This window comes from Streptomyces sp. NPDC031670 (assembly GCF_055580545.1).
This window is the reverse complement of sequence record NZ_JBVILC010000001.1, coordinates 820,666-874,798: the sequence shown is the minus strand read 5'-3', so window position 1 is coordinate 874,798 and position 54,133 is coordinate 820,666. Positions and strand designations below refer to the sequence as shown.

At 73.0% G+C, this 54,133-nt stretch carries 55 protein-coding genes, 2 pseudogenes and 2 riboswitches (2 of these 59 running past the window's edge); of the genes and pseudogenes, 35 read left to right on the top strand and 22 right to left on the bottom strand.

Features of this window, described 5'->3' with window-relative positions:
- The 4 genes and pseudogenes from ftsR to ACZ5ID_RS03985 form a co-directional block, all read left to right on the top strand.
- Nucleotides 1-110, top strand: the 3' portion of a protein-coding gene (gene ftsR / locus ACZ5ID_RS04000) for a transcriptional regulator FtsR (RefSeq protein WP_468893108.1). It extends 634 nt beyond the left edge of the window; the window shows 110 of its 744 coding nt (coding positions 635-744); its start codon lies off the left edge, out of view; the stop codon is at nucleotides 108-110.
- Between the two features lie 53 nt (nucleotides 111-163).
- The gene (locus ACZ5ID_RS03995) at nucleotides 164-637 is read left to right on the top strand and encodes a bifunctional nuclease family protein (RefSeq protein WP_006123076.1); all 474 of its coding nucleotides are present in this window, start codon (nucleotides 164-166) and stop codon (nucleotides 635-637) included.
- 327 nt (nucleotides 638-964) lie between these two features.
- Nucleotides 965-1,453: pseudogene (locus ACZ5ID_RS03990) on the top strand (MerR family transcriptional regulator); the annotation flags it as partial.
- 69 nt (nucleotides 1,454-1,522) lie between these two features.
- Entirely contained in the window at nucleotides 1,523-3,079 is a 1,557-nt protein-coding gene (locus ACZ5ID_RS03985; protein ID WP_468893106.1) for a DNA polymerase IV, read from the top strand.
- Here ACZ5ID_RS03985 and ACZ5ID_RS03980 read toward each other — a convergent pair.
- Nucleotides 2,992-3,372 carry a PRC-barrel domain-containing protein gene (locus tag ACZ5ID_RS03980; RefSeq protein ID WP_406556196.1) on the bottom strand — a complete coding sequence of 127 codons (381 nt, stop codon included), beginning with the start codon at nucleotides 3,370-3,372 and terminating at the stop codon, nucleotides 2,992-2,994. The two genes, ACZ5ID_RS03985 and ACZ5ID_RS03980, sit on opposite strands and share 88 nt — an antisense overlap.
- Before the next feature lie 111 nt (nucleotides 3,373-3,483).
- A riboswitch (glycine riboswitch) is annotated at nucleotides 3,484-3,581 on the top strand.
- Nucleotides 3,582-3,716, top strand: a riboswitch (glycine riboswitch).
- A gap of 60 nt (nucleotides 3,717-3,776) precedes the next feature.
- On the opposite strand from ACZ5ID_RS03980, the gene gcvP reads away from it, so the two are divergent.
- Complete coding sequence (gcvP, locus tag ACZ5ID_RS03975; protein WP_468893104.1) at nucleotides 3,777-6,662, top strand: aminomethyl-transferring glycine dehydrogenase; 2,886 nt, start codon at nucleotides 3,777-3,779, stop codon at nucleotides 6,660-6,662.
- A 145-nt stretch (nucleotides 6,663-6,807) separates the two neighbouring features.
- On the opposite strand, the gene ACZ5ID_RS03970 is transcribed toward gcvP, so the two are convergent.
- Entirely contained in the window at nucleotides 6,808-7,014 is a 207-nt protein-coding gene (locus ACZ5ID_RS03970; RefSeq protein WP_067155431.1) for a DUF5999 family protein, read from the bottom strand.
- Between the two features lie 339 nt (nucleotides 7,015-7,353).
- Nucleotides 7,354-7,941 carry a hypothetical protein gene (locus ACZ5ID_RS03965; protein WP_468893102.1) on the bottom strand — a complete coding sequence of 196 codons (588 nt, stop codon included), beginning with the start codon at nucleotides 7,939-7,941 and terminating at the stop codon, nucleotides 7,354-7,356.
- A gap of 490 nt (nucleotides 7,942-8,431) precedes the next feature.
- Here ACZ5ID_RS03965 and ACZ5ID_RS03960 point away from each other — a divergent pair, with 490 nt between their 5' ends.
- Nucleotides 8,432-9,940, top strand: a complete 1,509-nt coding sequence (locus ACZ5ID_RS03960) for a glutamate-cysteine ligase family protein (protein WP_468893100.1) — start codon at nucleotides 8,432-8,434, stop codon at nucleotides 9,938-9,940.
- A gap of 34 nt (nucleotides 9,941-9,974) precedes the next feature.
- Here ACZ5ID_RS03960 and ACZ5ID_RS03955 read toward each other — a convergent pair whose 3' ends face one another.
- Nucleotides 9,975-11,750, bottom strand: coding sequence for a substrate-binding domain-containing protein (locus tag ACZ5ID_RS03955; RefSeq protein ID WP_468893099.1), 1,776 nt, complete (start codon nucleotides 11,748-11,750; stop codon nucleotides 9,975-9,977).
- 163 nt (nucleotides 11,751-11,913) lie between these two features.
- On the opposite strand from ACZ5ID_RS03955, the gene ACZ5ID_RS03950 reads away from it, so the two are divergent.
- Nucleotides 11,914-12,717: a CPBP family intramembrane glutamic endopeptidase gene (locus tag ACZ5ID_RS03950; protein ID WP_468893182.1), complete on the top strand. Its 804-nt coding sequence runs from the start codon at nucleotides 11,914-11,916 to the stop codon at nucleotides 12,715-12,717.
- 172 nt (nucleotides 12,718-12,889) lie between these two features.
- On the opposite strand, the gene ACZ5ID_RS03945 is transcribed toward ACZ5ID_RS03950, so the two are convergent.
- Nucleotides 12,890-13,705, bottom strand: coding sequence for a PhzF family phenazine biosynthesis protein (locus tag ACZ5ID_RS03945; RefSeq protein ID WP_468893097.1), 816 nt, complete (start codon nucleotides 13,703-13,705; stop codon nucleotides 12,890-12,892).
- A gap of 163 nt (nucleotides 13,706-13,868) precedes the next feature.
- On the opposite strand from ACZ5ID_RS03945, the gene ACZ5ID_RS03940 reads away from it, so the two are divergent.
- The 3 genes from ACZ5ID_RS03940 to ACZ5ID_RS03930 all read left to right on the top strand — a co-directional run bounded on the left by ACZ5ID_RS03940 (nucleotide 13,869) and on the right by ACZ5ID_RS03930 (nucleotide 15,647).
- Nucleotides 13,869-14,465, top strand: coding sequence for a TetR/AcrR family transcriptional regulator (locus ACZ5ID_RS03940; protein ID WP_468893096.1), 597 nt, complete (start codon nucleotides 13,869-13,871; stop codon nucleotides 14,463-14,465).
- Nucleotides 14,462-14,809 (top strand): nuclear transport factor 2 family protein, encoded by a 348-nt coding sequence (locus ACZ5ID_RS03935; protein ID WP_030301082.1) that lies wholly within the window; start codon nucleotides 14,462-14,464, stop codon nucleotides 14,807-14,809. The genes ACZ5ID_RS03940 and ACZ5ID_RS03935 overlap by 4 nt, the downstream gene beginning before the upstream one ends.
- A 247-nt stretch (nucleotides 14,810-15,056) precedes the next feature.
- The gene (locus ACZ5ID_RS03930) at nucleotides 15,057-15,647 is read left to right on the top strand and encodes a PadR family transcriptional regulator (RefSeq protein WP_468893093.1); all 591 of its coding nucleotides are present in this window, start codon (nucleotides 15,057-15,059) and stop codon (nucleotides 15,645-15,647) included.
- 90 nt (nucleotides 15,648-15,737) lie between these two features.
- Here ACZ5ID_RS03930 and ACZ5ID_RS03925 read toward each other — a convergent pair whose 3' ends face one another.
- Together ACZ5ID_RS03925 and ACZ5ID_RS03920 are read right to left on the bottom strand one after the other, a co-directional pair.
- Nucleotides 15,738-16,166: a type II toxin-antitoxin system Rv0910 family toxin gene (locus ACZ5ID_RS03925; RefSeq protein ID WP_468893091.1), complete on the bottom strand. Its 429-nt coding sequence runs from the start codon at nucleotides 16,164-16,166 to the stop codon at nucleotides 15,738-15,740.
- Between the two features lie 94 nt (nucleotides 16,167-16,260).
- The gene (locus ACZ5ID_RS03920; RefSeq protein WP_468893090.1) at nucleotides 16,261-16,458 is read right to left on the bottom strand and encodes a hypothetical protein; all 198 of its coding nucleotides are present in this window, start codon (nucleotides 16,456-16,458) and stop codon (nucleotides 16,261-16,263) included.
- Nucleotides 16,459-16,688: 230 nt separating this feature from the next.
- On the opposite strand from ACZ5ID_RS03920, the gene ACZ5ID_RS03915 reads away from it, so the two are divergent.
- The 3 genes from ACZ5ID_RS03915 to ACZ5ID_RS03905 all read left to right on the top strand — a co-directional run bounded on the left by ACZ5ID_RS03915 (nucleotide 16,689) and on the right by ACZ5ID_RS03905 (nucleotide 19,391).
- Nucleotides 16,689-17,231, top strand: a complete 543-nt coding sequence (locus ACZ5ID_RS03915) for a peptidase (protein WP_468893088.1) — start codon at nucleotides 16,689-16,691, stop codon at nucleotides 17,229-17,231.
- A 31-nt stretch (nucleotides 17,232-17,262) separates the two neighbouring features.
- On the top strand, nucleotides 17,263-18,270 hold the full coding sequence (locus ACZ5ID_RS03910; protein WP_468893087.1) for an EamA family transporter: 1,008 nt from the start codon (nucleotides 17,263-17,265) through the stop codon (nucleotides 18,268-18,270).
- Nucleotides 18,271-18,431: 161 nt separating this feature from the next.
- Entirely contained in the window at nucleotides 18,432-19,391 is a 960-nt protein-coding gene (locus ACZ5ID_RS03905; RefSeq protein WP_468893085.1) for a DMT family transporter, read from the top strand.
- Between the two features lie 45 nt (nucleotides 19,392-19,436).
- Here the strand turns inward: ACZ5ID_RS03905 and ACZ5ID_RS03900 are convergent, their stop codons facing one another.
- A complete protein-coding gene (locus tag ACZ5ID_RS03900) occupies nucleotides 19,437-20,099 on the bottom strand; it encodes a pyridoxamine 5'-phosphate oxidase family protein (protein ID WP_468893083.1) in 663 nt (220 codons plus the stop codon).
- A 36-nt stretch (nucleotides 20,100-20,135) separates the two neighbouring features.
- Between ACZ5ID_RS03900 and ACZ5ID_RS03895 the strand changes: the two genes are divergently transcribed.
- Nucleotides 20,136-21,467, top strand: a complete 1,332-nt coding sequence (locus ACZ5ID_RS03895; RefSeq protein WP_468893081.1) for an aminotransferase class I/II-fold pyridoxal phosphate-dependent enzyme — start codon at nucleotides 20,136-20,138, stop codon at nucleotides 21,465-21,467.
- 24 nt (nucleotides 21,468-21,491) lie between these two features.
- On the opposite strand, the gene ACZ5ID_RS03890 is transcribed toward ACZ5ID_RS03895, so the two are convergent.
- Nucleotides 21,492-22,469 (bottom strand): DMT family transporter, encoded by a 978-nt coding sequence (locus ACZ5ID_RS03890; RefSeq protein ID WP_468893079.1) that lies wholly within the window; start codon nucleotides 22,467-22,469, stop codon nucleotides 21,492-21,494.
- Nucleotides 22,470-22,507: 38 nt separating this feature from the next.
- Between ACZ5ID_RS03890 and ACZ5ID_RS03885 the strand changes: the two genes are divergently transcribed.
- Nucleotides 22,508-23,410, top strand: coding sequence for a LysR family transcriptional regulator (locus ACZ5ID_RS03885; RefSeq protein ID WP_406552983.1), 903 nt, complete (start codon nucleotides 22,508-22,510; stop codon nucleotides 23,408-23,410).
- Between the two features lie 62 nt (nucleotides 23,411-23,472).
- Here the strand turns inward: ACZ5ID_RS03885 and ACZ5ID_RS03880 are convergent, their stop codons facing one another.
- The gene (locus tag ACZ5ID_RS03880; RefSeq protein WP_468893077.1) at nucleotides 23,473-23,955 is read right to left on the bottom strand and encodes a pyridoxamine 5'-phosphate oxidase family protein; all 483 of its coding nucleotides are present in this window, start codon (nucleotides 23,953-23,955) and stop codon (nucleotides 23,473-23,475) included.
- A gap of 106 nt (nucleotides 23,956-24,061) precedes the next feature.
- Here ACZ5ID_RS03880 and ACZ5ID_RS03875 point away from each other — a divergent pair, with 106 nt between their 5' ends.
- A complete protein-coding gene (locus tag ACZ5ID_RS03875; protein ID WP_468893075.1) occupies nucleotides 24,062-24,757 on the top strand; it encodes a cysteine hydrolase family protein in 696 nt (231 codons plus the stop codon).
- Nucleotides 24,758-24,783: 26 nt separating this feature from the next.
- Here the strand turns inward: ACZ5ID_RS03875 and ACZ5ID_RS03870 are convergent, their stop codons facing one another.
- Nucleotides 24,784-25,260 carry a Rieske (2Fe-2S) protein gene (locus ACZ5ID_RS03870; protein WP_468893074.1) on the bottom strand — a complete coding sequence of 159 codons (477 nt, stop codon included), beginning with the start codon at nucleotides 25,258-25,260 and terminating at the stop codon, nucleotides 24,784-24,786.
- 67 nt (nucleotides 25,261-25,327) lie between these two features.
- Nucleotides 25,328-27,433, bottom strand: a complete 2,106-nt coding sequence (locus ACZ5ID_RS03865; protein WP_468893072.1) for a S9 family peptidase — start codon at nucleotides 27,431-27,433, stop codon at nucleotides 25,328-25,330.
- A gap of 64 nt (nucleotides 27,434-27,497) precedes the next feature.
- On the opposite strand from ACZ5ID_RS03865, the gene ACZ5ID_RS03860 reads away from it, so the two are divergent.
- From ACZ5ID_RS03860 to ACZ5ID_RS03835, 6 genes are all read left to right on the top strand, one after another.
- Nucleotides 27,498-28,367, top strand: a complete 870-nt coding sequence (locus ACZ5ID_RS03860) for a HipA family kinase (protein WP_468893070.1) — start codon at nucleotides 27,498-27,500, stop codon at nucleotides 28,365-28,367.
- A complete protein-coding gene (locus ACZ5ID_RS03855) occupies nucleotides 28,364-28,747 on the top strand; it encodes a DUF3037 domain-containing protein (RefSeq protein ID WP_468893069.1) in 384 nt (127 codons plus the stop codon). The genes ACZ5ID_RS03860 and ACZ5ID_RS03855 overlap by 4 nt, the downstream gene beginning before the upstream one ends.
- Nucleotides 28,748-28,944: 197 nt before the next feature.
- On the top strand, nucleotides 28,945-29,706 hold the full coding sequence (gene fabG / locus ACZ5ID_RS03850; RefSeq protein WP_468893067.1) for a 3-oxoacyl-ACP reductase FabG: 762 nt from the start codon (nucleotides 28,945-28,947) through the stop codon (nucleotides 29,704-29,706).
- 17 nt (nucleotides 29,707-29,723) lie between these two features.
- Complete coding sequence (locus ACZ5ID_RS03845; protein WP_468893065.1) at nucleotides 29,724-30,491, top strand: SDR family oxidoreductase; 768 nt, start codon at nucleotides 29,724-29,726, stop codon at nucleotides 30,489-30,491.
- 246 nt (nucleotides 30,492-30,737) lie between these two features.
- Nucleotides 30,738-32,282, top strand: coding sequence for an ABC transporter substrate-binding protein (locus ACZ5ID_RS03840; protein ID WP_468893180.1), 1,545 nt, complete (start codon nucleotides 30,738-30,740; stop codon nucleotides 32,280-32,282).
- A 109-nt stretch (nucleotides 32,283-32,391) separates the two neighbouring features.
- Nucleotides 32,392-33,075 (top strand): uracil-DNA glycosylase, encoded by a 684-nt coding sequence (locus ACZ5ID_RS03835; protein ID WP_468893063.1) that lies wholly within the window; start codon nucleotides 32,392-32,394, stop codon nucleotides 33,073-33,075.
- 54 nt (nucleotides 33,076-33,129) lie between these two features.
- Here ACZ5ID_RS03835 and ACZ5ID_RS03830 read toward each other — a convergent pair whose 3' ends face one another.
- The 3 genes from ACZ5ID_RS03830 to ACZ5ID_RS03820 all read right to left on the bottom strand — a co-directional run bounded on the left by ACZ5ID_RS03830 (nucleotide 33,130) and on the right by ACZ5ID_RS03820 (nucleotide 34,778).
- Complete coding sequence (locus tag ACZ5ID_RS03830; protein ID WP_468893062.1) at nucleotides 33,130-33,603, bottom strand: hypothetical protein; 474 nt, start codon at nucleotides 33,601-33,603, stop codon at nucleotides 33,130-33,132.
- A 101-nt stretch (nucleotides 33,604-33,704) separates the two neighbouring features.
- The gene (locus ACZ5ID_RS03825; protein WP_468893060.1) at nucleotides 33,705-34,127 is read right to left on the bottom strand and encodes a hypothetical protein; all 423 of its coding nucleotides are present in this window, start codon (nucleotides 34,125-34,127) and stop codon (nucleotides 33,705-33,707) included.
- A 129-nt stretch (nucleotides 34,128-34,256) separates the two neighbouring features.
- Nucleotides 34,257-34,778 (bottom strand): DinB family protein, encoded by a 522-nt coding sequence (locus ACZ5ID_RS03820; RefSeq protein WP_468893058.1) that lies wholly within the window; start codon nucleotides 34,776-34,778, stop codon nucleotides 34,257-34,259.
- 140 nt (nucleotides 34,779-34,918) lie between these two features.
- On the opposite strand from ACZ5ID_RS03820, the gene ACZ5ID_RS03815 reads away from it, so the two are divergent.
- Nucleotides 34,919-35,824, top strand: a complete 906-nt coding sequence (locus tag ACZ5ID_RS03815; RefSeq protein ID WP_468893056.1) for a Gfo/Idh/MocA family protein — start codon at nucleotides 34,919-34,921, stop codon at nucleotides 35,822-35,824.
- Here ACZ5ID_RS03815 and lnt read toward each other — a convergent pair.
- Together lnt and ACZ5ID_RS03805 are read right to left on the bottom strand one after the other, a co-directional pair.
- Nucleotides 35,748-37,352 carry an apolipoprotein N-acyltransferase gene (gene lnt, locus ACZ5ID_RS03810; protein ID WP_468893054.1) on the bottom strand — a complete coding sequence of 535 codons (1,605 nt, stop codon included), beginning with the start codon at nucleotides 37,350-37,352 and terminating at the stop codon, nucleotides 35,748-35,750. The two genes, ACZ5ID_RS03815 and lnt, sit on opposite strands and share 77 nt — an antisense overlap.
- 150 nt (nucleotides 37,353-37,502) lie before the next feature.
- Nucleotides 37,503-37,988 (bottom strand): nuclear transport factor 2 family protein, encoded by a 486-nt coding sequence (locus ACZ5ID_RS03805; protein WP_468893053.1) that lies wholly within the window; start codon nucleotides 37,986-37,988, stop codon nucleotides 37,503-37,505.
- A gap of 108 nt (nucleotides 37,989-38,096) precedes the next feature.
- Here ACZ5ID_RS03805 and ACZ5ID_RS03800 point away from each other — a divergent pair, with 108 nt between their 5' ends.
- Nucleotides 38,097-38,885 (top strand): crotonase/enoyl-CoA hydratase family protein, encoded by a 789-nt coding sequence (locus ACZ5ID_RS03800; RefSeq protein WP_468893051.1) that lies wholly within the window; start codon nucleotides 38,097-38,099, stop codon nucleotides 38,883-38,885.
- Between the two features lie 28 nt (nucleotides 38,886-38,913).
- Here the strand turns inward: ACZ5ID_RS03800 and ACZ5ID_RS03795 are convergent, their stop codons facing one another.
- On the bottom strand, nucleotides 38,914-39,792 hold the full coding sequence (locus tag ACZ5ID_RS03795; protein ID WP_468893049.1) for an undecaprenyl-diphosphate phosphatase: 879 nt from the start codon (nucleotides 39,790-39,792) through the stop codon (nucleotides 38,914-38,916).
- Between the two features lie 120 nt (nucleotides 39,793-39,912).
- Nucleotides 39,913-40,680 (bottom strand): TVP38/TMEM64 family protein, encoded by a 768-nt coding sequence (locus ACZ5ID_RS03790; protein ID WP_468893047.1) that lies wholly within the window; start codon nucleotides 40,678-40,680, stop codon nucleotides 39,913-39,915.
- Nucleotides 40,681-40,951: 271 nt separating this feature from the next.
- Between ACZ5ID_RS03790 and ACZ5ID_RS03785 the strand changes: the two genes are divergently transcribed.
- The gene (locus ACZ5ID_RS03785; RefSeq protein ID WP_468893046.1) at nucleotides 40,952-41,791 is read left to right on the top strand and encodes a patatin-like phospholipase family protein; all 840 of its coding nucleotides are present in this window, start codon (nucleotides 40,952-40,954) and stop codon (nucleotides 41,789-41,791) included.
- A 31-nt stretch (nucleotides 41,792-41,822) separates the two neighbouring features.
- Nucleotides 41,823-42,668 carry a spermidine synthase gene (locus ACZ5ID_RS03780; protein ID WP_468893044.1) on the top strand — a complete coding sequence of 282 codons (846 nt, stop codon included), beginning with the start codon at nucleotides 41,823-41,825 and terminating at the stop codon, nucleotides 42,666-42,668.
- On the opposite strand, the gene ACZ5ID_RS03775 is transcribed toward ACZ5ID_RS03780, so the two are convergent.
- The gene (locus ACZ5ID_RS03775; protein WP_468893042.1) at nucleotides 42,630-43,949 is read right to left on the bottom strand and encodes an MFS transporter; all 1,320 of its coding nucleotides are present in this window, start codon (nucleotides 43,947-43,949) and stop codon (nucleotides 42,630-42,632) included. The two genes, ACZ5ID_RS03780 and ACZ5ID_RS03775, sit on opposite strands and share 39 nt — an antisense overlap.
- A 93-nt stretch (nucleotides 43,950-44,042) precedes the next feature.
- Nucleotides 44,043-45,101: a DUF8017 domain-containing protein gene (locus ACZ5ID_RS03770; RefSeq protein WP_468893041.1), complete on the bottom strand. Its 1,059-nt coding sequence runs from the start codon at nucleotides 45,099-45,101 to the stop codon at nucleotides 44,043-44,045.
- Between the two features lie 110 nt (nucleotides 45,102-45,211).
- On the opposite strand from ACZ5ID_RS03770, the gene ACZ5ID_RS03765 reads away from it, so the two are divergent.
- Together ACZ5ID_RS03765 and ACZ5ID_RS03760 are read left to right on the top strand one after the other, a co-directional pair.
- On the top strand, nucleotides 45,212-45,649 hold the full coding sequence (locus ACZ5ID_RS03765; protein WP_468893178.1) for a DUF4442 domain-containing protein: 438 nt from the start codon (nucleotides 45,212-45,214) through the stop codon (nucleotides 45,647-45,649).
- 157 nt (nucleotides 45,650-45,806) lie between these two features.
- On the top strand, nucleotides 45,807-46,463 hold the full coding sequence (locus tag ACZ5ID_RS03760) for a DedA family protein (RefSeq protein ID WP_406553380.1): 657 nt from the start codon (nucleotides 45,807-45,809) through the stop codon (nucleotides 46,461-46,463).
- A 26-nt stretch (nucleotides 46,464-46,489) separates the two neighbouring features.
- Here ACZ5ID_RS03760 and ACZ5ID_RS03755 read toward each other — a convergent pair whose 3' ends face one another.
- Nucleotides 46,490-46,936: an SRPBCC family protein gene (locus ACZ5ID_RS03755; RefSeq protein ID WP_468893039.1), complete on the bottom strand. Its 447-nt coding sequence runs from the start codon at nucleotides 46,934-46,936 to the stop codon at nucleotides 46,490-46,492.
- Between the two features lie 94 nt (nucleotides 46,937-47,030).
- On the opposite strand from ACZ5ID_RS03755, the gene ACZ5ID_RS03750 reads away from it, so the two are divergent.
- The 7 genes and pseudogenes from ACZ5ID_RS03750 to fxsT form a co-directional block, all read left to right on the top strand.
- Entirely contained in the window at nucleotides 47,031-47,561 is a 531-nt protein-coding gene (locus ACZ5ID_RS03750) for a gamma carbonic anhydrase family protein (RefSeq protein WP_468893038.1), read from the top strand.
- Between the two features lie 78 nt (nucleotides 47,562-47,639).
- Nucleotides 47,640-48,383, top strand: coding sequence for an acyltransferase (locus tag ACZ5ID_RS03745; RefSeq protein WP_468893037.1), 744 nt, complete (start codon nucleotides 47,640-47,642; stop codon nucleotides 48,381-48,383).
- 198 nt (nucleotides 48,384-48,581) lie between these two features.
- Nucleotides 48,582-49,154 (top strand): helix-turn-helix domain-containing protein, encoded by a 573-nt coding sequence (locus tag ACZ5ID_RS03740; RefSeq protein ID WP_468893035.1) that lies wholly within the window; start codon nucleotides 48,582-48,584, stop codon nucleotides 49,152-49,154.
- Nucleotides 49,155-49,355: 201 nt separating this feature from the next.
- Nucleotides 49,356-49,544, top strand: coding sequence for a hypothetical protein (locus ACZ5ID_RS03735; RefSeq protein ID WP_406553385.1), 189 nt, complete (start codon nucleotides 49,356-49,358; stop codon nucleotides 49,542-49,544).
- A gap of 15 nt (nucleotides 49,545-49,559) precedes the next feature.
- On the top strand, nucleotides 49,560-52,025 hold the full coding sequence (locus ACZ5ID_RS03730; protein WP_468893033.1) for an FxsB family cyclophane-forming radical SAM/SPASM peptide maturase: 2,466 nt from the start codon (nucleotides 49,560-49,562) through the stop codon (nucleotides 52,023-52,025).
- A 94-nt stretch (nucleotides 52,026-52,119) separates the two neighbouring features.
- A complete protein-coding gene (locus tag ACZ5ID_RS03725) occupies nucleotides 52,120-53,484 on the top strand; it encodes a TIR-like protein FxsC (protein WP_468893032.1) in 1,365 nt (454 codons plus the stop codon).
- A pseudogene (fxsT, locus tag ACZ5ID_RS03720) lies at nucleotides 53,468-54,133 on the top strand (FxSxx-COOH system tetratricopeptide repeat protein) (it continues 3,297 nt past the right edge of the window). Before ACZ5ID_RS03725 ends, fxsT begins: the two are co-directional and overlap by 17 nt.

The window sequence follows — 54,133 nt, the reverse complement described above, 5'->3', positions numbered from 1 at the left end:
ACCCGCAGACCAGGGCGCATGCGGAGGCCACCGTCAGAGAGCTCGCGGCGCTCACCGTGCGGCTCCACGCGGCCATGGTCCAGGCCGCTCTCGGGGTCCGGCTGCACTGACCTCGGGGGTCCCCGACTACCCAAACCTGCCGGGCACGTCCTAGGGTTGCTGTGTGAACGAGCTCGACGTCGTGGGTGTCCGGGTGGAAATGCCCTCCAACCAACCGATCGTGCTCCTGCGTGAAGTGGGAGGCGATCGGTACCTCCCCATCTGGATCGGCCCGGGGGAGGCGACCGCGATCGCCTTCGCCCAGCAGGGGATGGCTCCGGCGCGGCCCCTGACGCACGACCTTTTCAAGGACGTGCTGGAGGCCGTGGGCCAGGAGCTCACCGAGGTCCGCATCACGGACCTGCGCGAAGGTGTGTTCTACGCGGAGCTGGTCTTCGCCAGCGGGGTCGAGGTGAGCGCGCGACCATCGGACGCCATAGCGCTCGCCCTGCGCACCGGAACGCCGATCTACGGCAGTGACGGGGTGCTCGACGACGCGGGGATCGCCATCCCGGACGAGCAGGAGGACGAGGTGGAGAAGTTCCGCGAGTTCCTCGACCAGATCTCGCCCGAGGACTTCGGCACCAACAGCCAGTGAGCCGCGTGCCGGAGCCCCGTCAACCCGGCCGCTCCGGGGCATTCGAGTAGCCTTTCCCTGAAGAGGGGTACGCGAAACCACTCTCAGGGTGATTATCACTCGGCGTGCCGAGTGTGGCGATCGTTGACGCACCCCGAGTGACTGCCTACCGTCGTGAGGGCAGTTCTAGGACGGAGGGTCGGCGTGAGAAGCAGCGGCGGCGACAGTACGGCAGGGGAGGCCCCCGGAAGTCCGGGGGGGAGCGGGCCGTACCCGCCCCCGAGCTCTCTGCCGGGTACGAGCGGTGGCCACCCCCTTCACGACAGCACGGCCGACACCGGCACCGACACCGTCGGATACCGGGGGCCGACGGCGTGCGCGGCGGCGGGGATCACCTACCGGCAGCTCGACTACTGGGCGCGCACCGGCCTGGTCGAGCCCAGTGTGCGTCCGGCGCACGGATCGGGCACCCAGCGGCTGTACAGCTTCAAGGACGTCGTGGTCCTCAAGATCGTCAAACGGTTCCTCGACACCGGGGTGGCCCTCCAGAACATCCGCACCGCCGTCCAGCACCTGCGGGAGCGCGGCTTCTGCGATCTGGAGCGGATGACGCTGATGAGCGACGGGGCGACCGTGTACGAGTGCTCCTCGCCCGATGAGGTCGTCAGCCTGCTCCAGGGCGGCCAGGGGATCTTCGGGATCGCCGTCGGCGTGGTGTGGCGCGATGTGGAGACCGCGCTCTCGCAGCTCCACGGCGAGCGGATCGACACCGGCGAGACGCTGGTGGGGCACAACCCCGCCGACGAGCTCGCCCGGCGCCGCAACCGGGCGGTCTGAGGGGCAGCGGGACTGTCGCAGCACGCCCTGGAGGGCCGATTGTCAGTGGTGTGAGGCAGCATCGGTGGTGTGAGAGCCGCGCCGACCATCCTGCATCTGGACATGGATGCCTTCTTCGCCGCCGCAGAGCAGGCGTCGAAGCCCAGCCTGCGCGGAAAACCCGTGATCGTGGGCGGTCTCGGACCGCGCGGTGTGGTGGCCACCGCCTCGTACGAGGCGCGGCGCTTCGGCGCGCGCTCGGCGATGCCGATGGCGCAGGCGAGACGGCTGTGTCCCAACGGCGCCTATCTCGTCCCGCGCTTCACGTTCTACCGCTCGATCAGCGAGCAGGTGATGGAGTTGCTGGGGCGGCTGTCGCCCCTGGTGGAGCCGCTGAGCCTCGACGAGGCGTTTGTGGACCTGGAGGCCGGGGGAGTCGCGTGGGACGCTCAGTCGGCCCGTGAGGCCGGTCAGCGGCTGCGTGCGGACATCCGGGCGGTGACGGGGCTGACCGGGTCGGTGGGGCTGGCCGGGTCCAAGATGCTCGCGAAGATCGCCTCGGAGGAGGCCAAGCCGGACGGGCTGGTGCTCATCGAGCCCGGCACCGAGCGGGAGATGCTCGCCCCCATGCCGGTCAGGACGCTGCCGGGCGTGGGGCCCGCCACGGGCGAGCATCTGCGCCGGGCGGGGATGACCACGGTCGCGGACCTGGCCGAGGCGGGCGAGGACGAGCTCGTACGGCTGCTGGGCAAGGCGCACGGGGCGTCGCTGCACCGGATGGCGCTCGGCCTCGACGACCGGCCGGTGGTGGCCGAGCGGGACACCAAGTCGGTGTCGGTCGAGGACACCTTCGACGTGGACCTGCACGACCGGGTGCGGGTGATGACCGAGGTGGGACGGCTCGCCGACCGCTGTGTGCAGCGCCTGCGGGCCTCCGGGCACTCCGGGCGCACGATCGTCCTGAAGGTCCGGAGGTACGACTTCTCCACGCTGACCCGGTCGGAGACGCTCCGCGGGCCCACGGACGATCCCGCGGTGGTGCGCGAGGCGGCCGGCCGGCTGCTCGACTCCGTGGACACCACCGGCGGCGTGCGCCTGCTGGGGGTCGGGGTCAGCGGTCTCGCCGACTTCACCCAGGAGGACCTCTTCGCCCAGGCGGCGGGCGAGCGGGCGGCCGGCGAGCCGGACGCCGTCGAGCGGGCGCCCGTCGAGACCGGTGCGCAGACGCCGGCCCCCGAGCAGCCGGAGGCGGTCGACCCGGCCGAGCGGCGCTGGCAGGCCGGGCACGATGTGCACCACCGTGAGTTCGGCCCCGGCTGGGTGCAGGGCAGCGGGGTGGGCCGGGTGACCGTCCGGTTCGAGACGCCGACCTCCCTCGTGCCGGGCCGGGTGCGCACGTTCCGGGTGGACGACCCCGACCTGGCGCCGTCCGAGCCGTTGCCGCTGGTGGCGGCTGTCGACGAGGAGACGGGCGGGGCCGCGCTGGAGCAGACGGGTGACGGGGCCGCGCTGGAGCGGACGGGTGACGGCGGACCGGAGGAGCCGGGTGGCGCGGAGGGTCAGGTCTCGTCCTCCTCGCCCGCCAGGCGTCCGAAGTCCCGGTCGGTGCCGGGCAGCGGATCGGGGGCGGCGATGTCCAGACCGTAGTGGTGGTAGAGCTGGAGCTCCTGTTCGGGGGAGAGGTGGCGGCCGACGCCGAAGTCGGGAGCGTCCTTGATCAGCGCCCGGTCGTAGGGGATGTGCAGCGCCTCGTCGACGAGGGCGCTGGGCTCCAGGGGGACGAAGGCGTCCCGGCTGAACAGGCCGGTGCGTACGGCGGCCCACTCGGGCACTCCGGTGGCGTCGTCGAGGTAGACCTCGTCCACCGTGCCGATCTTGTTGCCGTTGCGGTCGAACGCCTTGCGGCCGATCAGGCTGCGCGGATCGATATCGGTCTGCACGGTCCCTCCAACAGGTCGCAACTGCTCGTAACACTACGAAAGTGCACAACGCGGCCCTCGGCCACTCGAAGGATCAGGGCCGGGCCGCGCTGGTACGCTGGCGATGGCTGCTGACCCCGTGCGGGAGAGTCCTTCGGAAAGATGTCCGGAGGCGCCGAAGGAGCAAATCCTCCCCGGAATCTCTCAGGCCCACGTACCGCGCGGACGAGGTCACTCTGGAAAGCAGGACGGGGGACGTGCGGGCGAAGGCCCATGCGCGCACCCCTTCCTCACCGACGGTGAAAGCCGGGACGCCCCCACGCGCCCCGGTGAAGCTCTCAGGTTGAGATGACAGAGGGGGAGGCCGTCCGGGCACCCGCGCCGTGGTGCCCCTCGCAGGTCGTGCAGACCAGGAGGCCTCCGTAATGACCGCCAACCGCATGCCGCTCACCGAGCTTGAGCGTGGCATCCCCTTCGAGCAGCGTCACATCGGGCCCGACGCCGAGGCCCAGGCGAAGATGCTCGCGCAGGTCGGCTACGGCTCGCTCGACGAGCTGACCGCCGCGGCGGTGCCGGACGTGATCAAGAGCGCCGAGGCGCTGGGTCTGCCCGGCGCCCGCACCGAGGCCGAGGTCCTGGCCGAGCTGCGCTCCCTCGCGGACCGCAACCAGGTCCTGGCCCCGATGATCGGCCTGGGCTACTACGGCACGTTCACCCCGCCGGTGATCCTGCGCAACGTCATGGAGAACCCGGCCTGGTACACGGCGTACACGCCGTACCAGCCGGAGATCTCGCAGGGCCGACTGGAGGCGCTGCTCAACTTCCAGACCGTCGTCGCCGACCTCACCGGGCTGCCCACCTCGGGCGCCTCGCTGCTCGACGAGGGCACCGCCGCCGCCGAGGCGCTCGCGCTCTCCCGCCGGGTCGGCAAGGTCAAGGGCGGGGTCTTCCTCGTCGACGCCGACACCCTGCCGCAGACCGTGGCCGTCATAGAGACGCGCGCCGAGCCGACGGGCGTCGAGGTCGTCGTCGCCGACCTGAGCCGCGGTATCCCGGCCGAGGTGGCCGAGCGCGGTGTCTTCGGCGTGCTGCTCCAGTACCCGGGCGCCTCCGGCGAGGTCCGCGACCTCAAGCCCCTCATCGACGAGGCCCACGAGCTCGGCGCGATCGTCACGGTCGCCGCCGACCTGCTCGCCCTGACCCTGCTGACCTCGCCCGGTGAGCTGGGCGCGGACATCGCCGTCGGCACCACCCAGCGCTTCGGCGTCCCCATGGGCTTCGGCGGCCCGCACGCCGGCTACATGGCGGTCCAGGAGAAGTTCGCCCGCAGCCTGCCCGGCCGCCTGGTCGGCGTCTCCGTCGACGCGGACGGCAACAAGGCGTACCGGCTGGCGCTCCAGACCCGCGAGCAGCACATCCGCCGCGAGAAGGCCACCAGCAACATCTGCACCGCGCAGGTCCTGCTCGCCGTCATGGCGGGTATGTACGCGGTCTACCACGGCCCGGACGGCCTGCGGCAGATCGCCCGGCGCACCCACCGGTACGCGGTGATCCTCGCCGAGGGCCTGCGCGCCGCCGGTGTGGAGGTCGTGCACGGCTCGTACTTCGACACGCTGACCGTCCGGGTCCCCGGCAAGGCCGCCGAGGCCGTGGCCGCCGCCCGGGACGGCGGGGTCAACCTGCACCTGGTCGACGCCGACACCGTCTCGATCGCCTGCGACGAGACCACCGACCGCGACCGGGTCGCCGCCGTCTGGGCCGCCTTCGGCGCCGAGGGCGACATCGAGGCGCTGGACGCCTCGGCCGCCGACACGCTCCCGGCCGCGCTGCTGCGCACCGACGAGTTCCTCACCCACCCGGTCTTCCACCAGCACCGCTCCGAGACCGCGATGCTGCGCTATCTGCGCAAGCTCGCCGACCGGGACTACGCGCTGGACCGCGGCATGATCCCGCTCGGCTCCTGCACCATGAAGCTGAACGCGACCACCGAGATGGAGCCGGTCACCTGGCCCGAGTTCGGGCAGATCCACCCCTTCGCGCCGGTCGAGCAGGCCGCGGGCTATCTCACGCTCATCCACGAGCTGGAGGAGCGGCTCGCCGAGGTCACCGGGTACGACGCGGTGTCCATCCAGCCCAACGCCGGTTCGCAGGGCGAGCTCGCGGGTCTGCTCGCGGTCCGCGCCTACCACCGCGCCAACGGCGACGAGCAGCGCACGGTCTGCCTGATCCCGTCCTCCGCCCACGGCACCAACGCGGCCAGCGCCGTGATGGCCGGGATGAAGGTCGTCGTGGTGAAGACCGCCGACGACGGCGAGGTCGACATCGCGGATCTGCGCGCCAAGATCGAGCAGTACCGCGACGAGCTGTCGGTGCTGATGATCACCTACCCGTCCACGCACGGGGTGTTCGAGGAGCACGTCGCGGACATCTGCGGCGAGGTGCACGACGCGGGCGGCCAGGTCTACGTGGACGGTGCCAACCTCAACGCGCTGGTGGGCCTGGCGAAGCCGGGCAAGTTCGGCGGCGACGTCTCGCACCTGAACCTGCACAAGACGTTCTGCATCCCGCACGGCGGCGGCGGCCCCGGCGTCGGCCCGGTCGGTGTGCGCGCGCACCTCGCGCCGTACCTGCCCAACCACCCGCTCCAGCCGACCGCCGGCCCCGAGACGGGTGTCGGCCCGATCTCGGCCGCCCCGTGGGGATCGGCCGGCATCCTGCCGATCTCGTGGGCGTACGTCCGGCTGATGGGCGGCGAGGGCCTCAAGCGCGCCACCCAGGTCGCGGTGCTCGCGGCCAACTACATCGCCAAGCGCCTGGAGCCGCACTACCCGGTGCTCTACACCGGCCCCAACGGCCTGGTGGCGCACGAGTGCATCGTGGACCTGCGTCCACTGTCGAAGGCGACCGGTGTCAGCGTCGACGACATCGCCAAGCGTCTGATCGACTACGGCTTCCACGCGCCGACGATGTCGTTCCCGGTGGCCGGCACGCTGATGATCGAGCCGACCGAGTCCGAGGACCTGATCGAACTCGACCGGTTCTGCGAGACGATGATCGCGATCCGCGCCGAGATCGAGAAGGTCGCCTCGGGCGAGTGGCCCGCCGACGACAACCCGCTGGCGAACGCCCCGCACACGGCGGCGGCGCTCGGCGGCGAGTGGAACCACGCGTACAGCCGCGAGGAGGCGGTCTTCCCGGCCGGCGTCTCGAAGGCCGACAAGTACTGGCCGCCGGTGCGCCGCATCGACGGTGCCTTCGGCGACCGCAACCTGGTCTGCTCCTGCCCGCCGCTGGACGAGTACGACCACTGAGGTAGAGCCGTCTACGGCTGACCTACGTCGGGGCCGGTGCGGGGAGCTTCCCCGGGCCGGCCCCTTCTTGTGCGGTGCTGTTCTTCTGTGCCGAGCGGTGCGGCCCCGTGCCGTGCCGCGCGGCGTCCGTACCCGTGAGGCCGCGCTAGGCGGCCTTCGCCACCTGCCCGGCGGTCAGCGCCCGGTGCGGGGCGATGATCCGCCCGTCCGGCAGCAGCTCACCGGTGTCCTCGAAGATCAGGACGCCGTTGCACAGCAGGCTCCAGCCCTGCTCCGGGTGGTGCGCCACGAGCTGCGCGGCCTCCCGGTCGGCGGAGTCGGCTGTCGGGCAGGCTGGCTGGTGCTGGCACATGGATGCGTTCTCTCGCTGCGTCGTAGTAGTGAATGTCCTGCGGCTCGATGCGGTGTTCATGGCCGCCCCCCGTTGCTCAGTCGGTCGGTGCGCTCCCAGTGTTGCCCCACGGACGTCAATCCGCAGGGATTTCGCGGCACCACTTCCTACCGCATATTGACGCATCACTCGTGCGGCCGGTTCAACTCAACTGCCCTGCCTCTTCGGGTGGTTCGTAGTGGCCGTTACGGACTAGCCCGTACGGAGGAGGCGTGCGCGGGCGTACACGACAGCGCCCCGGGGCCGCAGGGGCTCCGGGGCGCTGTGGGTGGTTCCGCCGGGCGACAGGCGACCGTGGTGTCAGACCGGCTGGCTCAGCAGGGGCGCCGGGGCGAGGCGCAGGGTCATCACCGGCAGGAGTTCGGAGACGCGGTGCGGCCGGTGGGCGCAGATACCGGGCGGCGCGGGCGCCAGCGGCACCAGCAGATCCGCCGGGTCCAGCTCGCCCGAGGCGGGGTCGGCCGTGAGGTCGCGCCGCAGCCACAGGGTGAGCATGTACAGCTCGGGCACCGAGAGCAGCCGCGCCTCGACGTCCATGGTCAGCGCTTCCGCCTGGCGCAGGGCGCGCTGGGTGGAGGCGAGATAGGGCCCTTCGAAGAAGTGCGAGAAGGCCCAGCCGTCGGGGGTGAGCATGGTGTCCGCGGCGGCGACCGCGGTCCCCGCCTCGCTGATGAGGAAGCGCCAGCCGGCCAGGCGGCTGTGCGGGGCGCGCGCGCTCGGCGTGATGCGGTCCAGCACATGGACGGGCAGCGGGAGTTCGGGGGTCAGCGGGCCCTGCGCGGAGCGCAGGGCGGGGGTGCGTGCCGCGCGGACGGCGGTGGGGGAACCGAGTGCCGCGAGGACGCTGCGCAGGGCGGGCGCGGGAGCCGGGGGAACATGCAGCGGCATGGTGGGTCGCCTCTCACTTCGGAGACACGGTGATGCGTGGGCGTTGCGGACAGCGCTGTCTGCGGTGACGCGGGGTCAGAGGGGGGCCGGGTGACAGGGGCCGGGACGCCAACTCTCTGCCTCGTTCGCAAAGTTTATACGACACGTGTTCAGGGGGTGTTTCGGCTAGCGGTCGGCGGTATTACGGGCAAGTCGGATTCAGGTCCTGATGATGCGGCATTCATCCCGGTTCGGCGAACCGGGTACACCACTGGCCAGGAAAGGTCTGCCCAGGGCGGTCGGCCGAAACCCGTCGGTGTTTTTCACGATTTCCGCAGGACCGCTATCCGGATGTTGGTGTATGCCGAATGCATGTGCCCGAGGCCGGTTCGTACCAGCTTACTACCCCGACCCCGCCCAGGGGGCGTTACAGATCAGCCAGCCGGGGCATTATCGACCGTGACGCACGCGGCCGGACGGACCGGCTGCCCATTCGAGGAGGGACCCTTCGATGGGTGAGAAGGTCGTGGCGGGCGAGTTCGACCTGTCCGATCGGCACGCGTACCGGCAGAAGCTCCAGCAGTGCCTGGAGGGGCTGGGGCGGCTCCTGACCGAACGGAGGTTCGATCGTCCGAGGAATCTGATGGGTGTGGAGATCGAGCTGAATCTCGTGGGGCCGGACGGTATGCCGCGCATGATGAACGCGGAGGTTCTGGAGCGCATTGCGAGCAAGGATTTCCAGACCGAACTCGGGATGTTCAACCTCGAAGTGAATATCGCCCCGCACCGGCTCGGCGGCCGGGTCTTCGATCAGCTCTCCGAGGAGCTGAGGACCGGTCTCGGGTACGCCGAGCGCAAAGCGGGCGAGGTCGGTGCCGGCATCCTGATGATCGGAATTCTCCCGACGATCGGACAGCAGGACCTCGTTTCCGCGAATCTCTCCGACGCCGACCGCTATGTACTGCTCAACGATCAGATCGTGGCCGCCCGCGGGGAGGATTTCACCCTCGACATCGAAGGCGTCGAACGCCTCGTCTGCACCTCCGGATCCATCACCCCGGAAGCCGCCTGCACCTCCGTGCAGCTGCACCTCCAGGTCACGCCTGCCCGCTTCGCGGCGGTGTGGAACGCCGCCCAGGCCGTCGCCGCCGTACAGATCGCGGTGGGGGCCAACGCGCCCTTCCTGTTCGGCCGGGAGCTGTGGCGCGAGTCGCGCCCGCCGCTGTTCGAGCAGGCCACCGACACCCGGCCCGCCGAGCTGCGCGCCCAGGGCGTGCGCCCGCGCACCTGGTTCGGCGAGCGCTGGGTGACCTCCGCGTACGAGCTGTTCGAGGAGAACCTGCGCTACTTCCCGCCGCTGCTGCCCATCTGCGACGAGGAGGACCCGCTGCGGGTGCTGTCGGAGGGCGGGGTGCCCTCCCTCCAGGAGCTCGTGCTGCACAACGGGACGATCTACCGCTGGAACCGCCCGGTGTACGGGATCGCGGACGGTGTGCCGCATCTGCGGGTGGAGAACCGGGTGCTGCCGGCCGGGCCCACCATCACGGACGTCATCGCCAACGCGGCCTTCTACTACGGTCTGGTGCGCTCCCTCGCCGAGGACAGCAGGCCGGTGTGGACCCGGCTGCCGTTCGAGGCCGCCGCCGCCAACTTCGAGACGGCCTGCCGCCAGGGCATCGACGCCGAGCTGCTGTGGCCGGCGCCGCGCCGGGCGGGCGGCGTCGCGCGCGTACCGGCCGTCAAGCTGGTCCGGGACGAACTCCTGCCGCTGGCCCACGCCGGGCTCGACGCGTGGGGGGTGGAGCCGGCCGACCGGGACCGCTACCTCGGCGTCATCGAGGAGCGCTGCCGGCGCCGCGTCAACGGCGCCTCCTGGCAGGTCGACACCTACCACCGGGCTCTCGACGCGGGGCTGACCCGGGAAGCCGCGCTGGCGGCCACCACCCGCCGCTACCGCGACCTGATGCACCAGGGCGAGCCGGTCCACACCTGGCCGGTGGGGATCCGGGCGCAGGGGTGAGGGCAGGGGCCGTGCGCGGCGCGGGCCGGGCGTGTCAGCCCGCGGCGCCGCCCCGGCCCACCGTCATGATGGCCCTCAGGATCACCGCCTGGATCTCGGCCGGGTCGGTGACCTGGTAGCCGGCCCCGCCGGTGGCCCGGGCCATCTGCCCGACCGACTCCCCGTCCGCGTCCGGGCCCACCGCGATGGCGATCACCGGCACCGGTCTCGCCGGGTCGGAGAGCTTCTGGAGGCGGGTCAGGAGCTCGCCGCGCGTAATGCTGCCGGGGTCCTCGTTGGCGCCGTCCGTGAGGATCACCACCGCGTTGAACTTCCCCGGCCGGTAGCCCGCGGTGGCCCGGGTGTACGCGGCGAGCATCGTGTCGTAGAGGCCGGTCGCCCCGTCCGGCACCGGCCGCAGCGCGTCGAAGGCGGCGGCCAGCCGCTCGCGCTGGGTGCGCCCGCCCTTGACCGGGTCGCCGAGACGGGCGGTCGGCACCAGCTCGCGGTAGTCGCGCGAGCCGTCCAGGCGGGTGGCGAAGTCCCACAGACCGATCTCGTCCTCGGGCGTGAACTGCGCCAGCGCCCGCAGCAGCGAGGCCTTGGTGACATCCATCCGGGACCGTCCGCCCGCTCCCGGAACCGGCGCGGCCATCGAGCCCGACGCGTCCACGACGGTGGTCAGACGGGCGCTCTGGACGATGATCGTCCATGTCCCCAGGGCTTCCTGGAGCTCCTTGGCGGACGGGGCGTCGGCGGTGGACGTGGCGTACGGCTGCGGAGCGGCGGCGCCCGCCTTCCGTACAAAAGCCTCGTCCGGCGCCTCGCCGGGGGTCCGGAAGCCGCTCCTGGTCAGGGCCCGCCGGGACTCCGGCTCGCCCAGCAGCGTCAGGAACCGCATCGCGGCGCGGCTGCGGTCGGTACTCAGCCGGTTCTCGCGGACGATGGTGTACGGGTAGTCGAGCAGCGGCGTGCCGTCCTTCGGGTAGAACAGGCCGAGCCCCTGCCCGGCGTCCCGGCCGGTGTTGTACGCGTACGCCGTCTGCTCGGAGAGGACGACGGCCTGGTTGTGGCGCGGACCGCCGCCCCCGCCGCCCCGGGCGAGCGTGGTGACGACCTGGGCGTCGCTGTCGGAGGTGCGCTGCGAGAGCGCCTTGGCCACGGCCGCCGCCCCGGTGTCGCCGTCCGCGCCCCGGCGCGCCGCGGAGCGGCCGACGCTGCTCAGCGCGAGGAGGCAGGCCGCCGAGCGGGCCGGGTCGGCCGCGCCCAGGCGCAGGGTGTCCGAGCCGGTGGTGGCGGCGGCGAGTTCGGCCCAGGTGTACGTCCGGGACGGCCAGCCCAGGGACTTGGCGGCGGGCGCCACGACGCCGAGGACGACCGGTGAGGCGGCCACATGGCCCGCCGTGGCGACCGGGACGCTCTCGCCGCCCTCCTTGGCGCGGTCCACCCAGAGCCCCGAGTCGGGTATCCACACCGCGAAGTCGGGTTCGCGGGCCGCACCGAGCGCGGCGGCCACCTTGTAGGACTCGCGGGCGGTGACGCGGACATCGATGCAGGAGCCGTCGGAGGTGACCTTGTCGGCGCGCGCCCGCTCGGCGACGGACCGGACGGCCGGGGCGATGTCGGGGGAGGCGACGAGATCCAGCCGCACCGCGGAGTCCCGGCAGGGGTCGCCGGAGGAGAGCAGTCCGCTGCTCGCCGCGACGGCCGCGCCGCCCGCCACGACGAGGACGAGCAGGGTGGCGACGGCGACGGTACGGCGGCGGGCGGCGGCCGGACGGCCCCGGGTTCCCTCGGCCGCGTGCGCGTCGGGCAAGCTGTGACGTCCCATGGCGGTGGTGCCCTCCTTGAATCCCGTACAAGGAAAAAGAGGGAACCGCACCATCGAAATGGCGCTCGCCCCCGGCCTGTCGCGCGCGATCTTCGTACTTTCATTCGAGACCCTAGCGGGGCAGTGGTGGGCATGGGACGGGTTCGTTCAACTGGAGGCAGGTGTGCAGGTGGAGGCGGGGCGTGTGGCTGATTCTCTTCCCGAACAGGGGGTGTCACCGCGGATCTTCCGGTCCGAGACGGTGCTCGTGCTGGCGCTCTCGCTCGGCGCGAGCGGTGTGTCGGCGCTGATCAGCTTTGTCGGATCGGTGACCAAGCCGGGTGGCCTCAAGGACCAGGCGGCCAGGCTCAACACCTCGCACGCCCCCGGGCGTCCCTGGCTGGATCTCGCCTGGCAGCTCTTCGGTATCGCGAGCGCGCTGGTGCCCGTGGCGCTCGTCGCGCACCTGCTGCTGCGTGAGGGAGCGGGAGGTCTGCGCGTCCTCGGCTTCGACCGCCGGCGACCCGGCCCGGACCTCGGCAGGGGCGCGCTGATCGCGGCCGGGATCGGCAGCGCGGGGCTCGGTTTCTATCTGCTGGCCCGGGCGGTCGGCGGCAATCTCACGGTGGTGCCCGAGTCCCTGCCGGACGTGTGGTGGAAGTACCCGGTGCTCGTCCTGTCGGCGGTACAGAACGCCGTACTGGAGGAAGTCGTCGTCGTCGGGTATCTGCTGCGCAGGCTCGGCCAGTTGGGGTGGACCCCGCTCGCGGCGCTGGCGGCGAGTGCGGTCCTGCGCGGCTCCTACCACCTCTACCAGGGCATCGGCGGCTTCCTCGGCAATATGGCGATGGGCGTCGTCTTCGTCCTGCTCTACCGGCGCTGGCAGCGGGTCGGGCCGCTGGTCGTGGCCCATTCCCTGCTCGACATCGGGGCGTTCGTGGGGTACGCGCTGCTCGCGGGGAAGGTGAGCTGGCTGCCCACGGTGTGACGGACGAGCGCCGCGCCGAGGGCAGGCGGGGGGTGGCGGGTGGCACCAACCGGCGGCCGGCGACGGGCACGCGCGCGCGGGACGGCGTGCGGGGCGATGACACGTAAGGGGCGTACAGCTATGGCGTACGCCCCTTACCCATGCCGGCGGTCCGCTACGGAGTCGTGAACCGCTACGGAGCCGTGAGCAGTTCGCCCTCGATGACGGTGACGGCCGTGCCGGTCAGCAGGGTGCGCTCGCCGCGCAGCGAGGTGCGCACCAGACCGGTCCGGGCGGAGGCCTGGAGGCCGGTCAGCTCGGTGCGGCCCAGACGCGCCGACCAGAACGGAGCGAGCGCGGTGTGCGCGCTGCCCGTCACCGGGTCCTCGTCGATGCCGACGCCGGGGAAGAAGCCGCGCGAGACGAAGTCGTAGCCCCGCGAGGGGTCCTCGGCCTCTGCCGTGACGATGACGCCGCGCTCGGAGTAGGCGGCCAGAGCCCTGAACTCGGGCGTCAGGCCCCGCACGGTCCGTTCGTCCGCCAGCTCGACGACCAGGTCGCCGATGAACTCCGAGGTGTCGTGGACGGAGACGGGGCGCGCCCCCAGCGCCTCGGCCACACCGTCCGGGACCGCCACCGGGGTCAGCGGTGAGGTGGGGAAGTCGAGCGTGATCGACCCGTCCTCGTGCGCGGTCGCGTGGAGGATGCCGCACCGGGCCGCGAAGCTGACCCTTCCCGTCGCGGCGCCGGTCGTACGCAGCACATGGGCGGTGGCCAGAGTGGCATGCCCGCACATGGCGACCTCGGTGGCCGGGGTGAACCACCGCAGCGCCCAGTCGGCCTCGCCGCCCGGCGGCAGCGGATGGGCGAAGGCGGTCTCCGAGAGGTTGACCTCCCGGGCGACGTCCCGCAGCCAGGCGTCGTCCGGAAACGCGTCGAGGAGCAGGACCCCGGCCGGGTTTCCGGCGAACGGGCGGTCGGTGAAGGCGTCGACGATTCGGATCTGCATGGGCAGGACGGTACGGGCCGGAGCAGGCCACCGGCCAAGGCCAATCCGGGATGGTTGGCCCTTTCGGAGGAGCTCCCCGATCGACCGCTGAGGGAGCCACGGGACGGCCAGCCGTGCCGACGTGCTATTTTTGTGAGCGATCGTTCAACTACGGGGAGTTTCGGTGGGCCGCAAGCAGCTCTGGGATCAGGCGGACGTACTGGCCCGCGCCATGCGGCTGTTCCGCCGCCGCGGCTACCTCGGGGCCTCGCTGCGGGACATCGAGGAGGCGACCGGACTGCATCCGGGCAGCCTGTACCGGGTCTTTCAGAGCAAGGAGGGCCTGTTCTGCGCCGCACTGGACGCCTACAACGACCAGGTGGTGCAGGGCAGAGTCCGGGCCCATCTCCTCGAACCGCCGGACCCTGTGGCGGGCATCCGGTCGTTCTTCACCTCGACGTTCGAGACCGGCCTCGATCCCGATCCGGGATGTCTCCTCACCAACACCGCGGTGGAGTCCTTCACCTTTCCGCAGGCCGCCGCGGGAGTGCACCGAGGGCTGGAGACGATCGAGTCCGGCTTCACCGACGCGCTGACGCGCGCCCGCGCCCTGGGTCTGCTGCCGGCGGAGCTGGACGTCGAGGTGTCGGCAGCCCGGCTGCTGGCGCTCTATCAGGGCCTGCTGGTGCTGGTCCGGGCCGGCGCCCCCATCACGAAACTGCACACCATCACCGATGGCGCGATGGCGTCGATCGGCTCCGACAAAGAAGGACAGCGATGAGCGACTCGCAGCAGCTCTGGACGAACTACGCCGCGTGCTGGTCGGCCGACCCCGGCGAGCGGCTTGCCGCACTGGGCGCGGTCGCGGTCGAAGACGTCGCCTATCGGGACCCGGGCACGGAGGTGGGCGGGCTGACCGAGCTGGCCGCCTACATGGCGGGATTCGCCGGAGCCTTCCCCGGTCACCGGTTCCGTATCGACGAGGTCGTCGAGCACCACGACCGGTCGCTCGCACGGTGGACCCAGCTCGGCGAGCAGGACGAACCCGCCATGGCGGGTGTGAGCACCGCACTCCACCGCGACGGCCGGCTCGCTGACATCACCGGGTTCTTCCTCCCCGCGTAAGCGCTTCCCGCGGCCTCGCCGAGCCTCGGTGCACGTCATCGTCGACCGGACCGAGCCGTGCGCCCCGGCCCGCGCTGCACTCGCCTGACCGGCCGGTCCCCAACCGCCACCACCAGGATCAGTGAGGCCTGCCAAGCCCGTTCTCCAGCAGGTCACAGTTCGCTGCCCTATCGGGGGGTTGTTAACCGAACAGTTCCGATATATCGTTGACGCATCGCGACGGATCACCGATGGAAGGAGCGTAGCGATGCGTTCACATGGACACGGACAGCACGGACCCGGACATCACGGCCGGGGGGACTTCGAGGGGCGGCGTGCCGCCTTCGGGCCCTTCGGGCCCGGCTTCGGTGGCGGCCCCTTCGGGCCCGGCCGGGGAGGCCGGGGCGGTCCGCGGGGCAGGGCGCGGCGCGGTGATGTCCGCGCGTCGATCCTGGCCCTGCTGAAGGACCGGCCGATGCACGGTTACGAGATGATCCAGGAGATCGGCGAGCGCAGCGGCGGGGCGTGGAAGCCCAGCCCCGGTTCGGTCTACCCGACCCTCCAGATGATGGAGGACGAGGGCCTGATCACCAATGAGAGCGAGGGCGGCAAGAAGCTGTTCACGCTCACCGACGCCGGACGCGCCGAGGCCGAGTCGGGGTCCGAGGCCCCGTGGGAAGAGGCCGGGCGCGGAGTCGACTGGGAGGGCATGAACGAGATCCGCCAGGCCGGGTTCGGCCTGATGGAGGCGTTCGGCCAGGTCTGGAAGACCGGCAGCGCCGAGCAGCGCAAGAAGGCGCTCGGGGTCATCAACGACGCCCGCAAGAAGCTGTATCTGATCCTGGCCGACGAGGACTGACCCCGCCGGCCGCCGAGAGCCCCGCGACCACCGGTCGCGGGGCTCTTCCGCGCGCGGGACCGGACGCGCGGGACCGGGCGCGCGGGGCCGTCAGGTCACGAGCGCGCCGAGCCTGCGCAGTGACTCGTTCAGCGCGGCCGTCGCCGAGTCCCTGAGCCTGCCCGCCATCAGCGAGACGGCCGCGCCGGTGAACTCGCCCTCGATCCGCACCACCGTCGCGTCCCCGTCCGGGGTCAGGATGTAGCGGTTGCCGACGCTCACGCCCATCGGCCCCTGGCCCCTGACGCCGAGAAGGCGGCCCGCCTCGAACTCGTCCACGGTCCAGACGACCTCGGCCGGGAACCCCATCAGCTTCATGTTCTCGGCATAGGTCGCGCCGAGCTCCAGCCTCTCGGGGCCGCCGCGCGGAAAGCCGGTGTGGGTGGCGTTCCACTCGCCGTACGCGCCGAAGTCGGTCATCCGCTCCCAGACCTTCTGCGCCGGAGCCTCCAGGCGCGCCTCCGCGCTGACCTCGGCCATACGACCACCCCTTCGAGTCCGTCACGTCCTTCGAGTCGAGAACGTGTCGCGGAACGTAGCCGGGGGCCGGTCAACATTCAATACTGATGAACCGTCAGATCATGGAGCCGCTGAGCGGCAGCACCCATATCTGCGCCGAGTCGAAGAGATCGGACGCGCGCGGGCGCGAGGACTCGTCGTGGCAGTGGAAGGCGGCCCAGAACAGATCGCCGCGCAGGGCGTCCTCGGGGGCGTACACGCGGTACACGTACTGCAGCCCGTCCTCGGCGAGCAGGGCGACCATCCAGCACATCGGGCCCCTCCCGCGGTTGCCGTGGCGGCTGTGTCGTACGGGAGGGGACGTTCTAGGGGGCGGTGCGGTTGCCTGCGGGGCGTACGGCAGGTGGGGCGCGCCCCCGGGGCGTAAAACGCAAATCTCATCCGGAAGGAGGAGAACCCGGTCAAGCGTCCCCACCCAACGTCGGATGCGGAATGCTTCCCGGCGGGGATGTTCCGGGGCGGCGCGCCTGATGAGGTGGGAGTGTGCACCCCCCGATCCCGCGGGCCCCGGCCGTCCCGGCCCCGGTCCCCGCCGCCTGCGACCTCGAAGCCCGGCTCACCGACGAGATGGCTTCGGTGGTCTCGGGTGCCCGCAGGAGGGCGCTGCGCGACGGCGACCGGCAGATCGACACCGCCCATCTGCTGCACTCGCTGATGGAGACGGACCCGGAGGTGCGCGCCGCGTTCGCGGGCCCGCCGCAGGTGGCGCGGGTGCTCGGCTACCTCGTCCAGCGCTCCATCGGGTACGGGCTGCGCTGGCAGGGGTCGGTGGAGGACTCCGGCGCCCTGCCACTGCTCGACCAGCCCGGCTGGTCGCCCGCCGCGGTCACCGCGATGGAGGGCGCGCTCGCCCGCGCCGAGACCCGGGGCGAGGGGCGCGTAGGGGGCACGGATCTGCTCGCGGCGCTCGCCGCCGACCCGGAGTGCCGGGCCGTGGCGGTCCTCGACCATGCCGGCGTCGACGCCCGGGAGCTCTCCGGGCGGCTCCTCGGGGCCCCGCCGTCTCGACAGGTGTCACAGGGGTGACGGTCCTGACTTCTCCTGTCATGATGTGCCGATGCAGGCGTCTCAGGGGAGGAACGTCGGCCTGGGACTGGCCCTGGCCTCGGCGTTCTCATTCGGTGGATCGGGTGTCGCGGCCAAGCCGCTGATCGAGGCGGGCCTGGACCCGCTGCACGTGGTGTGGCTGCGGGTGACGGGCGCCGCGCTCGTCATGCTGCCCGTGGCCTGGCGCCACCGGAGGCTGCTGACGCGCCGGCCCGCGCTGCTCGCCGGATTCGGGCTGCTCGCCGTCGCCGGCGTCCAGGCCTGCTACTTCGCGGCGATATCCCGCATCCCCGTCGGTGTCGCCCTGCTCGTCGAGTATCTGGCCCCCGCGCTCGTCCTCGGCTGGGTCCGGTTCGTCCAGCGCAGGCCCGTGACCCGGGCGGCGGCCGTGGGCGTGGTGCTCGCCGTCGGCGGCCTCGCCAGTGTGGTGCAGATCTGGTCCGGGCTGAGCTTCGACCTGCTGGGACTGCTGCTCGCCCTCGGCGCCGCCTGCTGCCAGGTCGGCTACTTCGTCCTCTCCGACCAGGGCGGCGACGCCGACGACGCCCCCGACCCGATCGGCGTCATCGCCTACGGCCTGCTCATCGGCTCCCTGCTGCTCACGCTCGTCGCCCGCCCCTGGGGAATGGACTGGTCGGTGCTCGGCGGCAGCGCCGACATGAACGGCACGGACGTCCCCGCGGCGCTGCTGCTCGGCTGGATCGTGCTGATCGCTACGGTGATCGCGTACGTCACCGGGGTCATCTCGGTGCGCAAGCTCTCGCCGCAGGTGGCCGGGGTCGTCGCCTGTCTGGAGGCGGTCATCGCGACCGTCCTGGCCTGGGTGCTGCTCGGCGAGCACCTCGCCGCGCCGCAGATCGCGGGCGGCGCGGTGGTCCTCGTCGGCGCCTTCATCGCGCAGTCCTCCGCGCCGAAGGAGGCCTCCGGGCCGGTGGCGGGCGGCGACGGGCAGCCGCTGCCGGTGCCGCGGACGCCCGCGCCCGAGGAGGAGTTGTCGGCCGGCCGGACCGCGCCGTAGGGTGACGATCATGCATTCGACCGTCCTGCCGCCTCCCGCCGCGTAACGCGGGCGGCCACACCCCTGACGAAGGCCGGGCTCGGGCAGTCCCCGAGCGGCTCGTCGCTGCCCGCGTACTCCAGGCACGCGACCTTTCCCGTCTTCCTCTCCGGAGTACGTACGTGTCGAACGCATCGACTTCTGCCGCCCTGCCCGTCGGGCGCGGCCTGCTCTATCTCGTCCTCGCCGGTGTCGCCTGGGGCACCGCGGGCGGCGCCGCCGCGCTGGTCTTCGACGCCAGCGACCTGGGCCCGCTCGCCCTCTCCTTCTGGCGCTGCGTCGGCGGACTGGCCCTGCTGCTCGCCGCCCGTGCCCTGCGGCGGCGTCCCGTGCGGCGGCCCGCCGAACCGGTGGCCCGGCGGCTGGCGCGCATCCTGGGCAACGGGGTGGGACTCGCCGTCTTCCAGAGCGCCTACTTCGCCGCCGTCGCCTCGACCGGCCTGGCCGTGGCGACCGTGGTCACCCTCGGCGCCGGGCCCGTGCTCATCGCGGTCGGCGCCCGTCTCGCCCTCGGTGAGCGGATCGGCGGCGCCGGGCTGACCGCCGTCGGCGGAGCCCTCGCCGGGCTCGCGGTCCTGGTCCTCGGCAACGGCGGCGGCGCCGTGCGCCCGGCGGGCGTGCTGCTCGCACTGCTGTCGGCGGCCGGATACGCGGGGATCACGCTGCTCACCCGCCGGCTCGGCCGGGACGGCGAGAGCGCCGACCCCTCCGCGACCACCGCCTGGGCGTTCGCCGTCGCCTCGGTCCTGCTGCTGCCGTTCGCGGGGGCGGAGGGACTGGTGGCGCACACCGTCGAGCCGGTCCGGGTGGCCGTGCTGCTGGGGTACGTGGCGTCGGTGCCCACGGCGCTGGCGTACGCGCTCTACTTCGCGGGCGCGGCCGTCGTCCGCTCCGCCACCGTCTCCGTGATCATGCTGCTTGAGCCGGTCAGCGCGGCGCTGCTCGCCGTCGTGGTACTCGGCGAACAGCTCACCGCCGCCACGGTCCTGGGCACCTCGCTGCTGCTGGTCGCGGTGGTGGGGCTCGCCGGGGCCGAGGCACGGCTCGCCGCGCGGGCCCGCCGGGAACCGGTCGCGGCCTGAGGGCCGGGGGCTTCCCCGGATGCCCGCCGAAGCCCCCGGACCGCGTCAGAGCGCGGCGAGGTAGTCGGGCAGCGCCACGGAGGGGTCGAGGTCGTCGGCCGGCACCGGCGTTCCGTGGGTGCGGACCAGCGGGATCACCCCGGTCCAGTGCGGCAGGCCGCTGTCCTCGGGCTCGTCGTTGGGGCCGCCGGTGCGCACCTTCGCCGACACCTCGTCGAGGTCCAGACGGATCACCGCGGTCGCGGCGAGCTCCTTGGCGTTGGCCTGCCGCGAGTCGTAGGAGCGGCCGGGCACCACCTGGTCGACCAGCGCGTCCAGGGCCGCCCGCCGCTCCTCGGGGTCGGTGACCTGGTACGCGAGGCCGTGCACCACGACCGAGCGGTAGTTGAGGGAGTGGTGGAAGGCCGAGCGGGCCAGCACCAGGCCGTCGACGTGGGTGACGGTCAGACAGACCGGGAGCCCCGGCTCGGCCCGGCCGGTCATCCGCAGCGGGCGCGAACCCGTCGAGCCGTGCACGTACAGCCGCTCGCCGATCCTGCCGTAGAGCGTCGGCAGGACGACCGGGGCACCGTCGCGGACGAAGCCGAGGTGGCAGACGTACCCCTCGTCGAGTATCCCGTGCACCAGCTCGCGGTCGTACGACGCCCGCTCGCGCGAGCGGGTCGGCACGGTGCGCTCGGTGGGCTCGTAGGAAGGGGAGTCGGGCATTTGCGTTCTCCATTGCACTAGTGCATAGTTCTGTTTGTGCTAGGAGAGTATCGGATCGTGGGGCGGCGTGCGTCGGAGATCGCCGCCGACGTCGAGCGCGCGGTGGGCGCCGGACAGCTGGCGCCGGGGCAACCGCTGCCGCCGCTGCGGGAGTTGGCGGGTGAGCTCGGCGTGAATCCCAATACGGTCGCGGCGGCCTACCGGCTGCTGCGGGACCGGGGCGTCATCGAGACCGGGGGGCGCCGGGGCAGCCGGGTGCGTCCACGCCCCGCCAGCACCGCCCGCGACGCCCAGCGCATCGACGTGCCCGCGGGGGTGCGCGACATCTCCGACGGCAACCCCGACCCCGCCCTGCTGCCACCGCTCGGTGACGCGCTCGCGGCTGCCGCCCGCGACCACGCCGAGCGGCCCACCCTCTACGGGCAGGACCCGGTCGACCCCGACCTCGCGCGGCTCGCCCGTGCGGCCCTGGACGCCGACGGGGTGCCGCCGGGACCGGTCGGCGTCCTGTCCGGCTCCCTCGACGCGATCGAGCGGGTGCTCGCCGCGCATCTGCGGCCCGGCGACGCCGTCGCCATCGAGGACCCGGGCTGGGGCGCCCTGCTCGACCTCGTCCCGGCGCTCGGGCTGCGGCCGGTGCCGGTGGCGCTCGACGACGAGGGGCCGCTGCCCGAGGCCGTCGAGAGCGCGCTGGCGGCCGGCGCACGGGCGCTGGTCGTCACCTGCCGTGCCCAGAACCCCACCGGGGCGGCCGTCGGCGCGGAACGCGCGCGTGCGCTGCGGAAGGTGCTGTCCGCCCATCCCTCGGTGCTGCTCATCGAGGACGACCACGGGCACGGCATGGTCGACGTACCGCTCGCCCCGCTGTCCCCGGTGGTCGAACACTGGGCGTTCGTACGGTCGGTGGCCAAGGCGTACGGGCCGGATCTGCGGCTCGCCGTGCTCACCGGGGACGCGGTGACGCTGGACCGGGTCCGGGGCCGCCAGCGGCTGGGGCCCGGCTGGGTCAGCCGCCTGCTCCAGCGGACCGTCGTCCACCTGTGGACCTCGGACGTCCTCGACTCCGCCGCCGTGGCCCGCTCCTACGGCGAGCGCCGCGACACCCTGGTGCGGGCGCTGCGCTCGCGGGGTGTCGCGGCGCACGGCCGCAGCGGGTTCAGTGTGTGGGTGCCGGTGCCGGACGAGACGGCCGCGGTGGCGCGGCTGCTGCACGCAGGGTGGGCGGTGGCGCCCGGCGCCCGCTTCCGGCTGTCGGCCGCGCCCGGTATCCGCCTCACCGTCTCGCGGCTCGCCCCGGCCGACATCGGAGCCGCGGCCGACGCGGTGGTGGCGGCGACGGGGGCGTCGCCGGGACGGCGGTACGACTAGCCGCGCCCGCCGGAACCACTGGCGCTATAGCGCCCTCTTGGGCGCGCGGGTCTGCGTCAGCGCCGCCCCCGCCAGCACGATCACCGCGCCCACCGGCGTGTTCCAGCTCAGGCCCTCGCCGAGGACCAGGACCCCGGCGGCGGTGGCGATGACCGGGATGAAGTACGTGACCATCTGGGCTGTGGTCGGGCCCACCTCGTTGACCAGGCCGTACTGGACGAGCACCGCGAAGCCGGTGCCGAGGGCGCCGAGCGCGGCGACGGCGAGCAGCGGGACCGGGTGGAAGGCGGTCGGCAACCCCGCGAACAACGGGGTGACCAGGGCCAGTTGCAGGGTCGCGACGCCGAGCTGGGAGCCGATCAGCGACAGGTTCGAGTGGCCGTTGCCGGACAGCGTACGGCGGACGTAGATCCAGCCCACCGGGTAGCAGAGCGAGGCGAGCAGGGCCATCGCGGTGCCCCGCAGGTCCAGTCCGTCGAAACCCTGCCAGGCACCCAGGACCGTGAGCACCCCGAGGAAACCGAGACCGAGCCCCGCCACCCGGCGCCGGGTCGGCCGGTCCTCGGAGAGCGCCACCATCGAGAGCGCCATGCCCCACAGCGGGGAGGTCGCGTTGCAGATCCCGGCCAGGGTCGACGGGATCGTGCGCTCCGCGTAGGCGAAGAGCGAGAACGGCAGCGCGTTCAGGAGCAGCGCGGCCACCGTCAGATGCAGCCAGGTGCGCACGCCCCGGGGCAGCCGCTCCCGCTTGACCGCCATCGCGACGGCGAGCACCGCCGTACCGAAGAGGAGCCGTCCGAAGGTGACATGGAACGGGGCGTAACCGCCCGTGCCCACCTTGATCAGGAGAAAGCTGAACCCCCAGACCAGCGAGAGCGCCGCGAACCGGACACGCCAGTCCAGTGCCGGGCGGCGGGGGGCGGAGGAGGGGGCCGACAGGGGCCGGGGCGAGGTGACGGTGGTCATGGCGGTAAGCGTGGCCTGTTCAACCTCGTAGCACAAGCGAGAAAAGGTGGACCGGATCAGTTAGCATTCCTTATATGTTGAACCTGGAGCGCCTGAGGACCCTCGACGCGCTGGCCCGCCACGGCTCGGTGGGCGGCGCCGCCGACAATCTGCATGTGACGACCTCGGCCGTCTCCCAGCAGCTCGCCAAGCTGGAGCGGGAGGCGGGGCAGCCCCTGCTCGCCAAGAACGGACGGGGCGTACGCCTCACCGACGCGGGCCGGCTCCTCGCCGAGCACGCCGCGCGGATCCTCTCCCAGGTCCAGGTCGCCCAGGCCGATCTGGAGGCCCAGCGCGGCCGGGTCGTGGGCGAGCTGCGCATCGCGGGCTTCGCCACCGCCGCGCGCGGTCTGTTCCCGGCGGCGCTCACCGCGCTGCGCGCCCAGCACCCCCAACTCCGCGTCCGCTCGGACGAGTTGGAGGCGGAGGACTCGGTACGGGGCGTGCTGCTCGGTGACCTCGACCTCGCGGTCGTGCTCGACTGGTACAACAAGCCACTGCCGCTGCCCGACGGGCTGGCCAAGCGGTCGGTCCTCGACGACCTGGCGGATGTGGCGATGCCGGTGGGGCACCGGCTCGCGGGGCGCGAGAGCGTGGACCTGGAGGAGTTCGCCCCGGACGAGTGGATCACCTGGCCGGAGGGCGAGTTCTGCCACGAGTGGCTGATGTTCACCCTGCGGGGCAAGGGGGTCGAGCCGTGCATCGGGCATGTGGCACGCGAACACGCCACCCAGCTCGCCCTGGTGGAGGCCGGACTCGGGGTGAGCGTCGCGCCCCGGCTGGGGCGGGGGCCGGTGCCCGAGGGGGTGCGGCTGGTGCCGGTGCGGGACGCGATGCGCCGGCATGTGTACGCGGTGTGGCGCGCGGACGCCGACCGACGGCCCTCCATCCGCGCGGCCGTGGAGGCGCTGGCCGCGGCGGGGCGAGATGTGACGTGACGTGCCGGGCGGGGTTCTCCGAAGCGCCGGGCCCCGGGGGGAGGCGCGGCGCCCGAGGAGTCTCATGCACCCGAAGGCCCCGGCAGTCCCAGCTTCCGGAAATCCCACGACACGATCGCCTCCGGCGTCAGCCGGAGCCACGCGTGCCGGCCGTCGTGGACCATCTCCTCCAGGCCGAAGTTCTTGCGCGCGAACTCCCGCTCCGGCCCGTCCAGTTCCGGGCACGGCTCACCCGTACGCGGTGCCTCGCCGACCGGCACCGCCCTGCCCCTCAGCTCGACGCCGCGCAGCTCCCCGTACGCCTCACCGGCGTCCACCACCACCGCGATCCTGGGGTCCTTGAGCAGATGCGCCCAGCGCAGGCTGCGGGTGATCGAGTACAGCCACAGTGCGCTCCCGTCCCATACGTACCAGAGCGCGCCCACGTGCGGCCGGCCGTCGGGGGCCACCGTGGCGACCCGGCAGGTGCGCTGCTCGGCGAGGAACGCGTCGCGTTCCGCGTCCGTCATCATGATCCGGCGGCCCCGGCGCTGCGTGGCGGTCATCGGGCGGCTCCTCCCGCGAGTCGGCCCAGCCCTCCGAGCTGACTGAGTGTCAGGAATCATGGCGCGCCCTTCCCCCCTCGCGCAATGGCCGTTAGCCTCCGGCGCCATGGCGACGGACGAACGAGCGGACGAACGACCGGGCGAGCGAGCGGACGGTCGGAAGGAACGGCTGGCCCGGCAGCTGGACCCCGCCACCACCGTGCTGATGACCGTGGAGTGCCAGCAGGGCGTCGTCGGCCCCGACAGCGCGCTGCCCGAACTCGCCGCACAGGCCCGTTCCGGTGGCGCCCTCCACAACGTCGCCCGGCTCGTCGCCGCCGCGCACGAGACGGGCGTGCAGGTCGTGCACGCGGTGGCCGAACGCAGGCCCGACGGGCGCGGCGCCTCCCGCAACGCCCGTCTTTTCCGGGCCGCCGAGCGCCTGCCCGTGCAGCAGTACTCCGGCTCGACGGCGGTACGGATCGTCGAGGGCATCGAGGTGGCGGACGAGGACCTCGTGGTCCGCAGGCTGCACGGCCTCTCGCCGATCGCGGGGACGGACGTCGACGCGCTGCTGCGCAACCTCGGCTGCCGCACCCTGATCGTCAGCGGCGTCTCGGCGAACGTGGCGATCCCGAACGCCGTCTTCGACGCCGTCAACCTCGGCTACACCGCCGTGGTGCCGGCGGACGCCATCGCTGGGGTGCCCGCCGAGTACACCCCCGCGATGATCCGCAACACGCTGGCCCTGGTCGCCACGGTCGCCACCACCGACGACATCCTGGGCTGCCTCAAGGCGCCGCGTCGGCCCCGGCGGCCCTGAGGCCACCGGGGCCGACGCGGACGGACTCACGCCAGCTTGATCGAGTCCCCCTCCACCTTGATCGTCTTCGTGGGGAGGGGGCGAGGCGCCGGACCCGCGGTCACGCTGCCGGTCGCCGGGTCGTACTTGCTGCCGTGGCAGGGGCAGTTGATGGTGCCGCCGACGACATCCTTCACCGTGCAGCCCTGGTGGGTGCAGGTGGCGGAGAACGCCTTGAAGGTGCCCGCCGTCGGCTGGGTCACCACCACGCCCTGGTCGGGGAAGACCTTGCCGCCGCCCTGCGGGATGTCGGCGGTCTTCGCCAGCACCCCGCCGCCGGCCGCCCCTGCGCCCCCGCCGCCCGTTCCTCCGGTACCCCCGGCACCGGAGGACTTGGCGCTGCCGCCGGACGAGTCCGAGTCGCCGCAGGCGGCGAGGGCGGCGGCGAGCCCGACACCGCCGACCGCCGCGACGACGGTACGGCGGGCCGGGCCCGGCTCGGACGGAAGAGCTTGGGTGCTCATACTGGCTTTCCCTTCACCTTGCTACAGGGGGCTGCGTCAAGGGATACGGCCCCGCCCGGCCGGCTGTTCAGACGCCCAGGGATTTCTTCAGGAAGTCGAGATCGAGCCACAGCAGGGTGTCGGCCACACCTTCCGCGGTGACCATATGGCCCCGGCCCGCCAGCGGAAGCACGCTGTGCGGCTTGCCCGCCGCGAGCAGCGCCTGCGAGAACCGCAGCAGGTGGGCGGGCACCACATTGTCGTCCGCCATCCCATGGACGAGCATCAGCGGCCGGGTCAGCTTGTGGGCGTGCGCGACCAGCGAGCCGCGCTCGTAGTTCTCCGGCTGCACCTGCGGGTGGCCGAGATACCGCTCCTTCCAGTGGGTGTCGTAGAGCGTGAGATCGGTCGGCGCCGCGCCCGCCACCGCCGCGTGGAACACATCCGGCCGGTGCAGCACGGCCCCCGCGGCCAGATACCCGCCGAACGACCAGCCCCGGATGCCCACCCGCCCGGTGTCGAGGTCGGGGAAGGCCTCGGCAGCCGCCCGCAGCGCCTCGATCTGGTCCTCCAGGACCAGCGTGAGCTGGTCGCCGTGGATGCTGGTGCGCCACGCCTCGTCGCGCCCCGGGGTGCCGCGTCCGTCGATGGACAGCACGGCGAACCCCTGCTCCGCGAACCACTGGTTCACCGCGTGGTACCAGACATCGGTCCGTACGACGGTCTGTATGCCCGGACCTCCGTACGAATGGACCACGACGGGCAGCCGGGCCGCGCCCTCGCGGTGCCAGGACGGCAGATAGAGCGCGGTGCGCAGCTCGCGTTCGCCGAGCGAGAGGAAGCGCGGTGCCGGTGTCACCGACGGCCGCTCGCTCAGCACGCCGATCCGGCCCGCCGGCTCGCCCTCGCGCAGGACGGTGACGGTGTGGCCGTCCGGGGTGCGGCTGTCGACGACGAGGGTGTCGCCGCCGACGACGGCCGTGTGCACCCCCGGCTCCTCGGTGAGGCGAGTGCAGCCGGAGCCGGGCGCGTACGCCCAGACGTGGGTCTCGGTCGGCTCGTCGCTCGCCGTGAAGTAGAGCGTGTCCCCGGCGGAACCGAGGATCGCGCGGACCCGCAGACCGGCCGGAAGACCGTCTCCGAGGCGGGCTCCGGAACGGGCCGCCGCCAGGGCGCCCGGGGTGAACTCCAGCCAGTGCCCGTCATGATGACGATCCGTCACCTTCACTGCTCCGCTCGCCGGGTCGATGGCGAGGTCGTAGGCGGTGCGCTGGTCCCTGGTCTGGACGGTCGCGAAGGGGCCCTCCGCGTCCCAGCCGCCCCGCACCAGATACTCGAAGGCCGGGTCGGTCCAGACGCCCGCCGGGTGCGAGGCCTGCTCCGCCGCGCGCGGCAGCCGCACCGCCACCCGCTCGCCGTCGACGCCGACGACGACCAGCGACACCACCGCGTTGGCCGTGCCCGCCGCCGGATACGCCAGCACGCGCGGGGCCTTCGACGGATCGGCGGGATCGCTCAGGTACCAGCGCTGGACGGGCGACTCGTCCACCCGCGCCACCAGGAGCGCCGAGCCGTCCGGGGACCACCAGGAGCTGCGCGTGCGGCCGATGGATTCGGCCGAGACGTGGTCGGTCAGCCCGTAGGAGATCTCCGGGCCCTCCGGATCGAGCAGTCGGCGGTCGCCGGTGCCGTCGGCCCGTACGACGTGCAGGGCGCGCCCGGTCACGTACGAGACGAGCGTGCCGTCGGGGGAGAGGCGCGGGTCCATGGCCGGGCCGGCCGTGGGGAGGGCGCGCGGCGCGCTCCCGTCCGTCCCGGCCAGCCAGAGGTCGCCGGAGAGGGCGAAGACCACGGTGCGGACGGCCTCGTCCGTGGCGTACGCGACGATCCCGCCGCCGCTCTCGCGCGCCCGCTCGCGGCGGGTCAGCTCCTCTTGCGGCACCTCGCCCGGCTCGCCGAGCGCGCGCGGGTCGACGAGGACGCGCTCCTCACCGTTCTCGAACAGCCACAGCGAGCCGAGCGGCGAGCGCCCGTCGGCGGTGCGGACGAACAGCACCCGTTCGCCGTCGGGGGAGACGGTGAAGTTCTTGGGCACCCCGAGGGTGAAGCGCCTGGTGCGGGCGAACTGGAGGGGGAAGTCCTCGGCGGTCCGCGGCCGGGCGGTCTTCTCCCGGATGTTCTCTTCCATGGGCATGGCGAAGCGTCCCTTCGGGGTCTGAGTGATCGAACAGTCGCATCCGCGCCAGTAGCCTGGCCAGATGCTCAATGAAGTGACAGCGACCCGCTATGTCACGCCCTTGCGTGAGGGCGGCTCGCTCCCGGGGATCGTCGAGGCCGACGATCTCGGTACGTACGTCATGAAGTTCACCGGCGCCGGACAGGGCCGCAAGACCCTGGTGGCGGAGGTGATCTGCGGAGAGCTGGCCCGACGGCTGGCCCTGCGCGTACCCGAACTGGTCACCATCCAGCTCGACCCGGTGATCGGGCTCTCGGAGCCGGACCAGGAGGTGCAGGAGCTGCTGAAGGCGAGCGGCGGGCTGAATCTCGGAATGGACTACTTGCCCGGTTCGCTCGGGTTCGACCCGCTTGCCTATGAGGTGAGCCCCGCCGAGGCGGGCCGGGTCGTCTGGTTCGACGCGTTGATCAACAACGTCGACCGTTCGTGGCGGAACCCTAACATGCTGGTGTGGCACGGCGATCTGTGGCTCATCGACCACGGCGCCACGATGATCTGGCACCACAACTGGCCGGGCGCGCGGGCCTCGGCCGCCAAGCCCTACAACGCCTCCGACCACGCCCTCGCCCCGTTCGGCCCCGATGTGGCCTCCGCAGCCGCCGAGTTGGCGCCGCTGGTGACCGAGGAGCTGCTGACCGAGGTCGCCGCGCTGGTGCCCGACGAGTGGCTGGTGGACGAACCCGGCTTCGAGACGACGGACGCGCTGCGCCGGGCGTACGTGGAGCCGCTGTTGGCGCGCGCCGCCGACATTCACGAGCGGATCACACTGGACGCGCCCGCCCGGACCGCTCCCTCGCGGGCGCCGGGCTGGCTCACCGACCACCTCAAGCCCTGGCCGCACCCCACCAAGGACAGCAAGACCGGCCAGCCCGGCGAGAAGGACGGCAAGTGAGCGACCGCAATGTCTTCGAGTACGCGCTGCTGCGCGTGGTGCCGCGCGTCGAGCGCGGGGAGTGCTTCAACGCCGGGGTGCTGGTGTACTGCCGGGCCAGGTCCTTCGTGGCGGCGCGTACGCATCTGGACGAGGCCAAGCTGAGGGCGCTCGACCCGCGGGCGGACGTGGCCGGGGTGCGGGCGGCGCTGCGGGCGGTCGAGGGGGTCTGCGGCGGCGGAGCGGCGGCCGGGCAGGCGGCGGGCGACGACCCGGGCCGGCGCTTTCGCTGGCTGATCGCGCCGCGCTCGACGGTCGTGCAGCCCGGCCCGGTCCACACCGGGCTCACCGCGGATCCGGCGGCGGAGACCGAGCGGCTGCTCGACCTGCTGGTGCGCTAGGGCACGTGCCGGGCGTGGCGGGGCAGGCGGGACTCTCGCGACACGCCCCGGCGCGGGCCGCGCGGGTGTGACCTTCGCCGGGGGATCCGTGTGCCGTTGACACCGGGTGCCAGGGCTTCTAGCGTCTCGTCTGCTGAAGCTACTAAGCGGTTGCTCAGGGACGAGGAGCCGCGGATCCCCAGGGCGAGGAGAACAGCATGTCCACCACCGAGCAGCGTGTCGCCATCGTGACCGGGGCGGCCCGGGGCATTGGCGCCGCGACCGCCGTCCGGCTCGCGGCCGAGGGCCGCGCGGTCGCCGTACTCGACCTCGACGAGGCGGCCTGCAAGGACACCGTCGAGAAGATCACGGCGGCGGGCGGGAAGGCGATCGCCGTCGGCTGCGACGTCTCCGACAGCGCCCAGGTCGAGGCGGCCGTGGCGCGTGTCGCCGCCGAGCTGGGGGCGCCCACCGTCCTCGTCAACAACGCGGGCGTGCTCCGCGACAACCTGCTCTTCAAGATGAGCGAGTCCGACTGGGACACCGTGATGAACGTGCACCTCAAGGGCGCGTTCCTGATGGCCAAGGCCGTCCAGAAGCACATGGTCGACGCGGGCTGGGGCCGTATCGTCTCGCTCTCCTCGTCCTCCGCGCTCGGCAACCGCGGCCAGGCCAACTACTCCGCCGTCAAGGCGGGCCTCCAGGGCTTCACCAAGACCCTCGCCAAGGAGCTCGGCAAGTTCGGCGTCACCGCCAACGCCGTCGCCCCCGGCTTCATCGTCACCGAGATGACCGCGCAGACCGCCGCCCGGGTCGGCATGGGCTTCGAGGACTTCCAGGCCGCCGCGGCCACCCAGATCCCCGTGCAGCGCGTCGGCACGCCGGAGGACATCGCCAACGCCATCGCCTTCTTCACCAGCGACGACGCGGGCTTCGTCTCCGGCCAGGTGCTGTACGTGGCCGGCGGACCCCTCAACTGAAGCCGGGAGAGCACATCATGACGGACACCCAGCTCCCGGAGCTCTCCGGCCGGGTCGCCCTGGTCACCGGCGCGAGCCGGGGCATCGGCTACGGCGTCGCCGAGGCGCTGGTCGCCCGCGGCGACCGCGTCTGCATCACCGGCCGGGGCGAGGACGCCCTCAAGGAGGCCGTCGAGCGCCTGGGCGCGGACCGGGTCATCGGCGTCGCCGGCAAGGCCCACGACGAGGCCCATCAGGGCGTCGCGGTGGAGCGCGCCATGGAGGCCTTCGGCCGGATCGACTTCCTGGTCAACAACGCGGGCACCAACCCGGTCTACTCGCCGATGGCCGAGCTCGACCTCAACGTGGCGCGCAAGGTCTACGAGACCAATGTGATCTCCGCGCTCGGCTTCGCCCAGCAGACCTGGAAGGCCTGGCAGAGGGAGAACGGCGGCGCGATCGTGAACATCGCCTCCGTCGCCGGCCTCGCCCCCTCGCCCTTCATCGGCGCGTACGGGATGAGCAAGGCGGCCATGGTCAATCTGACCCTCCAGCTGGCGCACGAGTTCGCGCCCGACGTCCGGGTCAACGCCATCGCGCCCGCGGTGATCAAGACCAAGTTCGCCCAGGCCCTCTACGAGGGCCGCGAGGAGGAGGCCGCCGCGAGCTACCCCCTGAAGCGCCTCGGGGTGCCCTCGGACATCGGGGGAGCGGTGGCCTTCCTCACCTCCGAGCAGTCCGCCTGGGTGACCGGGCAGACGCTGGTGGTCGACGGCGGGCTCTTCCTCGGCGCGGGCGTGCACTGACGCCACGCGTGCGTGGGGCCGCGCCCGCGCGCACCGGCGTCCCCGCGCGCGTGCCCGGAGATAGAATGATCTTCATACCGGTGAGTAGCGTTCCGGTTTGCCCCTCGATACCCCAAGTGCCCCGCTCGGTTCCCCAGTTGACCGGGCGGGGCGCTGCGGTATGGTCTGCCGACCCATGGCTGAACGAGGAGCGTGCACGTGTTCAACCGGACCATATGCCTGCGCACCACCGCGGCCCTTGCGTCCATGTCGTCGTTGGCCCTGCTGAGCGGCTGCGGCCTGCTTTCCGGCAGCGGTTCGGAGACCGAGCAGACGATCAAGGTCGGCACGGTGAGCGAGCCCAGCACCCTCGATCCGGCCGCCTCCTGGGACGGCTCCTGGGAGCTGTTCCGCAACGTCTTCCAGACGCTCCTGTCGTTCCCGACCGGCAGCAACGCGCCCCAGCCGGACGCGGCGGAGAGCTGCGGGTTCAAGGACTCGGGCAGCCGTACGTTCCAGTGCACGCTCCGCAAGGGCCTGGTCTTTTCCAACGGCGACAAGATCGACGCGGCGGCGGTGAAGTACTCGATCGACCGCATTGTGAAGATCAATGTGAAGGCGGGCCCCAAGGGCCTGCTCACCAGCCTGGACCGGGTCACCGCCGACGACGAGCGGACCGTCACCTTCCATCTGAACAAGCCGGACGCGACGTTCCCCTTCGTGCTGGGCGCCCCGGCCATGTCCATCGTGGACCCCCGGTCCTACCCGGCGGACGCGCTGCGCGACGACGGCGGGCTCACCGGCTCCGGCCCGTACACCCTGGAGTCGTACCACGCGGGCGACCGGGCCGAGCTGAAGAAGAACGCCCACTACGCGGGGTTCGCGCAGCTCAAGAACGACGCGGTCTCGATCCGCTACTTCAAGGACTCCGGTGCCATGGTGGAGTCCCTCAAGAAGAAGCAGATCGACGTCACCTACCGGGGCCTGACCGCCGACGAGGTCGTGGACGTCCAGAACGAGAAGGCCGCCGGCAAGCCGCTCCAGCTGGTCGAGACGGTCGGCACCGAGATCCGCTTCCTGGTCTTCAACCCCAAGGACCCGCTCGCCGCCAACCCGGCCGTGCGCCGGGCCGTCGCCCAGCTCGTCGACCGCGACGCGCTGGTGGCCAAGGTCTACAAGGGCACGGCCGAGCCGCTGTACTCGATGGTGCCCAAGGGCGTGGCCGGGCACACCGTGAGCTTCTTCGACTCCTTCGGCGCCCCCAGCGTCCCCAAGGCCAAGGGCATCCTGCGCCGCGCCGGCATCACCGACCCGGTGCCGCTGAGCCTCTGGTACACCACCGACCGCTACGGCTCCTCCACGGCGCTGGAGTTCGCCGAGATCAAGCGGCAGCTGGAGGCTTCGGGGCTGTTCAAGGTCACCCTGCAGAACCGCCCCTGGAAGGCGTACACGCAGGGGATGCAGGACGGTGAGTACCCCGTCTTCGGGCGCGGCTGGTTCCCGGACTTCCCGGACCCGGACAACTTCATCGCGCCCTTCGTCGGCAAGGAGAACGCGGTCGGCACCCCGTACGAGCCCAGGGAGATCGTCGAGCAGCTGATCCCGCAGACCCGCGAGGTCTCCGACCGGGGCGCGGTCAGCAAGAAGTTCGAGCGGGCCCAGGACGTGCTCTCCGACGACGTGCGGCTGCTGCCGCTGTGGCAGGGCAAGCTCTATGTGGCCGCCAGCGACGAGATCGCCGGCGGCGAGCGTGCCATCGACCCCCAGACGGTCATGTGCATGTGGGAGCTGCACCGCAAGACCAGCTGGTAGGAGGCCCGGCGGGGCGGGCGCGGCGGGCGTTGTCAGTGGCGGCCGGTAGGTTTTTCGGTACCTCGCACCGCAGGGTGCGGGAACCGGACATCCCACGGAGGTTGTTGACGTGACCGACATCGCCATGCTGCCCGAGTCCTGGCGCGGCGTCCTCGGCGAGGAGCTCCAGAAGCCGTACTTCAAGGAGCTCACCGACTTCATCGAGGAAGAGCGGGCGAAGGGTCCCGTCTACCCGCCGCGCGAGGAGGTCTTCGCCGCCCTCGACGCGACTCCCTACGACAAGGTGAAGGTCCTGGTCCTCGGCCAGGACCCGTACCACGGCCCCGGCCAGGGCCACGGGCTGTGCTTCTCGGTGCGGCCGGGCGTCAGGACGCCGCCGTCGCTGCGGAACATCTACAAGGAGATGCACGAGGAGCTCGGCCACCCCGTGCCGGACAACGGCTATCTGATGCCCTGGGCCGAGCAGGGCGTCCTGCTGCTCAACGCGGTGCTGACCGTCCGCGAGGGCGAGGCCAACTCCCACAAGGGCAAGGGCTGGGAGAAGTTCACCGACGCGGTGATCCGCGCGGTGGCCGAGCGCCCGGACCCGGCGGTCTTCGTGCTCTGGGGGAACTACGCGCAGAAGAAGCTCCCCCTCATCGACGAGGAGCGGCACATCGTGGTGAAGGGCGCGCACCCCTCGCCGCTGTCGGCCAAGCGGTTCTTCGGCTCGCGGCCCTTCACCCAGATCAACGAGGCGGTGGCGGCGCAGGGCCACGAGGCGATCGACTGGCGCATCCCGGACCTGGGCTGACCCGGCCCGGGCGCCCGCGCGGCCCTCTGCGCGGGCGCCCGGCGCCGAGGGTGCTCAGGCACCTTCGAGCCGCCGCTCCAGCCGGTCGAGGGCGGCGCGGATCCCGTTCCCGTACGCGTCGTCCGCGAGCGCGTCCAGGGCGGCGTGCGCCCGGTCCAGATGGAGGCGGGCGGCTTCCGGGCGGTGCAGCTTCACATAGTCCGCCGCCAGGTTCAGATGGAGCGAGGGATAGAAGGCCCGGACCGCGAGCGAGGCGTGGTGCGCGTCGAGCCGGTCCTGCTCCAGGGCGTCGGCAGCCGCCAACGCCCGCAGGTCCCAGGCCAGTTCGTCGCCGGCGTCGTCCTGCGCGTCCGCCATGTAGTGCGCCAGCGTGCAGCGGTGCAGCGGGTCGCCGAGCTCGCCGATCTCCGCCCAGATGGCACCGAAGCGGTTGCGCGCCTCCTCCCGGTCGCCGCCGTGCAGGAGCATCAGCGCCTGCCCGATCCGGGTCATGACGACGTCCTCCGACGCCTCCTGCTGCTCCACCACTGCGGCCTCCGCGAGCCTGTCGTACGCATCCCGTCGCCTCGACGCTAGCCGCCCGCACCGACAATCGGGCTGAGGCTCCGGCGCGGCCCCGGGGCCTGTCGCTACTTCCCGTACGTCTCCTCGCAGATCCGCGCCTGCGGACTGTCCGGACGCCAGCCGCCCAGCGACCGGCCCAGGTCACAGACGTCGTCCCCGATGAGCGGCGGGGGAGTGGGCACCCTCGGTACGGCCGGGTGCGGCGCGGGGCGCGGGTGCGGACGCCGGTGCGGCGCCGGCGGATGGGCGCGCGGACGCGGAACGGGAGCGGGGGCCGGGTGCGCTGTGGAGGGCCGGGGCGCCGGGGCGGGCGGCAGCGCCTCCAGCGCCTCGCGGACGGGGGCCTGGACGACCTGGGGCCGCACGTTCCGGTCGGCCTGGCCGCTGCTCTGCCGGCCCGGCGCCGGGGGCGGTCCCGGGGCGGGGCCGTGCTCGACGCTGACACATCCGGTGACGGCCAGGGCGGCCACCCCCACGAGGAGCCTCACTGCGGTACGGGTTCGGTGCACCCGGGCAACTCTGCTGGACGCGAGGCCCGTTGCGCGTGCGTGCGGGCCGGGATTGGTCCGCACGAGTGACCGCGCGGGGTGACGCCGCCGGGCGCCCCGGCGTTCCGCTCAGTCTCCGGTGGTGCCGTCGACGCCCTCGCGCAGCAGATCGGCGTGGCCGTTGTGGCGCGCGTACTCCTCGATCATGTGGGTGTAGATCCAGCGCAGGTTGAAGTGCCGGCCGCCACGGGAGGTGCCGGTGCTCAGCCCGTCGAGGGCGTGGCCCTCGGCATGGGCGCGGGACTTGGCGATCTCGCCGCGCCAGGTGGCGAGCGCCTCCTCGAAGGTGTCCTCGGGGCCGACGTGGAAGTCGCCGTCCGGGTCCTCGTCGGTGAAGTAGTGCGGCGCGCCCTCCTCACCGCCGAAGACATTGCTGAACCAGTGCTGTTCGACCTCGGCCATGTGCCGGACCAGACCCATCAGGGTCAGTCCCGACGGCGGCATCGAGGCGGTCCTGAGCTGTTCGTCGGTGAGGCCCGCGCACTTCTCGGCGAGGGTCTGCCGGTGGTACTCCAGCCAGCCCACGAGCATCGACAGCTCGTCGGCGTCGAGGGCGGGCTCCTGGCGTTCGGGCGTCTCGGTCGTCGTCATGGCGGCCATCCTCACGGATCACCCCCGCGACCGCCACGGGTTATCGCCGCCGCCCACCGGCCGCCACCGGCCCTCGGTGTCCCGCCCACGTATGCTGACCGGCCAAGGAAGCGGAAAGCCGAACGGCGACAGGAGACTTCGTGAAGGTCGGCTGCATCGGACTCGGGGACATCGCGCAGAAGGCGTATCTGCCGGTCCTGACCACTCTGCCGGGGACGGAGCTGCATCTGCAGACCCGCACCCCCGCCACCCTCGCGCGGGTCGCCGACGCCCACCACGTCCCGCAGGCGCGGCGCCACACCGAACTCGACGCGCTGCTCGCCGAGGGCCTGGACGCGGCCTTCGTGCACGCGCCCACCGCCGTGCACCCGGCGATCGTGACCCGGCTGCTCGAAGCGGGCGTACCGACGTACGTCGACAAGCCGTTGGCGTACGAACTCGCCGACTCCCAGCGGCTCGTGGAGCTCGCCGAGGAGCGCGGGGTGAGCCTGGCCGTCGGCTTCAACCGGCGTCTGGCCCCCGGCTACGCGCAGTGCGCCGAGCACCCGCGCGAGCTGATCCTGATGCAGAAGAACCGCGTCGGGCTCCCCGAGGACCCGCGCACCCTGGTCCTGGACGACTTCATCCATGTCGTGGACACCCTGCGCTTCCTGGCGCCGGGCCCGGTCGAGCACACGGTGGTGCGGGCCCGGATCCGCGGGGGTCTGATGGAGCACGTCGTCCTCCAGCTCTCCGGCGACGGCTTCACCGCCATCGGCACCATGAACCGGTTGAACGGCTCCACCGAGGAGATCCTGGAGGTCTCCGGGCAGGACACCAAGCGGCAGGTGTTCAACCTCGGCGACGTCGTCGACCACAAGGGCCAGCCGACCGTGCGCCGGCGGGGCGACTGGGTGCCGGTGGCCCGCCAGCGCGGCATCGAGCAGGCCGTGCACTCCTTCCTCGACGCCGTACGGGCGGGCAAGCTCCTCAGTGCACGGGACGCTCTTGCGACTCACGAGCTGTGCGAGCGGGTGGTACAGGAGGCTCTGGAGCAGGCCTCCTGAACGAGCGCCGCCCGGCGAGGACGCCGTACGCGGCGACCACGAGCAGCGCCGTGTACACCGCCCAGTCCCCGAACCGCAGATAGAGGGTGCTGCCCTCGGCGAGCGGTACGTCGTAGACGGCGGCCGTGCTGCGGTCGGTGCCGAGCCAGTGGCCGATCCGCTCGCCGTCCGGGCCGTACACCGCGCTGATCCCGGTGAGCGTGGCGTGCACGGCCGGGCGGCCCGTCTCGGCGGCGCGCAGCGCGGCCAGCGAGGCGTGCTGCGCGGGCGCCCAGCTGTGCTGGAACGACGAGGTCGAGGACTGGAAGACGACCAGCCGGGCGCCCTCGCGCACCAGATGGCGGCTCATGTCGGGGAACGCCGACTCGAAGCAGACCAGCGGGCCGATCCGCAGGCCGCCCGGCAGCGTCATCACCACCGGCGTCGTGCCCCGGCGCCGGTCCTCGCCCGCCGCCTTGCCGACGGAGGTGGCCCAGCCGAGCAGCGAACGGGCCGGGATGTACTCGCCGAACGGCACCAGCCGCATCTTGTCGTAGCGGTCCCCCGTCGGCCCGTCCGGACCGACCAGGACCGAGCTCTTGAAGATGCCGGGCCGGTCGGCCCGGCGGGCGTCCACGTTGACCAGGATGTCCGCGCCCACCGCCCGCGAGAGCGAGGCGATCCTGGCCGCCAGGTCCGGCCGTGCCGTCAGGTCCGAGCCGACACTGCTCTCGCCCCACACCACCAGGTCCACGTCCCGGCCCGCCAGCGAACGGGTCAGGGCCTCGCTGCGGGCGAAGCGGGCGTCGGGACCCTCGATGACACCGGGCTGGACGACCGCGATCCGCGCCCGGCCGGTCTTCTCCGGGCGGGGTGCCCAGGCCCACACGGCCCCGGCGGCGACGGCCGCCGCGAGCACCGCGGCCACCACCGGTGTACGCGCCGGACGGCAGACGAGCAGCAGCGTCACCGCGACGTTGACCCCGACCACCAGCAGGCTCACCAGCCACACCCCGCCGACCGAGGCGAGGCGCAGCGCCAACGGCACCTGCCACTGGCTGGAGCCGAGCATCCCCCAGGGGCCGCCCAGGCCCTGCCAGGAGCGGACCAGTTCGACCATCAGCCAGCCCGAGGGCAGCACCGCGAGCGCCGCCGTGGCCCGCCGCGGCGACGGCCCGCCCACGCCGGGGCCGCCGAGCAGGGAGCGCGCGAGCACACCCCACGGCGCCCACAGCAGCCCGAGGAGCGCCGCCAGGACGACGATGAAGACCGTCAGGCTCGGCATCAGCCAGTGGTGGACCGCCAGCATGAACCCGGTGCCGCCCAGCCAGCCGTCGAGCGCGGCCCGCCGCCCGTCGGGCGCCGACCGGATCAGCAGCAGCCACGGTACGAGCGCGACATAGGCGAACCACCACAATCCCGGCGCCGGGAACGCCAGCGCCGGAAGCGCCCCGGCGAGCACCGCCGCCGCTCCCCGCCACCACCGCGACACCATCACCAGGTGGCGCAGCCCCGTGAGACGGTGTCGCAGTCCGACCGGTACTCGCATGCCGCGCTCTCCTCGCCCCGCCCATGAGCAGTGGTCCCGCCCGGGCATCTCACCCGATGTGCGTCCTTCAGTGTGCGGCACCCGGGCGGTCGCGCCCAGCCGGGCCGTACACGCGGCGAGTCTGCCCCGGCGACGCTCCCGTACGCCCGCTCACCGGCCCGCGAGCGCCCCCGACACATGCCGCCACTTCTCGTGCACGGTCACCTCGCGCAGCCGCCAGCCCGCGTCGGTGCGCAGCAGCCCGAAGTCGTACCGGCCGCCGGAGAAGAAGTTGGGCTCCACGGGTCCGCCGCCGCCGTTCTCCCCCGCGCCGAACCGCATCGGGTTGAGGTAGTCGGCCCGCACCCGGGCCCGGTCGCCGGGGTAGCCGCCGAGGTCCTGGAGGGTGAGCAGCCGGTTGACGATCAGGTGCTGGCGGACGGGGAAGAGCCGCATCGTCTCCGCGAGCCAGGCCGCGACCTCCGCCGCCGGTCCCTCCGTCCCGCCCGCCGCGCGGTAGTCGGCGCGCCCGTCCGGGGTGAACAGCTCCCCGTACGCGGACCAGTCGGCGTCGTCGACCGCCGCCGCGTAGCCGGTGACGATCTCATCGATGGCGAGCCGGTCCATCACGGTCGCGAGTTCCACACGCTGGGTCATCGCCACAGTGTCGGGCAGCGGGCGCGAGGGGCCAAGAGCCCAGACGGCCCCGGTGCGGCCGGGCCCGCTCTTGTGGGCTTGCCGCGTCGCGTGCTACCCGTGGGCGCCATGACCGTACCCAGCGAAGCCGCCGGCCGGGCCGTGCGCAGTGAGCGCGCCGGCCCCGTCACGACCGTGGTGCTCTCCCGTCCCCGGGCGCGCAACGCGGTCGACGGGCCGACCGCCCGCGCCCTGGCGGACGCCTTCCGGGCGTTCGAGGCCGACGACGGGGCGGCGGTCGCGGTGCTGTGGGGCGAGGGTGGCACGTTCTGCGCCGGCGCGGACCTCAAGGCGATCGGCACCGAGCGCGGCAACGCGGTGACCGAGGAGGGCGACGGCCCGATGGGTCCGACCCGGATGCGGCTGACCAAACCGGTGATCGCGGCCGTCGCGGGGCACGCGGTGGCGGGCGGCCTGGAGCTCGCGCTCTGGTGCGATCTGCGGGTGGCCGAACAGGACGCGGTCTTCGGTGTCTTCTGCCGCCGCTGGGGCGTGCCCCTGATCGACGGCGGGACGGTACGGCTGCCGCGGCTGATCGGCGCGGGCCGGGCCATGGACCTGGTTCTGACCGGGCGCCCGGTCGACGCGGCCGAGGCGCTCGCGATCGGCCTCGCGGACCGGGTGGTGCCGACCGGGACGGCCCGCGCCGCGGCCGAGGAGCTGGCGGCGCGGATCGCCGCGTTCCCCCAGCTGTGCCTGCGCGAGGACCGCCTCTCGCTGCTCGAACAGGAGGGACTGTCCGAGCCGGAGGCGCTGCGGGGCGAACTCGCCCACGGCCTGCGGTCGCTGGAGGGGGCGGCCCGGGGGGCGGCCCGGTTCGCGCGGGGCGCGGGGCGCCACGGGTCCTTCGGGGAGTGAGCCGTCCGGCCCGTGCCCTCCGGCCCCGTCAGCCGCCCGCGATCTCCCCCGCGTGCGGGCTGAGGGTGCCGGCGGCGACCAGGGCGAAGAGCGCGAGGCCGAGCAGGATGCGGTAGACGACGAACGGCATGAAGCTCTTGCTGGAGATGAACTTCATGAACCACGCGATGACGACGTATCCGACACCGAAGGCGACCACCGTGGCGAAGAGCGTCTCGGCCATCGGCGCCTGGCCCTCGCCGCCCGCGTCCTTCAGTTCGAAGACGCCGGAGGCCAGCACCGCCGGGATGGCGAGCAGGAAGGAGTAGCGGGCGGCGGACTCGCGGGTGTAGCCCATCAGCAGACCGCCGCTGATGGTGGCGCCCGAGCGGGAGACGCCCGGGATCAGGGCCATGGCCTGGCACATCCCGTAGACGAGGCCGTCCTTGACGCTGAGGTCCTGGAGCGACTTGCGCTGACTGACCGCGCGGTGACGGCCGCCCGCCTCGTCCCGGGCGGCGCGGCGGTCGGCGATACCGAGGACGACGCCCATCACGACCAGCGTCGTGGCGATGACCCGCAGATCGCGGAAGGTGGTGTCGATCTGGTCCTTGAGGACGATGCCGAGCACACCGATCGGGATCGAGCCCACGATGACCAGCCAGCCCATCCGGGCGTCCTGGTCGGAGCGCATCCGCCGGTCGGTGAGCGAGCGGAACCAGGCCCCGATGATCCGCACGATGTCCTTGCGGAAGTAGATGAGGACGGCCGTCTCGGTGCCGATCTGCGTGATCGCGGTGAACGCCGGTCCCGGGTCCTGCCAGTCGGCGAAGGCGGCCGTGAGGCGCAGGTGCGCACTGGAGGAGATCGGCAGGAACTCCGTCAGCCCCTGGACGAGTCCGAGGATGAACGATTCGAACCAAGACATGGGGCGAGGGCCATCCCGGATGGTGAAGACGGTTGCGGGCACGACGGTCCGACGGCCGGTATGACGATCTGATCGGCGGCCGGTCGCAGGGCAGAGTACAGGCCGCAGATGAACCGGGAGTTATGCGGTCCTGTCGGGCGCCGGCTCCCCGGCACCGTCGGCGGTCCGCCGCCCCGGGGCCGCCGTCCGACCGCCCAGCCGGTGCCGCTTGCGCCACGCCACCGCCGCCGCGCCCAGGCCCGACACCCCGATGAACGCCATCGCGACCAGGAACACCGGCGAGGTCGGGGACGCGGCCCGGCTGCCCGCGACCACGTACGCCGCCGTGTTCGGCACGGACCCGAGTCCCGTCGCGAGCAGGAAGGGCAGCCAGCCCATCCGGGAGACGGCCGCGCAGTAGTTGGCCGCGGCGAACGGCACACCCGGGAAGAGACGGATCGCCAGCATCGACCGGAAGCCGTGCCGGCTGAGCTGGCCGTCCGCCGCCTTCAGCCAGCGGCCCCGCAGCAGCGGACGCAGCGCGTCCTGGCCGAGCACCCGGCCGAGCCCGAAGGAGATCCCGGCGCCGAGCACCGTCCCGGCGAGCGCCGACGGCAGCCCCGCCTGCGAGCCGAAGATCGCGCCGGCGGCCAGGTTGAGCAGCGGACGCGGTACGAAAGCCGCGGTGCACAGGCCGTACGCCACCCCGAACAGGACGACCGCGGCGCCCCCGCCGAGGCGGTGCGGCAGACCGTCGGCGAGCAGCCGCTGCGGCTCCAGGAGCAGCACGGTCGTGGCGGCTGCCGCGAGCACCAGCACCAGCAGGGCGAGGCGCGACCAGGGTGAGAGCAGGGCCCTGGCGCAGCGCACGGCGAGCCCGGCGGACGGGCGGACGGCGTCGTCGAGCATCCGGGGAGACTAACCGACGCGGGCATGTGATCGCCGTAACGGGCGTCGCGTCACGGCCCGTACGCGGCCGGTCGCGCCCTCGCGGGCGGCCGTGACCGCCGAGCCGGGCCGCGAACCGCCGCCCGCCCTCGCGGGCCGGGCTTCGCGGTCCGCGAGGGCGGGCGCGCTCGGCGCCGGGACGGTCGCCGGTCACTCCGGTCCGGCCGTCCGGACCCGCCTTCTGCGGCACCCCGGGGAGCGGCGGGCCCCCGCCCTCCGTCATGCTTCGGGCATGGGAGACACGGCACTGGTGCTCGGGGCGGGCGGGATCACCGGCGTGGGCTGGGAGATCGGCATGCTGTACGGGCTCGCCGAGGCGGGCGTGGACGTCAGCGGCGCCGAGCTGGTGGTCGGCAGCTCGGCGGGCTCGGTGGTCGCCGCGCAGATCACCTCGGGACGGATCGGCCTGCCGCAGCTGTATGAGCGTCAGCTCGCCCGGCCGGACGGCGAGGTCCCGGCCCAGCTGGGTCCGGCCGCCGTCCTCCGCTTCGCCCGCGCGGCGCTGACCTCCCGTACGCCCGAGGAGTACGGCAGGAAGCTGGGCCGGGTGGCGCTCGCCCAGGGCACGGACCAGGAGGCGGCCCGGCGTCAGGTGATCGCCGGACGGCTGGTCTCCCACGAGTGGCCCGCGCGGCGGCTGAGGATCACCGCGGTCGCGGCCGACAGCGGCGAACTGCGGGTCTTCGACGGCGACAGCGGTGTGGGGCTGGTGGACGCGGTCGCCGCCAGCTGCGCGGTGCCCGGGGTGTGGCCCGCCGTCACCATCGAGGGCCGTCGCTGGATCGACGGCGGGGTGCACTCCCCGGCCAACGTCCAGCTCGCCGCCGGATACGACCGGGTGCTGGTCCTCGCGCCGCTGGCGTTCGGCGGCGGCCCACTGGACTCGCCGCGTACCCAGGTGGCCAGGCTGGTCGGCGCGGGCGCGCGCGTCGAGCTCATCACGCCCGGCTCCGCCGCGCGCCGCGCCTTCGGCCGCAACTCCCTCGAACCGGCCCGCCGCGCCCCGGCCGCCCGCGCCGGCCGCGACCAGGCGGCGGCCCACGCGGCGGTCGTGGCCGAGCTCTGGTCGTAGGGCCCGGATGCCGTCGGCGCACAATGGGACGGTGAACGAGCCGATACCGGTCAGCCGGACAGTGGACTGGGGCACCGCCAAGCTGATGCCCGACGTGGACCGCGAGCGGGCCTGGCTGCTCACCGTCGACGGGGCGCCGCAGTCCTATGTCGACCTCGACGACCCGACGTACATCGAGTTCGAGTACGCGCGCCGGCTCGCCCATGTCGTCGACTGCGCGGGGGAGCCGGGCGCCCCGCTCGACGTGCTCCACCTCGGCGGCGGCGCGCTCACCCTGCCCCGTTATCTGGCGGCGACCCGGCCCGGCTCCCGCCAGGACGTGGTGGAGGCCGACCGGGGACTGCTCGCCCTGGTCACCGAGTTCCTGCCGGTGCCCGCCGGCAGCGGGATCCGGGTGCACGCCGCCGACGCCCGCGCCTGGGCCGAGGCCGCCCCGGCGGACTGTGCCGATCTGCTCCTCGCCGACGTGTTCGGCGGCTCCCGGGTGCCCGCGCACCTCACCTCGGTCGAGTACGCGCGCGTCGCCGAGCGGGTGCTGCGGCCCGGCGGGCTGTACGCGGCGAACCTCGCCGACGGCCGGCCGTTCGACTTCCTCCGCCCCCAACTGGCCACCTTCCGGGCGGTGTTCGACCAGGTCGCGCTGATCGCGGAGCCCTCGGTGCTGCGCGGGCGGCGGTTTGGCAACGTGGTGCTGCTCGCCTCGCACGCCCCGCTGCCGCTGGCCCCGCTCGCCCGGCTCACCGCCGGGGACGCCTTCCCGGCCCGGGTCGAGCACGGCGAGGCGCTGCGGCGGTTCACCGGTGGCGCGGCGCCGGTACCGGACAGTGAGGCGAAGCCCTCACCCGAGCCCCCCGAGGGGGCGTTCGGCATCGGCTGAGACGGCGGCGACGGCCGCCTGCGGCCCCTCGGTCCCGTCCGTCACACGTGTGGTGCGGCGCGTGAGGTTGCGTACCTCCGGGACCGTGAGCACCGCGGCGGTCAGGACGACGATCACCACCGCGCAGCCCCACAGGGCGGAAGTCCGGCCGAAGGCGCTCTCGGCGGGGCCCGCGAGCGCGGTGGCCAGCGGCACCACGGCGAGCGAGCCCAGCCAGTCGTAGGCCGAGACCCGCGACAGCTTCTCCTCCGGTATCTCCTGGTGCATCGCGGTCATCCAGGAGACGCCGAACACCTCGATCGACACCCCGGTCAGGAACATCACCGCGACCAGCACCCCGATCGGCACCGGCACGGCGAGCGCGGCGGAGGGCAGCGCGAGGGGGAAGACGCAGAGCGAGCCGGCGAAGAGCAGCCGGCGCGGCTTCCAGCGCGTCATCACCAGGGCGCCGCCGACCGTACCCGCGCCGAACGCGGCGAGCGCCAGGCCCCACGGCCCGGGCCCGCCCAGCTGGTCCCGGGCGACCAGCGGCCCGTACACCGCGTCGGCGGCCACCACCACGGCGTTGACCACCGAGAACTGCGCCACGATCGCCCACAGCCAGGGGCGGCCGGTGAACTCCCGCCAGCCGTCGCGCAGATCGGCCAGCATGCCGCCGCCCGGCGCGCGCGGCGGGAGGTGGCGCACGTCGATGAAGGCGCGCAGCGCGCCCGCCACGGCGAAGGCGACCGCGTCTACCGCGAGCACCCAGCCGGGTCCGACGGCGGCGATCAGCGCCCCGCCGAGTGCGGCGCCGCCGATGCCCGCGCCCTGCATGGCCATCCGGTAGAGCGCGAAGGCCCGCCCGGCCTCCTCGCCCTTGACGCTGGACATCAGCATGCCCTCGGAGGCGGGGCCGAAGAACGCCTGGCCCACACCGCCGAGCGCGCTGAGCGCCAGCATCTGCCAGAGCGCGGGCCTGCCGGTCAGGACGAGGAGCGCGAAGGCGCCCTGGGAGAGGAAGTTGAGGGTGTTGGCGGCGACCATCACCCGGTGCCGGGGTATCCGGTCCGCCAGCGCGCCGCCGACGAGCAGGAAGAGGACGAGCGGCACGGTACGGGCCGCCGCCACCAGACCCACGTCGCCGCCGTCGCCGCCCGACTGGAGCACCGCGAACGCCGAGGCGATGAGCGCGCCCTGGCTGCCCAGGTTGGTCACGATCGCGGCGGCGGTCAGCAGACTGTAGTTGCGGCCCGCCCAGGCGGGGCGGCGGAAACGGGAAGCGGCGGCGGCAGATGTCACCTGTGGACTATCGCCGTCGCCGCTTCGATGTGCCAAACCGTCGCTCCGTGCCGTACGCGGTGCCGGGGGTGTCACCGCGTACCGCACCGGACGTCAGCCGGTGGGCGCCCCGGCGAGGCGGACCGTGCTGAGGATCTTCTGGATGGTCGCCTCGTCGACCGCGCCGCTGACGCCGGTGGCCGAGTACAGGCTCCAGGCCACGAAGTCGCCCTTGGCGTTCTTGAACCCGAAGGTGATCGCCTGGCCGTCGGTGTCGCACTTGCTGGTCTTCTTGACCCCGGTCGCCGAGGCGCGGGCGACACTGCCCACGATGCCCGCCTTCGTGGTGTACGGAACGGGCTTGGTGGTCTTGATGATGTTCTTGTCCGGCTGCGTGTACGCGCCGTACACCCACCACGGCACCTGGTTCTCGGCCACCTCGTCGGTGTTCTTGGCGCCGTCCGCGCCCTTGGTGCCGGTGCCCGCGAGTTCGGTGTCCTCGGTGTTGCCGTCGTGGTTGGAGTCCTCGCTGCACCACTTGGGCTTGTAGTACGCGGGCGCCGACTGCATGATGATCGGCTTCCCGGTCGGGTTGGCGTGGTCCTCGAAGCCGCCGGCCCACGACGAGCCCTTGAACTCCCAGTCCGACGGGACGTCGAAGGCCGTGCCCCACTTGGGGTTCACGATGACCTTCCAGCCCTCGATGGTCGGCTTCATGTCCTGCGTGGAGTCGCCGCGCGGATTGGCGGCGGGCGAGGAGGCCTGCGCGGGAGCCGAGGCGCTGGACGACGGCTTGCTGTCGGCCTTGTCGTCCTTCTTGCCGTCGTCCTTCATCACCACGACGCCGGTGACGACCGCCGCGACCACGACCGCGGTCGCCGCGACGACGGCGATCAGGGTCGTCTTCTTCTTGCCGCCGTCGCCGTTCTGCGGCGGCATCGGCGGTCCGGGCGGCGCGCCCACCGGGTACTGCGGCACGGTCGGCTGCTGGTACGGGTTGGGCTGCTGGGGATAGCCGTATCCCGGCTGCTGGTAGCCGCCGGCCGCGGGCTGCGCGGGCTGCGTCGGCTGCTGGTACGGATTGGGTGCCTGGTACCCCGGCTGCTGGTACGGGTTCTGGTTAGGGTCCTGCGGATTCTGCTCGCCCCCGGGCGGCTGCTGTCCTTGCCACATGGCGAGTAACCATAGAGGGGCGGGACGGCCGCTTCGACGCCCGCCCCTGTGAGGGGATGGTCAAGGTCTACTACTCACGGGTAACATCCGGTGCCATGAGCGCTGATCAGATGTCCGTGGGCGAGATGCTCGCCGCGACCGTTCCCATGGCCAGGACCCTCAAGCTGGAGTTCCTGGAGACCACCCCCGAGCGGGCCGTGGTCCGGCTGCCCGACCAGGCCGAGTACCACAACCATGTGGGCGGACCGCACGCCGGCGCGATGTTCACGCTCGCCGAGTCCGCCAGTGGCGCCATCGTGATCGCCGCCTTCGGCGACCAGATGAACCGCGCCGTGCCGCTCGCCGTCAAGGCGGAGATCGGCTACAAGAAGCTCGCCATGGGCGTGGTCACCGCCACCGCCACCCTGGGCCGCCCGATCTCGGACGTCGTCGCGGAGCTGGACGCCGGGCAGCGCCCCGAGTTCCCGGTCGCCATCGAGATCACCCGCGAGGACGGCGCCGTCACCGGCGAGATGACGGTCGTCTGGACCCTGCGCCCCAACGCCTGATCCACGCCCCGCCCGCGCGCCGGGAACGTGTGGGTGCCGCCCGCCGGGGCCGGTTCCGGCACGCCGTCGGCGCGCGGTGAGCAGGTAGGCTGCCCGGGGTGCGCCAAGGGGGGCGCACGCCGGGCGTCGGCCCGCCGCGATCGGGAGGAAACGGGCGTTGCACATCCAGGAGTGGCTGGAGAACATCCCCGCCGTCAGTGTCTACCTCCTGGTGGGGCTGGTCATCGGCTTGGAGAGCCTCGGCATTCCGCTGCCGGGCGAGATCGTCCTCGTCAGCTCCGCGCTGCTGGCGTCCCAGCAGGGCCACATCAACCCGGTGATCCTCGGCGCCGCCGCCGTGGCGGGCGCGGTCATCGGTGACTCGATCGGCTACGCCATCGGCCGCAAGGGCGGCAGGCCGCTGCTCGCCTGGCTCGGCGCCAAGTTCCCCCGGCACTTCAGCGACGGCCATGTCGCCATGGCCGAGAAGTCCTTCCAGAAGTGGGGCATGTGGGCGGTCTTCTTCGGCCGCTTCATCGCGCTGCTCCGCATCTTCGCGGGCCCGCTCGCCGGTGTACTGCACATGCCGTACTGGAAGTTCCTCATCGCCAACGTCCTCGGCGGCATCTGCTGGGCCGGCGGCACCACGGCCGCGATCTACTACATCGGTGTGGTCGCCGAGTCCTGGCTGAAGAACTTCTCCTACGTGGGACTGGGCCTCGCGGCCGTGCTCGGCGTGGTCTCGATGCTGGTCGTCAAGAACCGCGCGAAGAAGGCCTCGGCCGAGCTGGACACGGCCACCGCCCCGGCCGAGAACGTGTCCGCCGCGGAGTAGACCGCCCGCCCGGGTGAGCCGCCCGGTCAGGGCGTGAGGATCCTCGTCAGCGCGCGGCCGAACACCAGCCGCCCGGCCCGGGCGGTCAGCGCGTCGAGCGCGTGCGGCAGCCGCCACACCCGCAGGTCCTCGCGCCACACCAGCAGCGCCCCGGCCGCCGCTCCCCGGGGGTCGGGGCGGACCTCGATCTCGGCCCAGCCGGTCACCACCCGCCCGCGCTTCTCCAGCCGGCAGCGGCCCGGCCGTCCCGCCCCGGGCGGCTCCCACACCACGACCTCCATGGGGTCCTCGAACCCGAGGCGCCCCAGGCCCGTGCGGGCCACGAACACCGTCCCGACGCCGGTCGGCCCGGGCGTGGTGACGGTGATCCGGGTCAGCGGGACGCTGCCCGAGTGGCGCGGCCAGTCGGTGAGCCGCCGCCACACCTCCGCGGGGCCCGCCTCCGTACGCCGGTCGATCCGGAAGAGTGCCATCCCAGGAGCCTACGGGCCACCCGGGCGCACGTCCCGGCGACCCGTCGCCTACCGTGCCCCTGGGTGCGATGAGATCCGTACGAAGGAGTGGCGCATGGCGGAGCGGGCGTTGGTCGTGGCAGTGGGCGGAAAGAAGCCGCAGGTCGACCCGGCGGCGTTCACGGCGCCCACCTCGGCGGTGCTCGGCGAGGTGACCCTCGCCGCGGGGGCGAGCGTCTGGTACCACACGGTGCTGCGGGCCGACTGCGGCCCCATCGTGGTCGGCGCCGACAGCAACATCCAGGACAACTGCACGGTCCACGTCGACCCCGGCTTCCCGGTCACGGTCGGCGAGCGCGTCTCGGTCGGGCACAACGCGGTCCTGCACGGCTGCACGGTCGAGGACGACGTGCTCGTCGGTATGGGGGCGACCGTCCTCAACGGGGCGGTGATCGGCGCCGGTTCGCTGGTCGCCGCGCAGGCGCTGGTGCCGCAGGGCATGGTCGTACCGCCCGGTTCGCTGGTCGCGGGCGTACCGGCCCGGGTCCGGCGCGAGCTGACCGAGGAGGAGCGCGAGGGCCTCAAGGTCAACGCACTGATGTACGTGGGCCTGGCCCGCGACCACCGCGAGGCGCACGCCGGCTGACGGGCGCGGCCCGGCCTGAGCGGAAGATCACAGGTCCCGGCGCCGACCAGGGCGGTCGGCGGTGAGTACCGTGTGCGGGTGCCGAAGAACAGAAACACGTTCTCCTCGCTGACCGCCTGGCGGCGCCGGCTGGCCGCGGGCGCGGTCCAGCGCGGCTGGCAGTGGGTGCAGCAGGCCGGAGCGGTCACCGCCGAGCACCCCGGGCGGCTGCGGTTCCGCCGGATCGGCGCCGGCACCCGGCTCGCCTTCCCGCAGGGCACCGTCTTCGGCGAGCCGTGGATCGAGCTGGGCGACCACTGCATCATCGGCGAACAGGTCACCCTGACGGCCGGGATGATGCCGGGCCTCGACCTGGGCGCCGAGCCGATCCTCACCCTCGGGGACGGCGTGGTGCTCGGCCGGGGCAGCCATGTCATCGCGGACACGACGGTGTCCATCGGCTCGAACACGTACTGCGGCCCGTACGTCTACATCACCTCCACCAACCACAGCTACGACGACCCGCACCAGCCCGTCGGCAAGCAGTGGCCCCGGATGGAGCCGGTGGAGATCGGGCCGGGCTGCTGGCTGGGGACCGGCGCGGTGGTGCTGCCGGGCGCCCGGCTCGGCCGCAACGTGGTCGTCGCGGCGGGCGCGGTGGTCCGGGGCGAGGTGCCCGACCACGCGGTGGTGGCCGGGGCGCCCGCCCGGGTCGTCCGGACGTGGGACCGCGAGAACGGCTGGCAGCCGCCGCTGCGCACGCCCGCCCCGGTGCCGATCCCCGAGGGGGTCACCCCGCAACAGCTGCTCGCGGTCGCGGAGTTGGCGGCCGAGGAGGCGTAGCCGCCCTCGCGCCGGGCTCAGTCGGTGGCCACGACGACCGCGCCGAGGACGGTCACGGCGCTGGTCTGCGAGACGCCGAGGTGCCTCGCAGTACAGTGCGGTGAACGGTTCGGTGCACCGGAACGCGGTTCACTATACTGAACGTGTCATCCAAAATATTAGTCGGCCGCCTCGGGTGGCCCCCACCGTGGACGGAATGTGTCGGACCTCGATCTGCTGACCCAGTCCCTGGCCCGCAACGTCAAGCGCCGGCGCGCCGAGCGCGGCCTCACCCTGGAGGCGCTGGCCACCCGCGCCGGAGTCAGCCGCGGCATGCTCATCCAGATCGAGCAGGCCCGGACCAACCCCAGCGTCGGCACCGTGGTGAAGATCGCCGACGCGCTCGGGGTGAGCATCACGACCCTGCTCGACTACGAGAGCGGCCCCAGCGTGCGGATCGTCCCGCCGGACCAGGCCGTCCGGCTCTGGTCCACCGAGCGGGGAAGCTCCAGCACCCTGCTCGCGGGCGCCGAGGCCCCCGGTCCGCTGGAGATGTGGCGGTGGCACCTGATGCCCGGCGAGGGCAGCACCTCCGACCCGCACCCCATGGGCACCTTCGAACTCATCCATGTCACCGGGGGCACCCTCACCCTCGTCGTGGACGGCGTCGAACACCCGGTCCCGGCGGGCCACTCGGTCTCCTTCGAGGCGGGCACGAGCCACACCTACCGCAACGACGGCGCCGAGCCGGTGGAGATGACCATGGCGATCTCGGTGCCCTTCGAGCGCTGACCGCACTGCCGGTGCCCAGGGGGCCCAGGAGGCGCCGGTCGCGTAACGACCGGCCCGGCCGGGTGGCGCGAACCGGCCATCCCTGGGCGGGAGTCGGACCGATCGGCGCCGTCCTGTGCGAGAGTGGTTGATGCGGGGAAGACAAGTGCGGAGAGGGTGAGCACCCTCCCGCATCCAGGCACGCCCGCCGGTGGGGGTTTCATGGGACATCTCGTCACGGCCGCCGAACGACCTTGTCCGGCGCCCGACCGTCAGGGCCGTGAAAGGCCATCACTGCACACACAGGCCGCCCAGGCGCGCGGCGGGGAACTCCCCGCGGCGATCCAGCGGCTGATCGCCGCCGAGAACGCCTCGACGGTTCCGGTAGCCGCCTTCCAGTCGGCGCTCTAGCCGGAGGCCCCGGCCATGGACCGGTCACCTCCGGTGGTGTCGCAGGTCGTACTGAAGATGCACAGCCGGTGCGACCTGGCGTGTGACCACTGCTATGTGTACGAACACGCCGACACCAGCTGGCGCGGCCGGCCCAGGGCCGTCTCGCACGAGATCCTGGCCGCCACGGCGGCCCGGATCGCCGCCCACGCCCGGACCCACCGGCTGCCCGCCGTCCACGTGGTGCTGCACGGCGGCGAACCGCTGCTCGCCGGGCCCGCCCTCCTCAGACGGGCGGCCGAGGAACTGGCACGCGCCCTGCGCGGTGTCAGCGCCCTCGACCTGCGCATCCACACCAACGGGGTGCTGCTCGACGAGGAGTTCTGCGAACTCTTCCGGGAACTCGGCGTGCACGTCGGCGTCTCGCTCGACGGCGACCGGGCGGCCAACGACCGTCACCGCCGTTACGCCGACGGCCGCAGCAGCCACGCCCGCGTCGTCGAGGCCGTCGCCCTGCTGAACCGCCCCCGCTACCGGGAGCTGTTCGCCGGGCTGCTGTGCACCATCGACCTGGAGAACGACCCGGTCGCGGTGTACGACGCGCTGGTGGCCCTGCGCCCGCCGCGCGTCGACTTCCTGCTGCCGCACGCCACCTGGGACCACCCCCCACCGCGCCCCGCCAACGCGCCCACGCCGTACGCGGACTGGCTCGACGCCGTCCACCGGCGCTGGGACGGGCAGGGGCGCCCGGTCCCCGTACGGCTCTTCGAGTCCGTCCGGCGCACCCTGCGCGGCGGCGCCAGCCTCACCGAGTCCCTCGGGCTCGCCCCGGCCGACCTGGTCGTCGTCGAGACCGACGGTACCTTCGAACAGGCCGACAGCCTCAAGACGTCCTACGACGGCGCCCCGGCCACCGGGATGAACGTCTTCGAGCACAGCCTCGACGACGTGCTCGCCCACCCCGGGATGCTGGCCCGGCAGAAGGGGATCGAGGCGCTCTGCGCGCGGTGCACCGCCTGTCCGGTGGTGGCGTCCTGCGGCGGCGGCCTCTACGCCCACCGCTACCGGACCGGAACCGGCTTCGACAACCCGTCCGTGTTCTGCCCCGACCTGATGGCGTTGATCATGAACATCCGAACGCACGAGTCGCTCCCCGAGCCCCCGGCGCACACCCGGGCCGACGAGCCCACCGCCACCGCCGGCACCGGCCGTCCCGAGCCCGAACAGACGCTGGAACCGGCCGACTTCGACGAACTGGCCGCCGGCTTCGGCGGCGCCGGGGCCGTCTCCCGTCTCGCCGTCGCCCAGCTCGACCTCAACCGCGGTCTGCTCGCCGCCCTGGGCGGCCGGGCCGACCTCCACGACCGCCGGACGAGCGCCGCCTGGGAGCTGCTGCTCGATCTGGACACCGCGGCACCGCACGCCCTGGAGGCCGCCCTCGCCCACCCGTACTTCCGGCCATGGGCGCTCGGTGTCCTCGGCGGCCGGGAACCCGGCGCGCTCGCGGGCGGTCTGGCGGAGCTCGCGGCGTCCGCGGCGCTGCGGGCCAGGCGCGCCGACACCGTGGTCGTGCCCCTGCGCGACGGCACCCTGCGCCTGCCCGGCATCGGTCGGGCCCTGCTGCCCGGCGGGGCCGAGGAGGCCGAACTGACCGCCCAGGCCTACGGGTTCACCGTACGGGCCGGGGGTCGGCGGATCCGGATGGGCTGGAGCGAGGGCCTGGACGGCCGCACCCCGCACTGGCAGCCCGTACGGCTCTTCGAGGCGGGCGGCTGGACCGTCGCCCTGGAGGACACCGACCCGCTGCGCGACCGCTATCCCTGGCCGGCCGAGGAGCGGCTCCCCGCGTCCGGCGCGCGCGCCTGGGCCGACGCGCTCGCGGGCGCCTGGGCGCTCATCCAGCGCCAACTGCCGGCGTACGCGCCGGGGATCGCCGCCGGACTGCGCTCCATCACCCCGCTGAGCCCCCGGGCGGGTGGCGACACCAGCGCCACCTGCCGGGACGCCTTCGGGGCCGTGGGCGCGGCCCGCCCCGCCGCCCCGGCCCTCCTCGCCCTGCTGATCGTCCACGAGTTCCAGCACGTGAAACTGGGCGCGGTGCTCGACAGCTGCGATCTGTACGACCTCGAGGACCCCGGCCACTACTACGCGCCCTGGCGCGAGGACCCCCGGCCGCTCGGCGCCCTGCTGCAGGGGGCGTACGCGCATCTGGCGGTCACCGACTTCTGGCGGACACGGCGCACGGCCGCCGAGACCGCGGCGGCGCGCGGACGGGCCGAGAGCGAGTTCGCGCGGTGGCGACGGCAGACGACGGAGGCCATCGACACACTGGCCCGCAGCGGCGCGCTCACCGGCCCGGGCAAGCGTTTCGTCGCCGGGATGGGGGAGAGAGCCGCGGCCTGGCGGGAGGAGCGGGTGGCACCCGAGGCGCTCGCCGCCGCCGCCGACTCCGCCCGGCGCCACCGGGACGCATGGCGGGCGCGCAACGCGCCGCGCGGGTGACCGACCGCCCCCGAATCGACGCGTACAGGCGGTTCCGCCGCGGATCGCTCGCTTTCTACACTGAGGACCCACCCACTCGGACCGGGAGGGAGCGGTGCCGCACGGAGCCGCGCGGGGCGGGGGGCACGAGCCGAGGCCGTACTTCTTCCTGAGCTACGCGCACACACCGAAGAACGATCCCCGGGACAAGGACCCCGACCTCTGGGTGCGGCGTTTCTTCCGCGACCTGTCCGCGCACGTGATGCAGCTGACCGCGCTCCCGGCCGGGGTGCCCGCCGGGTTCATGGACCAGCATGTGCGGCCGGGCGAGGACTGGCAGGAGCAGATCACCGAGGCGCTGGCGCACTGCCGCGTCTTCGTCCCGCTCTACTCGCCGCGCTACTTCCTCAGCGAGCAGTGCGGCCGGGAGTGGTTCGCCTTCGCCGGGCGCGAGGCCCTCCACCAGTCGCGCAGCGAGCACCACGCGCCCCCCGCCATCGTCCCCGCCCTCTGGCTGCCCGTCCTGCCCCACCAACTCCCGCAGGCCGCCCGCAGGCTGCGGTTCGACCACGCTGACTTCGGCGACGAGTACGCCGACGAGGGCTTCTACGGGATGATCAAGCTCACCTATCTGCGCGACCACTACGAACACGCCGTCTACCGGCTCGCCAAGCGGATCGTGAGCGTCGCCGAGCGCACCCTGGTGCCCGACGGCGACCCGTACCAGGACTACGCGACCCTCACCTCCGCCTTCGGTCCCGCCCCCGGCCCGGGCCGCGACCTGGAGGTGACCGTCCTCGCCTGCTCCCGCGACGGCCTGCCGCACGGACGCGGCCCCGACTGCTACGGCCCCCGGCCCAGCGACTGGAACCCCTACCATCCGCTCTCCGCCCGCCCGCTGGCCCGTCACACCGCCGACCTCGTGGTGAACCTCAACTACTCCGTCCATCTCGCCGAGTTCGAGGACCGCGCCGACCGACTGCTGCGCCCGGGGCCGCCCGAGGCCCCCGGGCTGCTGCTGCTGGACCGCTGGGCGCTGCAGTCCCCGCGCCACCGGGAGCTGGTGCGGCTGCTCTGCGCCGAGCCGCGGCCCTGGCTCAGCGTGATGGTCCCGTGGAACCGCGCGGACCCCGAATCGCCGCCGCGCGAGGCCGAGTTGCGCCATGTGGCCGACGAAGTCCTCGGCGCGAGACTGCGGCGGAGCCCGGGCCACCTGACGCAGGGCGGCGGACTGCCTACTCTGGAAGCCTTCAGCCAGGAGCTCCCCAGGGCGGTCCGGTCGGCGGTCAGGCACTACGAGAGCGCCGCCCGCACGGACCGGCCGGCCGGGCCCGGCAGCCCGCTGCCCCATGTCCTGCCGGGCGGGGTCGGGCTCGGCCGGACGGCCCGCGACCGCACCGGGGACCAGCCGGAACAGCGCGCCGCCGGGAACAGCCAGGCCGAGCAGGGGGAGGGCCCTCCAGATGGCCGAGAACCGTGACGGGACCGTCATCACGTTCTACTCGTACAAGGGCGGCACCGGACGCACGATGGCGCTCGCCAACTGCGCCTGGATCCTGGCGGCCAACGGCTACCGGGTGCTCGCCGTCGACTGGGACCTGGAGGCACCGGGCCTGCACCGGTTCTTCCACCCCTTCCTCAACCTGCGCGATCTGGAGGCCACCCCGGGCCTGATCAACCTGATCACCGAGTACCAGGAGGAGGCCCGCCGGACCGGCGAGCACGCCCCCGACTGGCACCGTGCCTACGCGCGCGTGCGCCCGCACGCCGTCACCCTCGACTGGTCCTTCCCCAGCGGCGGCAGCCTGGACTTCCTCTCGGCGGGCCGCCGCAACCGCGACTACTCCTCGGTCGTGGGACGGATGGACTGGGACCACTTCTACGAGCACTCCGGCGGCGGCCAGTTCTTCGACGCCATGGGCGACGACATGCGCCGCCACTACGACTTCACCCTGATCGACAGCCGCACCGGGCTCAGCGACATCGCCGACATCTGCACGGTCCAGATGCCCCAGGTGCTCGTCGTCTGCTTCACCCTGAGCGACCAGAGCATCGACGGCGCCTCGGCCGTCGCCCGCTACATCGAGGAGCGCTACCACGAGCGGGGCATCCGCATCCTGCCCGTCCCC

What these genes read in the sequence shown, in the direction of transcription:
- gcvP (WP_468893104.1), top strand. Translation starts at nt 3,777, where the DNA reads ATGACCGCCAACCGCATGCCGCTCACCGAGCTTGAGCGTGGCATCCCC.
- ACZ5ID_RS03970 (WP_067155431.1), bottom strand. Translation starts at nt 7,014, where the DNA reads ATGTGCCAGCACCAGCCAGCCTGCCCGACAGCCGACTCCGCCGACCGG.
- ACZ5ID_RS03965 (WP_468893102.1), bottom strand. Translation starts at nt 7,941, where the DNA reads ATGCCGCTGCATGTTCCCCCGGCTCCCGCGCCCGCCCTGCGCAGCGTC.
- ACZ5ID_RS03960 (WP_468893100.1), top strand. Translation starts at nt 8,432, where the DNA reads ATGGGTGAGAAGGTCGTGGCGGGCGAGTTCGACCTGTCCGATCGGCAC.
- ACZ5ID_RS03955 (WP_468893099.1), bottom strand. Translation starts at nt 11,750, where the DNA reads ATGGGACGTCACAGCTTGCCCGACGCGCACGCGGCCGAGGGAACCCGG.
- ACZ5ID_RS03945 (WP_468893097.1), bottom strand. Translation starts at nt 13,705, where the DNA reads ATGCAGATCCGAATCGTCGACGCCTTCACCGACCGCCCGTTCGCCGGA.
- ACZ5ID_RS03935 (WP_030301082.1), top strand. Translation starts at nt 14,462, where the DNA reads ATGAGCGACTCGCAGCAGCTCTGGACGAACTACGCCGCGTGCTGGTCG.
- ACZ5ID_RS03930 (WP_468893093.1), top strand. Translation starts at nt 15,057, where the DNA reads ATGCGTTCACATGGACACGGACAGCACGGACCCGGACATCACGGCCGG.
- ACZ5ID_RS03925 (WP_468893091.1), bottom strand. Translation starts at nt 16,166, where the DNA reads ATGGCCGAGGTCAGCGCGGAGGCGCGCCTGGAGGCTCCGGCGCAGAAG.
- ACZ5ID_RS03920 (WP_468893090.1), bottom strand. Translation starts at nt 16,458, where the DNA reads ATGTGCTGGATGGTCGCCCTGCTCGCCGAGGACGGGCTGCAGTACGTG.
- ACZ5ID_RS03910 (WP_468893087.1), top strand. Translation starts at nt 17,263, where the DNA reads ATGCAGGCGTCTCAGGGGAGGAACGTCGGCCTGGGACTGGCCCTGGCC.
- ACZ5ID_RS03900 (WP_468893083.1), bottom strand. Translation starts at nt 20,099, where the DNA reads ATGCCCGACTCCCCTTCCTACGAGCCCACCGAGCGCACCGTGCCGACC.
- ACZ5ID_RS03885 (WP_406552983.1), top strand. Translation starts at nt 22,508, where the DNA reads ATGTTGAACCTGGAGCGCCTGAGGACCCTCGACGCGCTGGCCCGCCAC.
- ACZ5ID_RS03880 (WP_468893077.1), bottom strand. Translation starts at nt 23,955, where the DNA reads ATGACCGCCACGCAGCGCCGGGGCCGCCGGATCATGATGACGGACGCG.
- ACZ5ID_RS03875 (WP_468893075.1), top strand. Translation starts at nt 24,062, where the DNA reads ATGGCGACGGACGAACGAGCGGACGAACGACCGGGCGAGCGAGCGGAC.
- ACZ5ID_RS03870 (WP_468893074.1), bottom strand. Translation starts at nt 25,260, where the DNA reads ATGAGCACCCAAGCTCTTCCGTCCGAGCCGGGCCCGGCCCGCCGTACC.
- ACZ5ID_RS03865 (WP_468893072.1), bottom strand. Translation starts at nt 27,433, where the DNA reads ATGCCCATGGAAGAGAACATCCGGGAGAAGACCGCCCGGCCGCGGACC.
- ACZ5ID_RS03860 (WP_468893070.1), top strand. Translation starts at nt 27,498, where the DNA reads ATGCTCAATGAAGTGACAGCGACCCGCTATGTCACGCCCTTGCGTGAG.
- fabG (WP_468893067.1), top strand. Translation starts at nt 28,945, where the DNA reads ATGTCCACCACCGAGCAGCGTGTCGCCATCGTGACCGGGGCGGCCCGG.
- ACZ5ID_RS03845 (WP_468893065.1), top strand. Translation starts at nt 29,724, where the DNA reads ATGACGGACACCCAGCTCCCGGAGCTCTCCGGCCGGGTCGCCCTGGTC.
- ACZ5ID_RS03840 (WP_468893180.1), top strand. Translation starts at nt 30,738, where the DNA reads ATGTCGTCGTTGGCCCTGCTGAGCGGCTGCGGCCTGCTTTCCGGCAGC.
- ACZ5ID_RS03820 (WP_468893058.1), bottom strand. Translation starts at nt 34,778, where the DNA reads ATGACGACGACCGAGACGCCCGAACGCCAGGAGCCCGCCCTCGACGCC.
- lnt (WP_468893054.1), bottom strand. Translation starts at nt 37,352, where the DNA reads ATGCGAGTACCGGTCGGACTGCGACACCGTCTCACGGGGCTGCGCCAC.
- ACZ5ID_RS03805 (WP_468893053.1), bottom strand. Translation starts at nt 37,988, where the DNA reads ATGACCCAGCGTGTGGAACTCGCGACCGTGATGGACCGGCTCGCCATC.
- ACZ5ID_RS03800 (WP_468893051.1), top strand. Translation starts at nt 38,097, where the DNA reads ATGACCGTACCCAGCGAAGCCGCCGGCCGGGCCGTGCGCAGTGAGCGC.
- ACZ5ID_RS03795 (WP_468893049.1), bottom strand. Translation starts at nt 39,792, where the DNA reads ATGTCTTGGTTCGAATCGTTCATCCTCGGACTCGTCCAGGGGCTGACG.
- ACZ5ID_RS03790 (WP_468893047.1), bottom strand. Translation starts at nt 40,680, where the DNA reads ATGCTCGACGACGCCGTCCGCCCGTCCGCCGGGCTCGCCGTGCGCTGC.
- ACZ5ID_RS03785 (WP_468893046.1), top strand. Translation starts at nt 40,952, where the DNA reads ATGGGAGACACGGCACTGGTGCTCGGGGCGGGCGGGATCACCGGCGTG.
- ACZ5ID_RS03770 (WP_468893041.1), bottom strand. Translation starts at nt 45,101, where the DNA reads ATGTGGCAAGGACAGCAGCCGCCCGGGGGCGAGCAGAATCCGCAGGAC.
- ACZ5ID_RS03765 (WP_468893178.1), top strand. Translation starts at nt 45,212, where the DNA reads ATGTCCGTGGGCGAGATGCTCGCCGCGACCGTTCCCATGGCCAGGACC.
- ACZ5ID_RS03755 (WP_468893039.1), bottom strand. Translation starts at nt 46,936, where the DNA reads ATGGCACTCTTCCGGATCGACCGGCGTACGGAGGCGGGCCCCGCGGAG.
- ACZ5ID_RS03750 (WP_468893038.1), top strand. Translation starts at nt 47,031, where the DNA reads ATGGCGGAGCGGGCGTTGGTCGTGGCAGTGGGCGGAAAGAAGCCGCAG.
- ACZ5ID_RS03735 (WP_406553385.1), top strand. Translation starts at nt 49,356, where the DNA reads ATGGGACATCTCGTCACGGCCGCCGAACGACCTTGTCCGGCGCCCGAC.
- ACZ5ID_RS03730 (WP_468893033.1), top strand. Translation starts at nt 49,560, where the DNA reads ATGGACCGGTCACCTCCGGTGGTGTCGCAGGTCGTACTGAAGATGCAC.